We start from the raw sequence: 56,834 nt of genomic DNA, 5'->3' as shown, positions 1-56,834 counted from the left end.
AAGGCGTGGTAAAGGGAAACTTCTTAATGCTATTTTCAACGAAAAAACGTTTTTTTAAGTATTTGAACTGTATTCTGATTGCTGTACCACTTTGGTATGTGGTAGGCATACTAGTGGGTATAGCACCTGTTTTCGGTAAGGCTTTGGGTTCGATTGATGTTTTGGATAATGGGAAAGGGGTAATGTTTACCTATATCGGTATTTCACTGGGAGATTTTGCAAGTGGCGCCTTAAGCCAGCTGTTTAAGACCAGAAAAAAAGTCGTTTTTGTTTCCATTACGTTGACGTTCATTACGATGCTTGTGTACCTGCTAAATACGGGCTGGTCGGCAAACGAATTCTATGTGCTTTGTCTATTCTTTGGGTTGTTTACTGGATACTGGGTAGTGTTTGTTACGATGTCTGCTGAGCATTTCGGCACCAATTTGAGGGCGACAGTCACGACGAGTGTTCCGAACATGGTAAGAGGTTCGCTAATTCTTGTGACTATACTATTTCAGTTTCTGGTTACCAAATTCGGTGTTATTAATTCAGGTTTAATTGTGGCCGTGCTTACCGTTTCAATTGCTTACATCGCTTTGTACAATCTCGACGAGACGTACGGAAAGGACTTGGACTACATCGAAGAATAGTGTCAAAAAATTGTACTATCTGATGATTTCGAGCTTTTAACTTTCTTTAAAGGTTAACTTTGAGTTCAATCAGGATTATGGAGTTTAGAGATCAGGTGGTAGCAGCATATCAAAGAATACAGGAGGATATTTGTCGGGATATGGAGCTTGCGGATGGTAAGTCGAAGTTTGAGGAAGAATTGTGGGCACGCGAAGGCGGCGGCGGAGGGCGCACCCGAATTATGCAAGATGGGAATGTTATTGAAAAAGGAGGAGTAAATTTCTCTGCCGTTTATGGAAAACTGCCTGAAGCTATTAAAAAGGCATTTAGAGTAGAAAGCGACGAGTTCTTTGCCGCAGGTGTTTCTATCGTTATGCATCCTTCAAATCCTTTTGTTCCGATCATCCATATGAATATTCGCTATTTCGAAATGGATGAGGAGACGCGTTGGTTTGGTGGGGGGATTGATCTGACTCCCCATTACGTTATAGATACTGATGTTAGGTATCTTCACCATCTGTTAAAGCAAACTTGTGATCGATTTGATGCATCGTTCTACGCTAAATTTAAGAAACAGGCTGATGATTATTTCTTTATAAAACACCGTAACGAGACAAGGGGAGTGGGTGGCATATTTTATGATCGATTGAAGCCTGAGAATACTGGTTTAAGTTATGAAGAGATCCTGAATTTCTCCATTGCTGTGGGGGAGACTTTCTCTCCTGTATATTCGGAATTGATAGATAGGAATAAGGATTTGGAGTACACACCAAGCGAGCAGGAATGGCAATATCTCCGCAGAAGCCGATATGCAGAATTCAACCTCGTATATGATTCGGGAACCAAGTTCGGACTGGAAACCAATGGCCGCATAGAGTCTATTCTTATGAGTTTGCCGCCTATGGCCAAATGGGTTTATAACCATCAGCCGGTGATTGGAAGCCCCGAATGGGAGACCTTAAGCAAGCTAAAAAAGGGTGTGAACTGGGTTTAAAATTTTTCAACAATAGGTCTTCTTGGCAGTTTTTTTAGTAGATTCGCAAGGATACAGTAAAACCAAATTTCAACGTTCTAAGGAACATTAATATTTATGGCTGAAGATTTAGACAATCAACAAAACGACAAAATAATAAAAATAGATATTGACGAGCAGATGAAGTCGGCTTACATCGATTACTCGATGTCGGTAATCGTATCAAGGGCTTTGCCTGATGTGCGTGACGGATTAAAACCAGTACATAGACGTGTGTTGTACGGTATGCTTGATTTGGGTTTAGCAAACAATAAACCTTATAAAAAGTCTGCCCGTATTGTGGGGGAGGTTCTTGGAAAGTATCACCCACATGGCGACTCTTCGGTATATAATACCATGGTAAGGATGGCTCAGGATTGGAGTTTACGTTACCTGATGGTTGAAGGACAAGGAAACTTTGGTTCAATTGATGGTGATTCACCGGCAGCGATGCGTTATACTGAGGCACGTTTTCAGAAAATTGCCGAAGATATGCTAGCTGATATCAACAAAGACACTGTTGATTTCCAATTAAACTTTGATGATTCCTTAACGGAACCTACTGTTTTACCTTCTAAAGTACCGAATCTACTAATTAATGGATCCTCTGGTATTGCGGTAGGTATGGCAACTAATATGCCTCCACACAATATTACTGAGGTGATCAATGCGACCGTTGCATACATTGATAACAATGAGATCACAATTCCGGAATTAATGAAGTTTATCAAGGCGCCGGATTTTCCTACCGGAGCGCTTATATATGGTTATGCGGGAGTGCAGGAAGCATTCGAGACAGGTAGAGGGAGGGTGATGATGCGTGCGAAAGCAGAAATCGAAACCCATAAAGACCGCGAAACAATCATTGTAACCGAAATTCCATACCAAGTGAATAAGGCGATGATGATTGAGCGTACTGCTGAGCTTGTAGGTGAGAAAAAAATTGAAGGTATCTCTAATATTAAAGATGAGTCTAATAAAGATGGAATCCGTATCGTTTATGAGATCAAAAGAGATGCAAATGCTTCTATTGTTTTAAACAACTTGTTTAAACAAACAGCTTTACAAACTTCGTTTAGCGTGAACAATATTGCCTTAGTAAAAGGCAGACCTCAGATGTTGAATCTGAAAGATCTTATACACTATTTCGTTGAGCATAGACATGAAGTTGTTGTTAGACGTACTAAGTTTGAACTATCTGAAGCAAAAAAGCGCGCCCATATTCTTGAAGGATTGTTGATCGCCTTAGATCATATCGAAGAAGTAATCAAATTGATCCGTGCATCTGATACTCCCGAAGCAGCAAGAGTTGGATTGATGGAAAAATTCGGTCTGAGTGATATTCAGGCTAGAGCAATCCTTGATATGACCCTACGCAGGTTAACAGGGCTTGAGCGTGATAAAATCAAGGATGAGTACGACGAATTGATGAAAACTATCGACTATTTACAGTCGATATTAGACGATGAGGGTTTGCGTATGCAGATAATCAAAGACGAATTGGCTGAGATGCGTGAGAAATATGGCGATGAGCGTCGAACTCAGATCGTACACTCTGCGGAAGACATGAGTATGGAGGATTTTATTGAGGATGAAGACGTTGTGATCACGATTTCTCATGAAGGTTACATAAAACGTACTCCTGCCACCGAATACCGCACTCAGAGTCGCGGTGGAAAGGGAGCTAAAGGAAGTGATTCCAGAAACGAGGATTTTATTGAGCACTTACTAATTGCGTCTAACCACAACTATATGTTGTTCTTTACTGAAGCTGGTCGCTGTTTCTGGTTAAGAGTTTACGAAATCCCTGAAGGTTCAAGATTGAGCAAAGGTAGAGCAATCCAAAATATAATTAACATTCCTAAGGAAGAGAAAATCAAGGCATTTATTAAAGTAAAAAACCTTAAAGATCAAGAATACCTTGAGAACAACTTTATTATCATGTGTACCAGGAAAGGTACCATTAAGAAGACTTCTTTGGAGGCATATTCAAGGCCTAGGGTTAATGGTATCAATGCGATTAATATTAATGAAGGTGACCAACTAATTGAAGCAAGTTTGACCACTGGATCCAGTGAAATCGTAATGGCGTTACGATCCGGTAGAGCGATCAGATTCAACGAGTCTACAGTTAGACCGATGGGTAGAACTGCCACAGGAGTACGAGGTGTTACACTTTCACATGACAAAGACGAAGTTGTTGGCATGATTGCTGTTGAGGACTCATCAGCAACGGTTCTGGTAGTTTCAGAAAAAGGTTACGGTAAACGTACAGATATCGATGATTATCGCGTTACTAACAGAGGCGGTAAAGGTGTTAAAACCATAAATATAACTGAGAAGACAGGCTCCTTAGTAGCAATTAAGAACGTTACTGATGCCGATGACTTAATGATCATTAACAAATCCGGTATAGTGATTCGTATTGTGGTCAGCCAGTTAAGAGTTATGGGGAGAGCTACACAAGGTGTTAGACTGATCAATTTAAAAGGTAACGATGCGATTGCATCTGTAGCTAAAATTGAACATGAAGACGAGGCTGAGGTTGATGAAGATGCAATAGTTGCAGATCCGGAAGCTGAAGGAAAGGTAATAGTAGGAAACGGCGAAGTTGAGGAAAGCTCAAAAGAGATTGAAAGTGAAGATTTGGATGATAAAGAGGCTCAGAATGATAATGATGAAGAAACCGAATAACTAATATAACTTTAGAACAAATTAAGATGAAAAAAGTACTTTTAAGTATGATATTTGCCAGTACAGCTCTACTAGCAAATGCGCAAAAATCTGAGGTAGAGGCTGCTAAGAAAAGTTGGATGGATTATGCAAACAGCCAGAATGCTGTTACTATTGATCTTGGTGCTTTAGCTAGCAAGATGAAAGTTAGCGCAGACAAAAAAAAAGAAGAACCAGCCAAACCGAAGCCTACTTTAGCTGAGGATTTAGCTATTTTAAACGTAGGTTTTGCTCATACCGATCTTGCAATTGGACATGAGAAATCTAAAGATATGCCGACCGCGTGGTCTATTAGGGCACTAATTGCTTCACGGATCGCCCTGATTGATACAACTGATTTTCAAAATTCTATTGCCAAGCAGCAAGTGGCTTCTGAAGCTATTGAGAAAGCTGAAGCATTAAATGTCAAGAAAGATAAGAGTGTTGAAAACGATGTTAAGGATGCAAAAGATTTCGTTGAAAATGCTTTTTCCAACAGAGGTATGATTGCTTACAAAAGAAAGGATTATGTAACAGCGTATACCGCTTTTAACGCTATGACTATAAAAAACCCACAAGACACTTCAATGTTTGTCAATGCAGGTTTGGTTGCGCGCTTGGCAGAAAAGTATCCTGAAGCGGTGGCGAGTTATAGAAAAGCAATTGATTTGGGATTTAAAGATTCGTATTCTCTTTACAGCCAAATCGTTGACATCACAGGCACCAACCTGAAAGACAGTGTTAAATACCTTGAGGTGTTGAACGAGGCATCTGCAAAATATCCTGATAGTACTGCTTTTATCGGACGTATCACCGATTATTATACTAAAAAGGGTGATGTCGCTAAGTCTCAAGAGATGTTGAAAAAGTTGGCTGAGAAAGATCCTAAAAATGCTGTCTACCAGTATTATATCGGGGAGACTTACTTTAAGCAAGCTTTGTCACTCCAAGAAAAGAGAAATGATATTGATCAAAAGAAGAAGAAAGAGTATGACGATATGAGTTCTAAAATGATGGCTAACATCGATCTAGCACTACCATACTATAAAAAGGCGCTTGCGATTGATCCTAAATATGCTGATGCAGTGGACAAATTAAAGTCTATTTACGGCTTTAAGAATGATACGCCAAATTATGAGGTGATGAGCAAACTGCTAATAACATTAGATAAAAAATAAGTTTGCATAGATAAAGAGGGGTACAAATCCCTCTTTATTTTTAGATTTGGTATATGAAAAGGATATTTCTGTTAACCTTCGTCTTTCTGGTAGTAGTAAGCAATACCATTGCTTTTTCTCAAAAAAGTCAGCTAAGAGTAGCCCGTAATAGTATAGGAAAACTACAAGTTGCTATCAATAATCAAAAGGATAACAAAGCACAATTAGATATACTTGGCGAAGGAGTAAAGGCAGCCGAAGCTGCGCAGAATGATAGGAAAACTAGAAAATGGTCAGAAACTTGGGCTATTAAAGCTTACCTAAGTTCTTATGTCTCTATTTTAGATGGTAACGAAGGAAATTCCGATAGGTATTACGGGTTGGCTATTGCTGCAATTGATTCTGCTAAAAGATTGGATAGGTTCGACGACAACGCCCGCCTTATTGAAGCGTCAATTTACAACATCAATATTAAAAAGCAAAACAAGGCGAATAATGCTTATAAAAATAATGACTTCACGACAGCTTTTAATTTGTTGAAAGAAGTAAGTGATTTCTTCCCAAAAGATACATCCTTAGCGATTAATACGGCGTTATCTGCCCAGAATATTCGTGCGTTTGATAATGCTTTAATCTACTTTAGGAGAGCTAAAGATAATGGAGCTAAAGATCCTGCAATCTTTCAAACCCTTTCAAAACTGTACACTTCAAAATTTGAGCATGAAAATGCTATAAAGTCATTGGAGGAGGGTATAACAGTAAACCCATATAACACCAACCTCACCAATGACTACATCAATTTGCTTTTGGACAGCGAAAAATATCCTGAAGCGATACATACGATTGAGCAAAATTTAAAGGCTACTACGAATAACAAATTGTTATTTTTTTTATACGGCTACCTACAACAGAAAGGCGCAGGATATCATACAGCTCAGCTGGCTTACAATAGAGCACTGGAATTGGACGAAAATTATTTTGATGCACTTTATCAGTTGGGATTAGCTTATGTAGATTCTGCAAACGAAGCGTTGAAAGCTAAAACGCCGGACAGCAATCAAAAATTTGCGGGTTTAGTCAATCGGGCTGAGGTTGCTTTGCTACAAGCACATGAAATCAATCAGAACGATAAGTCTACTGTAGAATTACTTATTGAAATTTATACACGAAAGAATAAACTAGATAAAGTTCAGGAGTTGAAGTCAAAACTTGAAGAATTCTAGTTAGCTAAGTGATTAGTTGAGACTTCGGTTATAAAACAACAACTACTTAACATAATATTAATTATAGGACTTTTCCTTATATTATGTTACGTACACAAAATGCCGTTGTAGCAATCGTTCCGGCAAAACCAAATATTAACGTTCTTTATAGGCGTTTACAATCTTTTCTAAAGGCATCCGGTATAACGTTTACTACTCATGCTAAAACATTCATTCACATAACCAGCGGCGTTTTGCAGGGAATAACCCTTAAGCCACACAATAACTATTGTTCTGTTACTCGAAATAATCAATCTGCATTTGATAAAGTAAGAATCAAACACGATTTACATTGTAATTACTCGGTGTCTGTTTTGCTATACAAGCTATACAAGCATGGTGTTTTGCCGCAAGTAAATTATTTGGTTATGTCAAAGCTTGCGGATTGTGAAAAATGGAACTAATACGGCATTTAATGCTCATTGTCAGCGTAAACGTAACAGCCTGTTTGACCTTGATGACTCTTTGGGATGTACTGCGCTACAGTTGTTTACTCAGCAAACTATACTCAAAAACCTACCAGAATACCTTGTTATTGATCGCTATATGTTTGACGATCACGACGCTTTATATATCGTGGTTAAGCTTGCAGATACTACACTAAGAAAGATAACGATCTGTCCTTTAGGTCTTTACACTATGTCAGGTATTCACGTCTGGCAAAAACCAACTTACACAACTCCAAAACCACAATTAAAACTATTCTAATGGAATTATTACAGATAGCCTTTATTTTGCTTTCTCTGGCTTATTTCTTTGTTATTGGCGCCTTTATAGGTCAAGTTATCGCTGAAATTGTAAACAATAAAGCTTCATAATGTTATGGAAAAACCTGTTTCTCAATACTCCCAAATGTTTGGTGAATTGGGTAATGCTGTTAATGATATAGACACTAATGGATATTTTAATTCTCCATATATCTATAAAATTCTTGATCGGTTATGGCATGAGAATGACAAGCTTTCAAGCCTTCCCTTAATGGATTCATTTTATATGCAACAACTCAAACTCACTCAAAAACAATAAGATACAACGCTAGCGGTGGATCGCCGGAAAATAAAAGAGAATAAAAAACCCTGAAGCGTCTCAAACTTCAGGGTTATAAGTCCTTTCTCCTCTCACAGGTAAAGACTTAAAAATGCTCAATAACATCAATGCACATAAATGTTACTTAAACAAAATTGTTTCGTTATTTCAGATGCTGAATACAGTCACCTAGAGTCTGGTACATATTGTATGCCGAAAACTGGGTATACTGGTTCATCTTTGCAACGAAAGCGGAATAAAGATACCGACTTTAATTTTAAAGAAAACAAAAAAGAAAAATTATTGCTTAAAAGCGATACTTCAACAATCTTTGCAGATCAATGGGCTGTAGCCTTAAAAGAAAAGAGAGAATTAGCTGAATTAATCAACAAAAACAAGCTCGAAGAGATTGAGAAAGGGAACATTCCCGCTCCTTTTGTTCATACCCTCTCTCCTCGTAGTAAATCAAAACTCAGAAATAAGGTTATAGCCTGGAGTAAATTAATACCAGAAAAACAGTCTGTAAAGTTCACGTTTGTAACGCTAACCCTTACATCGCCTCAAATTGGTACAGATAAGGAATTTACAAAAATGCAAAACACTTTTTTTACTTATCTGCGCAAGTATTATCCAACCTTATTTAAACGATATTTATATGTACTGGAAAGGCAAAAAAATGGGAACATTCATTCTCATATTATTTGTTCTAATTTCTTGCCAATACAGGCAATAAATCGTGCATGGTGTCGTGTTCTATCTGATCACGGTTATACATACGAGCAAAACGGTCAAAAAGTGTCCCCAATGGACGCCTTGTCCAACGTTTCAAACTGGCATAAGCGTAATAACTCGCTTCCGGTAAACCAAAGGTTGGAAAAAAAACAGTGTCCGTTTAGCACTCCTTCACCTGTTGATATAAGGCAGGTACATGATTTAAAGGCGGTTTCCTCTTATGTAACGAAGTATATAACAAAGAATGAATCTAATATGCATACTCAGGTTTGGAATTGTTCCGGATTTGTTTCAAAATTATGGACTGGCGCCTATATCTGCGCTCAAACGCATTTTCTTGCGCTCAAACGCATGGTTGTAACCGAAAAAAAAATAATGCTTGACAACGCGGATAGTCTGACGGTATACTTGCTGAGTAATTATACAAATACTCAAAAAAATATATTCTCACAGGTAAATAAATATGAAACTTAGATCAGGGATAACAGGCCGCGCCGCCGAATCAGACATTCAATGTCAAAAACCAATTTCTCACCTTTTAGTTACAAAAATTGGTGCTGCCGCATTTCTAAACGAAATTATATCAGCTTCAATTTCAGACGGTAACGGCGGGCAACAAAAAGTGCTTGCAAAAGTAAAGATATTCGACGCTGCGTTACTTTCACAATTTGAAAACGGATTTTTAAGTCAGACGGTTAATGCAGATGCTACAATTACAAGTGCTTTTATCATTGAATTAACTAAGGACGGAAAAGGTTTGGATTTAAGGAATGAAAGATACCTGTCTATTGATATGGAAAGTCTTGTTCTTGGCTCGACTTATGATATCAACGGCATTGAAAGCCCTGTTCCTCAAGATCGTTATTTAGACTACAATACTACTGGTATTGCTGGTACGACTGCGCAACAAAAATCCTATGATGTTCCGTTTGGTGCATATGAGATCGGCGTTAAAAACAACGGTGCTTTATCTAAATTAGTTCTAACGTATTTAAACGGAAATCAAATTTCCTATCTTCCGGAGGAGTTGGCTGCTGTTACTCGTGAGTTCAACGATATTACGCTAGCCTCAGATACTCTTGTAGAGGGTGACGCTATTAATCAAATGGTACTGGCTGGTTCTGCTTTGATGTATTACCAACGGTTAGAGGGTGTTTCAAAGTTTGAAATTCATACGACTGGAACTGCTGAATTAACATTCATATTGGTAACTGAAAAAAGCCTTTAAGATGTTCAGTATGCAAACGTCTAATGTAGAACCGTCCGACTCCCTTCAGGGTGTCGATCTCTACGGCGGCACTGTCAGTGCTGTACATCAGTTCCCTGATAACTCAGGTATATTCCCTGAGACTGTTAGTTCTGATAACATACTAGGTGTTGTGGCTGGCTCTCCGGCTCCTTCAAAATTTAAGATGTATTTACAGTCTTTTATTGCTTGGGCAAAACAAAATGTTTGGCTTCTTGCTGCCGCTCTGCTAATTGGCTATATGCTTTTTTGTAGTGATAACAAAAAAAAGTCTTACCGTAAATATTAATCTATGGCATTTTTAAAAAACATATTTAAGAAAAAAGAGGGCGGTTCGTTCTTCGGTAACATTTTACGTGGCGTTGGTTCTACTGTTGCGCCGGGTGTTTTAGGTACTGGTAAAGGTCTTGTTCCTTTAGGTACTGCCGCTCAAATCGCTGCCGCATCTGGCGATACTGTAAAGTATGAGGCCGAAATGAAAAAGTTAGAAAAAAAAGCGCCTAGTGTTTTTAGTCAGTTACTTGGTGTTTTTGGTGGCTATGCTGCTTCAACTCCACAGGGTCAGCAAGTTGTTAAAGAGATAGCCTCGGAGACTATTGCTGCTAAAGCAAAACAAATTTGGCTTTATGCTGCACTTGCAGCCGCTGCCGTTTACTTCTTCGTTACAAATAAGTCAAAAAAAGGAAAATTTACAAACTATAAAAAATCATACAGATAATATGGAATTTATCAAAAAAAACTGGGTTGTTATTGCTGTCGTGGCTGGTGTTCTATTGTTCACTGGTATAGGTTCAACGCTTCTAACGAAGGTTAAAGCAATGTTCTAATGGCGTACCTAAAAAAGAACAGCAACCGTTCAAATTCGAATAGTTCGAATCAAGAGCAAAAAAAGCACTCAGGCGCAAAAAAAGGTTTCACCAAAAAAAACGAACCATATTGTACTGGATGGAATTACAGTAAACGACATGGACTTATCACTTTTTTATGTGTTCCCTACGCTAAAACTGCTGTACATACATCTGGTAATGGTGTGGAATGGTTAAACGTTATGGTTAAAGTTACTCGCGGTATCGCTGGAACTTCTATAACATCTGGTTTAATGGATCGCCGCACACATCGCACTATCGTTAAAGAATTGGGTATTGTCATTAACCCAGGCGCTCCGAAAGGTGGTTATTGTGGTCGCTACGGCAAGAATTAATAATGTAGATAAGTGTTAGAGATTGGGTAAAGTTTAGGAGTTTAAAAATTTCCTCTAAGGGGGTTACTCCTATTCTTTTTAAAAAACAAAAACAATGTTTAAAATTATAAAGGCCATAGGCAAAATTAATACGATCAGTAAATGGGCGTCTCTTATTAGTGATACGTTAACATTCTTTCAGTCTGAAATGGATAAACGCGGTTTATCACCTTCGGAAATAAAAGATCCTAATCTGAATGGTTAATGCTCCGTACAATTTTAACCCGAATAGCTTGTTACGCCGTTTTAAACTGTCACTTGGTGCGTTTTTTAGAACCATTGCATTTACACTGAAATTTGACTTCACGCTCTCAACAGATCGTTTCTCCAATAAAATAAAAAAATAATGACTGCATCACGTTTAGCATTTATTCAAAAAGTATCCTCCTCGGCTGTAGATGCTACTATCGGCACTGGTTTATTTCCTTCACTTTTAATAGCGCAGGCGTGTTTAGAAGGTAGAGACGGCGCTTCTTTGTTAGCGAAAAAATACAATAATCATTTCGGTATTAAAGCCTCTGCCGGATGGATTGGCGCTACTATTTTAATGAATACAAAGGAGTTTATCAGAGGTGCATATATAACAGTTAAAGCGCCTTTTAGGGCATATAGAAACTTAACAGATGGTTTTAAAGATCGTTGTAATTTCCTCATTAAAAACTCACGGTACGAAAAGAACGGAGTATTCAAGGCGGCTACTGCTGCCGATCAGGCCAGAGCATTACAGAAAGCTGGATATGCTACTGATCCAAATTATGCTAATTCTCTTATTAGTCTAATTAAATTATACGGCCTCGAAAAATTCGACGTCGAAAAAAAAAAATAAGTCCAGCCAAGCCGCTAAAAGCGTTGTTACTCGTCTGTACGGTTGGTTACTTCTTAATCTCTAAAAATGGCATATTTAAAAAAATCAAATTATACTTTTAATCCAGACACTTTCCCCTTTTTGGGTCTCAGTCTTTTTATTCTGGTTATAATGATCTTCTGGCGAAAGCTTGTATCTGTTTTTAAACCTGACACGTATGTGGCTGAGGTTGAGACGCCTGTTAGTCAAATAAATGAGGTACTCACAAAATCAAAACAAATTATACAAGGGCATTTCGTCTCTGGTGCTGGTGTGATAACACGATACACAATTTCTCAGGCTCGCCAAAATGCGGAGGAGTTATCCTCTTTAATGAAAACGGCTAAAAATAACAGTTGGTATAGCTTGGTTCTTAATTTTACTTTTTCAGATCGTAACAAGCGTATAAAAGCTATTCTTGATCCGAAATTGCCATCTAATTATAGAAAGTACGTAATACAGGTTTATAGAGATGTTTTCACTTCTTCAAGATCGTTATTAGCTGATGTTAGATCGATTACAACAACAACTATTTTCGGTACGTCCTCATGGACTACTGATTTACAAAAATACTTTACATTATAATTTATGTTATCAATAGGAGTTAATAAAAATACTGGTCAATTAAAAGTACAATGTGTTCCAATGATTGGAACTTATTCAGGTCTTGCTGTCACGCGTGTATCTACTGAAGATCGCGTAACTTTTCCGTCTGGTGTCAATGAGAGCGGAAACGGCTCGAAAATCGGTATCGTATACAAGGCATTTAAGTCAGGTACTTATGGAAAAACATTTGTGCTGTTTGGTACTGACGCTAACCTTTTATATCTGCCTTACCCTATGCTAAGCGGTTTCGCTATATTTGAAAATTACGGTCTTTGGAAAGACCTTCCATCTTGTGATGACGGCTATTATAGTGTCTCTGCTTCATCAATTACGCCCGGTACTTATAGAATACCAGATTTGCCTTCCGCTACGGGTTGGACTGTTTTTCCGTATTGGATTCAATTAATAGAATCGTCGCAGGAGGTTACATTGACTAATAATGTTGTTCCTATGGATATCGTTTCTATTAAAGGAGACCAAACTGCTGTTTCCGCGACTTGGGGTATCAAAACAAATACTACAGCTATTAACTCTGCTTTAATTGCTGGGAATGAAATACCTGTAGATTTAAAAAGGGTAAATAATGATTCCACAAAATTAGTCTCTGGTAATATTGGCGTTGACTTAAGAGCGACCAACAACGTTGCGCTAATCAATAGTAAGATTCCGGTAAATATTTCAGAAGTCGGCGCCGTTGCTTTGGCTGGTACTTCGGTACCTATTGATTTAAAATCTATAGGTACTATAGTAGGCAGCTCAATAGCTGCTGGTGTAATTCCTGTAAATTCATCTGGTACACTTAATGTTAATGTTGAGAAAGTCGGTGGCTCTGCTACTTCTCAAATTGCGGGTATACAAAATGTTCATGAGGCGGGAACTGCTGCTGTTAATTTAAGGCAAGTTAATAATGCGCTTATTGGTAATAATGTACCTGTTACAGGCGGCGGAGACGTTAATATAATTGCCGTTCAAGGTGTTGCTATTGCTGACGGAAAAGTGCCTACTAAAATTTTAAACAATCCGTATGGTGCTAATTATGTACCTAAAACTTAACTAATATGGAACGAATGAGTTATCCTAGATTGAAAACTAGGTATTTTGAAGTTGACAAAAATACAGGTTCTGACTTTGTCACATTAGACATTGCTGTTAAACATTTGGTCGTTGCTGTATTTTGTCCAGAACTTCCGCCAGATTTACAGTTATATATTGAGCGTGCAAATTTAAGGCCATATGAGGCCGCTGTTAATCGCTTCGGTATTGCTGATTTTCATTTTGATGAGACAATGTTGTCAAGTCCTGGGACCCGTGTTATTGGAAGTTTGGGTACTTTGAGAAATCAGACAAATAACGCAAATAATCAATGCCCTTGTATAGTTACTTATTTAGAATTTACATAATATGGAAGCGATAAAAATTAAATCATTTATGCATGACGGCACCGTCGAAATTGAGACTTACGCAAGTGAAAAGGCGTATAAGAAACGCAAACTTTTTAAGGACACTAAAGCATATCAAATTTTAGATATTGTAACAAACGTTGTATTAAGGTTGATTTTGATCAAAAAAGCGGCAAAATCTTAACCTGAGTTAAAGTACTTCCGTTCCACTTGTAGCACAAAATTTGATTTAACAGAAAATTGAGTTCTACGGTTAAAGGCAGCGAAGCACTCGCGCGAAGCGGAGTAAGCCGTTTATTGTGTGGGGTTTAAGCATTTGTTAAATAATAGTAGTAGATGGAATAAAAAATTATTTTTCAGTATTAAAAATATTATTATATTCGTACAGTCTCAAACTAAACATTATATCAATGCACAAAACAAAACCTACTACATTCCTGCGCCTAGGTCTAAAGGAACAATGTAAAGTCATGCTGAAAATCATCGGCTATGAATCTGTTTACTCCTTACTATCTGATTTGAGGTTACATGATCCTTTACTCTTAATTGATAAAAGCGGCCGTGTTAACCTCATTTCGCATACAGATGTTTTCTCTATGAGAAAACGAAATTCATAGTATTTTAACTATAAGTAAAATACAAAAAACAAATAAATCATATTATTAATTATAGGACATTATATAATGTTAAACCGACCAATTAGAAGTATTCAGGACTTCTTACTCAGCACCTATGTGGCCGATGGTTTGAGGATAACGTTCGGGGTGCTTTGTCCATCACTAATCCTTGCCCAGTTTGGATTGTTGAAGCTTGGAATGACATTATCACTAGGCGCACTTTGTGCAAGTGTTGCTGATTCTCCAGGACCTATAGTTCATCGTAGAAATGCCATGTTGGTTACAACTGGATTGATCACAATCATTTCATTAGTTGTAGGCCTAAGCAATAATAACGTTTACTTTACTGCCTCGCTGCTAGTTATCTTTAGCTTTGTGTTTTCCATGTTCTTTGTTTATGGTTTACGAGCCGCATCTATTGGAACCTCTGCTTTATTAATTATGGTGCTGAGCATAGACGACTTTAGGCCATGGAATGAAGTTTTAATTTATGCAACATTAATTTTCGCAGGAAGCCTTTGGTATACAACATTAAGCTATATATTTTATCGATTACGACCTTATCGTTTAGTTCAGCAGACATTGAGTGAATCCATACTTGAGATAAGCGAATTTCTTAGGGCAAAGGCCAAGTTTTACCATCAAAACACTAATTATGATAAGAATTATGCAGAACTGCTTCAGTTGCAGGTATTGGTGCATGAGAAGCAAGATGCGGTTCGCGATGTGCTTTTTAGAACAAGAGAAATTATTCGAGAATCAACTCCAGAAGGCAGGTTTTTGTTATTGGTTTTTGTTGATATGGTCGATCTTTTCGAACAAATTATGTCAACCTATTTTAATTATCAGCAGCTTCATGATCAGTTTGACAAGTCTGGAATTCTTTCTCATTATGAGACCCTAATTATTCATATAGCGGACGAACTTGATGATATTGCATTTGCTTTAAAAACTGGAGGCACGCCTATCCTGCCAAAATCATTGATTACAGAAGTCGCGAAACTTAAGCAAAAGATTCTTTTATTAGAGAACACTAATTCGAATGGACAATATAGTACTCTAGGAATCATAGCTTTAAAGAATATAGAAGTAAATATAGAAAATATTATTTCTCGAGTAAAAACGGTAAATGGATACTTTAATAAGAATGAGAAAAAGAACTTAAAAGTAAAAAATATTGAGGTCGAACGGTTTGTAAGCAACAAGAGTATAGATTCGAAAGAGCTATTTGAGAACATGACTTTTAGTTCGTCTATTTTTCGTCACTCACTTAGAGTTTCTATCGTAATGCTTATTGGCTTTGTGGTGGCAAAAATCCTTGATTTCTCACATAGTTATTGGATTTTGTTAACAATTCTTGTTATTTCTAAGCCGGGCTTTAGTTTGACAAAGCAGAGAAACTACGAGCGGCTGATAGGAACAATTATAGGTGCTTTTGTTGGTATGGGTATATTAATGTATGTAAATGACAGGAAAACCCTCTTCGGTATACTGCTTATATGCATGATTGGCTGCTACAGTTTTCAGCGAAAAAACTATGTTGTAAGCGTGCTATTTATGACTCCCTACATATTAGTACTTTTCGATTTCCTGGGAATGGGCGGTCTTTCAGTAGCCAGAGAACGGATATATGATACATTGATCGGCTCAGGCATCGCGCTACTCGCTAGTTATTCTCTATTTCCAAATTGGGAGCATGAGAAATTGAAGGATGGAATGCTGGATGTGATAAATGCAAACCTCCAATATTTTTACCAGGTTACATTGTTTTATAGCGAAGAGGTAACGGAAATCACAAATTATAAGTTGGCCAGGAAAGACGTTTACGTGGCTTCGGCAAACTTAGCATCCTTATTTCAACGGATGTTCTCTGAACCTAAAAGTAAGCAGGTTATGATGAAAGAACTACATCAGTTTACGGCGTTGAACCATCATTTATCATCTTATGTTGCAACGTTGTCATTGTACAGCAAGGACCATTCATTTGTGTATGATGATTTTGAGCAGCTGAAGCCGATTATACAGAACACAACCTACTTGCTCAATCTCGCCACAAAAAATCTCCTTGAACACAAAGAAGAAATTAGCAATGTCCCCTTGATTAGAAATTCTGTAGTACCGGAATCTGAGCAAAATGGCGGGGTTGTAATCTATGAACAATTTGAACTTATCCAAAAGGTGGCATATGATATTTTTAAACTGTCAGAAAAGATCAAGCTCTGAAACTAAAACAGTACTCTTTTGTTATACCTACGTTAATTAAAAAGAAAGAAGTTATGAAAAAGTTATATACTGGTTCAGTTACGGCCAAAGGTGGAAGAGATGGCCACGTTAAATCAAGTGATGGTATTATTGATTTTGAAATTAGAAAACCGAGAGAACTTGGAGGACAAGGAGGTGCTACTAATCCAGAGCAACTACTTGCAGCTGCATGGGGATCATGCTACCTTGGGGCGTTGGGATCCGTAGCCGAGAAAGATGGAGTAGATGTTTCTGAAGCCTCTGTAGAAGTTCATGTTTCCTTCAATCAGGATGGTAATGCATTTGTATTATCAGCAGATCTGGATGTCCATATTCCAGGAATAACTATTGATGAGGCCCAGCAATTGGCTAATAAAGCGCACAAAGGATGTCCCTATTCAAAAGCTACAAGAGGAAATGTAGAAACGAGGGTTACAGCTATATAGCCGTAACATCTTCCTGGCTGATCAGTGTGTTTGTTGGTCTGCCATTTTTAAAGGCATTACGTTTCTTTAGCCCCAACAGTTCGAACATCGCAATATCATCTACGAAAGCTGGGTTTGGTGTAGTCAGCAATTTATCTCCTGCAAAGATCGAGCTCGCGCCTGCCATAAAGCAAAAAGCTTGTTCCAAAGTGCTCATTTCATTTCTACCAGCAGAAAGCCGTATTACTGAATTCGGCATTACAATTCTTGCCGTTGCAATCATTCTTACCATGTCCCAAATTGGAACTCTTGGTTGATTTTCTAAAGGAGTTCCTTTTACCGGTACCAATGCATTCACCGGAACCGATTCTGGATGTACATCCATATTTGAAAGAGTCTGCAACATGGAAACCCGATCTTCTGTGGTTTCTCCCAGACCGATAATACCCCCACTACAAACGCTAAGTTTCGCTTTACGCACATTCTTTATTGTATTCAAACGGTCATCGTACGTACGGGTTGAAATAATTCTTTTGTAATCGTCCTCGGACGTGTCAATATTATGGTTGTAGGCATATAAGCCTGCATCAGCCAATCTTTGTGCCTGATGCTCCGTAAGCATTCCCAGTGTGCAGCAAACTTCCATATCCAGATCATTTATTGCCCTAACCATATCTAATACCCGGTCAAAGTCCCGGTTATCTCTAACTTCTCTCCAAGCAGCACCCATGCATAGACGTGAAGCTCCGCCCTCTTTAGCTTTTACAGCCGCAGACACTACCTGGCCCAGTTGCATCAAGGGTTGAACCTGCAAATCTGTGTGGTAACGTGCTGCTTGTGGACAGTAGGAACAATCTTCTGCACAACCACCCGTTTTAATTGATATCAACGAACTGACCTGAACTTCATTGTAATCTTTATTTTCTCTATGAACAATTGCAGCTTCATAAACAAGATCCAGGAAAGGTTTATGATAGATTGCAGAGATTTCCTCTTTTGTCCAGTTGTGTTTTGTTGGTTGCATGTGTAAAAAGTTATAATAAAAGTTTGCTGGCTAAGCCAAGTAATAGCAAAAATCCGAAAACATCGGTAAAAGTTGTAATAATTATTGAAGAAGCGATTGCGGGATCAATTCCAATACGTTTCAAAACCAAAGGTATGCCGGATCCAGTAATGCCAGCGATCAATAGGTTCCCTGTCATGGAAAGAAATATAACTACCCCCAACATTAGACTCGAGTCAAAGAAATAGGCAAATATGAAAACGATTAAACCTGTAACTGCGCCGTTAATAGCACCGACAGTAAATTCTTTGAGTACTGTTCTATATGCCTGATTATCTGTTAGGTCATTTAATGATATACGTCTCACTGTAACGGCAAGCGCTTGAGTAGCGGCGTTTCCGCCCATGCCAGCAATAATGACCATGTAGGCAGATAGTAAAGGGAATAGCTTTATAGTTGGGTCGAAATGGCGGATGACTGCAGAGGCCAGAAACGCCGTCCCAAGATTCAGGACCAGCCAGGGCAGACGAGATTTTACTGCCTCAACCCAGTTACCACTTAATTCTTCATCTTCAGATACACCTGAAATTTTCAAGATATCCTCAGTGTTTTCATCCTCTAGGACGTCAATCACGTCATCGAAAGTTACTCTACCTAACAACTTCATATCTATATCCAATACTGGGATACTGGTGATATTATATTGAGATATAAGTCTGGCCACTTCTTCCTGATCTGTATCTGGGTACACCCAAGCTACTTCTGCCTTAACAAGTTCTGTAATCTGCACATTTCCCTTTGCTTTGATGATGTCCTTTAAAGAAACAATTCCCTGGAAAACATTTTGATCATCAATTACAAAAATGGTGTAAAACTCTTCAATCTCTTCACTCTGGCGAATGATTTCATCTATGGCATCCTTTTTAGTGAGATTGAGGTTAATTCTTATGAACTCGGTGTTCATCAAACCACCTGCAGTCTTTTCATCGTAACTCATTAGGTTACGTATGTTCAGCGCATCATCTTCATTTAAGTCCTCAAGAATCTCCTGTTGCTCCTGCTCATCTAGCTGGGAAATGATATCGGTTGCGTCATCATAATCCAACTCTTCTACGATCTCCGTTCTTTTGTCTGGATGTAGTTGAAGTAAAAGTTCTTCAGGGTGTGATTCTTCGTGCATCTCTGAGATTACCTCCGAGGCTATCTCAACCTCTAAAAGGTTTATAATCCGCTGACGGTCTTCAGGCGTGATGCTTTCAAACAGTATGGCAATCTCGGACGCGTGGTATTCTTCCAGAATGAACTGAAGCTGCTGATCATCACCACTTAAGGCGAGCTTTATCTTAGAAACATCGGTTTTATCTAGATCAAAGGATTGCATACATTGCTAAGGTAATAATAATAGCAACTATTTAAACCATCCTTTACGCCAGAAATATATGATTTGTGCCACTGCGATCGCTCCCATAACGATCATGATATACAGATAGCCTTGTTCCTCATACAGTTCCGGCATATTTTGAGGGAGCATTTTACCTGTAACAGGATCCTGATTTGCGAAGTTCATACCATAGATTCCCGCAATAAATGTTAAGGGAATAAATATAGATGAAATAATGGTAAGCACTTTCATGATTTCGTTCATTCTGTTACTAATCACGGACAGATACATATCAATATTACTGGTGGAAATCTCCTTTAAAGATTCAACAATGTCAATAATTTGTATGCAGTGATCATAAGCGTCCTTTACGAACATTTTAGTCTGATCACTGATAAGATGACTATCGGTGCGAAGAATGTCGTTTAGTTTGTCTCGTTCAGGCCAAACAACTCTTCTGATATTAATAAGATTACGTTTAATGACTTGAATGTCATACATTATACTCTTGTCTGGTTTATCAAACAATCTGTCTTCAATGGCGTCTAAGTCTTCGCCCCACTGTCTCAATATTTCAAAGTAAGTGTCGACAATGATATCCATTAGCGCATACATCAAATAGCTACTTCCGGCGGTTCTTATATTACCTTTCCCTGCAGAAAGTCTACTTCGTACAGGTTCTAGACAATCTTCGTAGCTTTCTTGAAATGAGATTATTGTATTGATTGTGAGGACAAAAGATACCTGAACATTATCAAGGTCATGATTATTATCGAACCGTAACATCCTACTGATGGAGAAAACATAATCGTCATACTCCTCCAACTTTGGTCGTTGATAGGTTCGTGTGATATCTTCAAGAATCAGCTTATTAATTTTAAGTTCAGTATTCAATGTCTCGAACATTTTAGCAGATTTAAAACCTTTGATCTCAACCCAAAAAGTATAGTCCTCATCTTTAATTAACTCGATCGCCTCAGCGATTTCTTTAATTTTGATTATATCGTATGTATCTGCATTATATCGGTAAAGCGTAATATGTGGTTGAAGAGATTGCTCATCTATATAAACTAGGCCAGGACTAGATCCGGCTTTAGGTAAAGAAAAGCGCTTCTGATGCTTGCGTTTTTTGGTTGTTCCCATTAGTTAAAAAAAAGTCTTTGCCTGCGGGCCTTGATTAAACAACAAATCCACTATACTTAGGTTTGGTTTAAAGCCTTCCCTATCATCGAATACTTGGAAATATGGAGTTTTAGTACTGGTTAACTGCATATCCTTTACTACAAATTTGGAACGAAAGTCTAAGCCATCGTCATAACTCTTAAAATATTCGTCTGTAAACTGGAGATCAAGGTTTAATTTCAATTGCTTTAACACCCACTGAAAAAGTTCTATATTTATGTCGAACAGAAAATTATATTTGGTGGTGTAGAACTTATAGAACTCAGGCTCATAATATTCGAAATAGGCGGAATTGCGGTAGCAGCTTTCAAAACTCTTCCAATGCAGCCTTTGCCATTTAAATTCATCACTTATCTTGACATCCCTAACTTTTGTATGAACTTTTGAGCCCTTTATTACAGGAACCATTAGATCAAGCGTTCCGTTTGGAGAATAAATAGAAGCCCTGTTTCTATAAGTTTGCTTAGGAAAGTGTTCTTGTATTTCAAGTTTAAAATTATAGTTGCATTGCTTAAGACCAGAAAAATAAGATGTTGGAGGAATATAAAAAATTGGGAATATAGCTGAACTTTCCATCTGATAAATTATGTTTGCATTCTTAACTCGCAAAATAATGATAAAAAAAAGCTTTTCTTATATGGGAATCTCTTTTTTAAACTTATTGTCAATACTCCCCCTCTCCTTTCTCTATGTTATCGCAAAGGGAGGGTACTACTTTATATATTATATTTTTGGCTATAGAAGATTGGTTGTCAGAGAGAATTTGACGAATTCATTCCCAGAAAAATCAGCTACTGAAATTGCTGTTTTAGAAAAAACGTTTTTTAGGTACTTTGCAGATCTTGTAGTTGAGGTAATCAAGCTTTCCAGTATTTCTGAATCTGAACTATTGAAGCGAGTTAAGTTCAATAATCTTGAATTAGTTGAAGATTACCTTAATAACAGTCAAAGTATTTTGGCTTGCACTGGGCACTACGGTAATTGGGAACTTGGCATGATGGCTTTGGGATTAAAAATTAGTTCCAAAGCATATGTAATCTACAAACCCCTATCAAATCCAAGCTTTGATGAATGGTTTTACAAGATTAGAACGAGCACGAGTAATTTTTTTATTCCAATGAGGCAAACATTACGATCCATTGCGTCTACAAGAAATAAAATCACAATGTATTGCTTTGCTGGCGATCAAACGCCTATAAAAGATGAGGCAAGAGTTTGGGTAGACTTTCTTCACCAGACTACGCCAGTGCTTCAAGGAATTGAAAAAATAGCTTTGCAAACCAACAGACCTGTAATTTATTTCAATATGCAACTGGTAAAGCAAGGGTATTATGAAGTTGATTGTTACCTGATTGCTGAAAAACCTGTTGAAACTCAGGAAGGGGACATCACAAAAAGAAACTTCAAACTTCTTGAGGAAATTATTACCAAACAACCGGCTTATTGGCTTTGGAGTCATAGGCGGTGGAAACATAAACCTGAAAATCTGTAATGGCATCTCCAAGTGTAGCGTTAGTAATTTTAAATTGGAATGGGAAAGATCTGCTTGAACAGTTTCTTCCGGGAGTAGTGAAGTCGGTGTACGAAAATATTCAGATAATTGTTGGAGACAATGCATCAAATGATGATTCTGTAGTATTTGTAACCGACAATTATCCAAAAGTAAGGATTGTCCAAAACGATAAAAACTACGGTTTTGCAGAAGGCTACAGGCGAATACTGGATCAGGTTGAAGCTGACTATTATGTGCTATTAAATTCAGATGTAGAAGTCTCGGAGAACTGGATCGAACCTGTAATTTCTTTAATGGAAAGCGATCCGATGATTGCTGCTGCCCAGCCAAAAATTAAATGCCAGAAAAACAAAACCTTCTTTGAGTATGCCGGGGCTGCAGGTGGATATCTGGATATGCATGGTTATCCGTTTTGCAGAGGTCGTATATTCGATACAATAGAAGTGGATAGTGGACAGTACAATGATGCTAAGGAAATCTTCTGGGCAAGTGGTGCTGCTTTATTTATTCGGAGTGGTAAGTGGAAAGAGGTTGGAGGATTAGATCCGGATTTCTTTGCACATATGGAGGAAATTGATTTGTGCTGGCGACTAAAGAACTTGGGTTACAAAATAGTTTATTGTCCTGATGCAGAAGTTTACCATGTTGGAGGTGGCACACTCGATGCAAATAATCCATACAAAACTTATTTAAATTTCAGAAATAACCTTATAATACTGCAGAAGAATTTGCCATTATACGATGCGTGTTTCAGAATCTTGATCAGATTTTTTATGGACTTTATTGCATGGATACATTTCATTCTGGAAGGAAAAACGGACTTTGCAATGGCAATAACGAAAGCTCATGTCCATTTCTTTAAAAAGTTTTGGCATAATGCCAGAAAGCGAACCAGTAAACAAAGGCCGTTTATACACCATACTGGCCAATATCATTCAAGCATCGTGTACGCTTACTTTATAAAAAAAATAAGATACTTTTCTCAACTCAATTCTAGGTAACTGTCTTTAGAAAGCTTTCTATAGCCAAGCGATAACCATCCATGCCGAAACCTGTGAGGACGCCAAGACAATTTTTCCCAGTGAGCGATACATGTCTGAATTCTTCTCTTGCATAGATATTTGAAATGTGAACTTCTATCACCGGAGTTTTTATACCAGCGATTGCATCTGCTATTGCTACTGAGGTATGTGTATAGGCTCCGCCATTGAAGATAATGCCATCATAACTGAAGCCAACTTCATGAAGTTTATTTATTAGTTCACCTTCTATATTACTTTGGTAATAGTCAATCTGCATAATGCTGTACATTTCTCTTAAACTAATAAGGTAGTCTTCAAAAGATTGACTTCCATAGATGACAGGTTCGCGAAAGCCCAGTAGATTTAAGTTGGGTCCGTTAATAATTTGTATCTTCATCCATTCAAACTTAGAGTTTAAAACTTAAATAAAGAAATTTATTCCGTGATCAATCCCTCCTATTTAAGATCCTTTAAAACGTTTTTACGTCTGGAGCGGTCGATGTCTGCCAATACTGTTAGCGCTTACTTAAACGACATTGGAAAGCTGGAACATTACCTGGACTTTGCCAACAAAAATTTTGATGTCGATCGAATAACAAATGAAGACATTAAACTTTTTATCACGTGGATAAATGAGCTTGGAATGCAGGCAACATCACAAGCCAGGGTTATCTCGGGGCTCAAGTCTTTCTTTGGATTTTTACTTATAGAAAGTGTCATTAAAGAAGATCCAACAGTGCTACTTGAAATGCCGAGAATTACAAAAAAATTGCCAGATACGTTGAATGTCGAAGAAATCAATGCCATAATCGGGGCAATTGATGCTTCAAAACCTGAGGGTATGCGAAATAAGGCCATTTTAGAAGTACTTTATGGTTGCGGGCTACGGGTTAGTGAATTGATCCTATTAAGAATTTCGAACCTATTCCCCGAAGTACAGTATTTAAAAGTAGTTGGCAAAGGAAATAAGGAACGTATAGTGCCAATTGGATCGACCGCCCTCCAGTTACTTAGAATTTATCTAACGGAAGTTAGGGTGCACATTGCTATCAAAAAAGACAATGAAGATTATATATTCTTAAACCGACTGGGCACCTCTATGTCCAGAGTAAGCATATTCAATATGGTTAAAGAGTTGGCGGAAAGGGCTGGAATTAAAAAGATTGTAAGTCCGCATACCTTCAGACATTCCTTCGCTACTCATTTAATTGATGGCGGCGCTGACCTACGTGCCGTGCAGGAGATGCTAGGACATTCAAGTATAACGACAACCGAAGTCTATACTCACCTAAACCGCGACTATCTAAAATCGATCATCACGGATTTTCACTCTAGAAACTAGAAGGCTTTTTTGCGGTAATAAACCTATCTTTTCCTTGCATGTCTTTGAAAATTAGGAGATCGCTAAAGGATTTATTGATCAACATTTCAATGGTTTCTTTTCCATAATTTGCGTTGATCTCGAAAAAAAGTGACCCATCGTCTTTTAAGCTTTTTAACGCAAAGTCTGCTATAGCGACATAAAATTCAAGGGGATTTTGATCTGGGACGAAAAGCGCTAAGTGCGGCTCGAAGTTCAATACATTCTTATCCATCAATGTCGCTTCCATTTTTGTAATGTATGGTGGATTACTAATAATAAGGTCGAACTTTTGTGTGCATTGAAAGTCCCGGATGTCTGCCTGAACCAGGCTAATGGATGTTTGATTACTCATTGCGTTTTGCGCAGCAATTTCTAGTGCAGAATGGGAAATATCTAAAGCGGAAATATCTGCATAAGGTAAGTTATGTTTTAAAGATATGGCGATACACCCGCTTCCTGTTCCTATGTCGATCATTTTTAAAGTGACTTCCTTGAATTTGAATGCATTTATAGCCATTTCCACAAGCTCTTCAGTCTCAGGTCTGGGAATGAGTACAGAACTATCGACTTTAAATTTCAGACCGTAAAAGTAGGCTTCGGAAAGGATATACTGTATAGGCTCATGGTTCTTAAGTCGCTCTAAAACAATAATATAACTCACGTTATCTTCATTAGCTATGAGTTCATCTAATTTAAATAAAAGCTGGATTTTGCTGAAGCCAGAAATGTATTCAGCAACAATGTAAAACAACACTACAATTTCCTGATCATCATAAATACCAACGAGTACGCTATGGTACTTTTTGAGAATATCCTTCAAATTCATAACTCACAAAAGTAATCTAAATCGAACAATATACCTTACTTTTGCCGCGATGACTGACGAACTATATATGCAACGTTGCCTCGAGATCGCAGAGATGGGTATAGGAAATGTTAGTCCCAATCCCATGGTTGGTTGCGTCATTGTGCATGAGGATACAATTATTGCAGAAGGTTACCATCGAAAATTTGGAGAAGCTCATGCAGAAGTGAATGCTGTCAATGCTGCGTTTGCTGACTATCCTGAAGAGGCAGCAACCCTGCTGCGCAACTCAACAGTTTATGTGAATCTAGAACCTTGTGCTCACTTTGGCAAGACGCCACCTTGTGCGGATCTTCTCGTTATGATAGGGGTTAAAAAAGTTGTTATAGGTAATACGGACCCATTCTCTGACGTAGATGGTAAAGGAATAGAAAAATTGAAGGCCGCAGGAATTCAAGTCATTCATGGGATTTTGGAAGATAAATGCACAGAACTTAATCGTCGATTCTTCACTAGAGTTATTGAACAGCGCCCATATATCATTCTAAAGTGGGCGGAGACTGCCAACCGCTACTTTGCACCCAAGAACGTACTTCAGGAATGGATTAGTGGGCCTTTAGCTAAAAAGCTTGTTCACAAATGGAGGACGGAAGAAGATGCTATTTTAATTGGAAAACAGACTGCTATCTGTGATAATCCTCAGTTAACTGCGCGAGAATGGGAAGGCAAGAACCCGATTAGAATAGTTATAGACAAAAATTTGCAAGTACCAGCTGGTTATAATGTATTCAATAATGTAAGCAAAACTATCGTATTTAACGAGGCTAAAACTGTCATAGATCAGAATATTCATAATATTCAAATGGAAGATATGCAATACTATCTTCCCCAAAAGATTGCCTATCAACTCTACTTGATGGACATTCACTCTGTTATTATTGAAGGCGGCGCTAACTTACTCTCACAATTTATCGCCGCCGGGCTTTGGGATGAGGCTAGAGTGTTTAGGTCAGCAACTTCATGGGACGAAGGAATTCAAGCTCCAGATATTCAGGGGATAATTACAGATCAGGTGAATGTTGGAATGGATCATTTGAGTGTTTACAAGAATAGCAAGCAATTATGATATTTTTAATTATCAGTATTATTTGTAGCGTCACAGTTTCTGTGTTACTTAAACTGGCAAGAAGGTACAAGATAGGTGTAATACAGGCTGTTACTTGGAATTACCTTTTTGCGGCAGGACTTGCCTGGTTCTTCTTTAAGCCTAATTGTGAAGATCTAAATTTAAAGAATGTTAGTGGTATTTTCCTCTTATTAGGTGTTCTGTTGCCTATTGTCTTCTGGTTTCTTGCGGTCTCCGTAAGAAATATTGGAATTGTGAAAACAGATATTTCGCAGCGACTTTCGTTGTTAATTCCTATAATAGCAGCATATTTTCTATTTGGCGACACATTTTCTGCCTTAAAGATTGCAGGATTTATAGTTGGGTTTACAGCAATAATTTTCACACTCGCTAAACAGTCTTCCAAACAACCTTTGATTGAAAATTGGCTATATCCAATTGTAGTCTTTGTTGGCTTTGGATTGATTGATGTGCTTTTCAAGCAAGTAACACAAATTAAATATTTACCATATACAACCTCTCTGATCATGATATTCGTAATTTCTTTCATCGTCTCTCTTGGAGGAATTGCCTATCTAAGGTTTGTTAAAATGGAAAAAATTCAATTGATAAACTTTGTTTGCGGATGCGTACTTGGTTTTTTTAATTTCTTTAATATCCTTTTCTATCTAAAAGCCCACAGCGCCATGGCAGATAATCCATCAACAGTATTTACTGCTATGAATTTAGGGGTTATTATCGCTGGAACTCTAGTTGGACTACTAATTTTCAAAGAGAAATTAAGCAGGTTAAACTACGTTGGCCTATTTTTGGCGGGCATTGCCATTGTAATAATTACGATTGCTCAGGTCAATGCTGTTTGATGATACCTACAACACAATAGCAAGTAATGCGGAGGGCATATTCCAAGAAAGGGGAAGTAAATTCATTGCCTACGCTTATCCCTTAATATCAGAAGAACAAGTGAAGATCTTTGTTAATACTTTACGTATTGAACATCCAAAAGCTAGACATTTTTGCTGGGCTCTACGCCTGTCTAAGGACCGGTCAAACTTCAGGTTTCAGGACGATGGAGAACCTTCAGGAACTGCTGGGCGACCGATATTAAATTCGCTACTTTCTGCGAACCTTACAAATATTTTGATTATAGTTGTACGCTACTTTGGTGGCACCCTTTTAGGAGTTCCCGGATTAATAAATGCCTACAAATCTGCTTCTTTAGATGTTATTTCTGCAGCTCAGGTTATTGAGAAGACGTTAAACGATGTTTACGAAGTCACCTTTCTTTATTTGGGAATAAATGATGTGATGCGAATTATCAAAGACGAGCAGTTAGAAATTTTATCTCAGAACTTTGACAACGAATGCTGCATGCAACTCTCAATCAGAAAATCTTCTTTGAATACGGTCTTGGGAAGGTTAGAAACGATTGAGCAATTAAATTTGAAATATCTCCATACTGCCTAAGAGATATTTTATAGGTTTGTTTAAAACAGATTACATGACAACCAGAATTTCAGATGCCGACTTGATACTAAATTCGGATGGTAGCATCTACCACCTAAATTTGCTACCTGAAGACGTATCGGATACCATAATTACAGTTGGTGATCCAGAGCGCGTTAGTGAGGTTAGTAAATATTTCGATTCCATAGAAATTAAAAAAGGGAAAAGGGAATTTATCACTCATACTGGCTATCTAGGTAACAAGCGAATCACTGTAATTTCTACTGGAATCGGAACAGATAATATTGATATTGTACTAAATGAAATTGATGCCTTAGTAAACATAGACTTTTTAACAAGGAGCGTTAAAGAAGAACTCACTATTTTGAAGATCATTAGAATAGGTACTTCTGGATCCATACAAAAAGACATCCCAATGGGAACAATTTTGGCTTCCAGTTTTGGTTTAGGACTTGATGCTTTAATGCGTTACTATAATCAAAATTCAACCCTAAAAGAGTTAGAAATATTGGAGGCTTTCAAAAAGCACAGTCTAGAAATTTCAGATTTAAATCCATATCTGACTAAAGCTGACGAAGAACTTATGGCCACAGTTGGCAAAGATCTTACGACAGGGATTACTGTTACCGCACCCGGATTTTATGCACCTCAAGGTAGGAAAGTTAGGGCTGTTAACTCAATCTCAAATCTGATACCCATGCTAAATAGTTTTCAATACGGTGATGTTCGTCTTACGAATTTGGAGATGGAGACTGCAGGGATATATTCATTATCCAGGGTATTTGGGCATCAGGCATTATCTATAAATGCTATCCTTGCTAGTCGCGTGAATTTCGAGTTCAGCAAGGATTCCTCAAACGTTATTGAGCAAGCAATCAAATTGGTGCTGGGGCGTTTAGTTAGTGTATAGGGCCAATTTATAAGCTTTCTGAATAAATAATTTTGCAAATTATCAAACAAAAATAATTCAGTGCTGTTGATTTTACAATATAACTTTAAGCGATATGTTCAATTCATTAAAAGACAAATTTACTTTATTTTTTCTAAATTCTATATTCAATTCGTATGAAGCTGGCGAGCTTGATACAGGAAAAAGATTAGTTTCAAGTTTTGCGGGAGCTTATTTGCTCAAAAAAGCTATTAAGGACGTACCTCAGCATCCATATAAAGCTGCTCAAAAATTCGCACTGAGCGTACTATTGCTATATGCGGCGGCGAGTGGGCTAAATAAGAAAATCATTAAAAAACCCAAGGAGCTTTCGGATATAAGAAAGAATCAGATACAAGGTAATGATCCACATGCTATCCCTGCGTTCGTGTAGGAAAATCATTTAATCATAAAGGTGCGGATAACTATTTATCTGAACCCTTATTTTTTTAGCTATCCTACTATTTATTTTTTGGTTTAGCCGTCATAAAAAACGTTAGTTTACCACCATTCATGATATCGACATGCCTAATGGTATATTTTGTAACAGGTTGTCCATTTAGTAAAACCTTTAAAACGAAAACGTTCTTATCGCTCTGATTTAATGTTTCTACAGTAAATGTTTTACCATTTTCCAAAGTTAATTGTGCGCTTTTAATAGATGGGCTACCCAAAGAATATTCGTCCGATCCTGGCGACACGGGATAAAATCCAAGAGATGAGAACATATACCAGGCACTCATTTGACCGCAATCATCGTTTCCTCCTAAACCATCTGGCGTAGCTTTATACTGCATTTTCAGGATCATACGCACACGCTGTTGTGTTTTCCAAGGCTGATCTATCCAATTGTACAGGTAAGCCACATGGTGTGCTGGTTCATTCCCGTGAACGTATCCACCAATGATCCCGTCTCTAGTAATATCTTCCGTATCAGCAAAAAATTTATCAGGCAAATGCATGGAAAATAGAGAATCTAATCTAAGTCCAACTTTCTTTTTACCTCCCATTTCAGCAATCATTCCATTTGGATCATGCGGCACAAAAAAGCTATAATTCCAAGTATTACCTTCAATAAACCCTTGAGCATGAGTACTCATTGCATCGAAATCTTTCTTGAACGTTCCATCTGCCATCTTTGGGCGCATAAAGCCTATCGACTTATCAAAATTATTAACCCAATTACCTGACCTTTTTAGGAACTTCTCATATATGCCCTGTTTACCTAATTTTTTCGCAATCTGTGCAATGCACCAATCATCGTAAGCATATTCCAATGTATTAGAGACGGATGTACCGCTACGCTCAGCAGGTATGTAACCTAAATCAATGTAATCGCCTATTCCTTCATAATTGCGATGGTTAGCGGTAGTTATACAGGCCTCTAAAGCTTTTGCTGCGTCTCCATCATACACTCCCTTGATAATAGCATCTGCAAGAACAGATACACTATGATAGCCGCTCATACACCAATTGTCGTTGGCATAATGAGACCATATCGGAAGCATCTTCAAAGCACTTTGTTCATAATGAGCCATCATGGATTTTACGACATCATTGTTTCGGGATGGCTGCATGATGTTAAAAAACGGGTGAAGCGCACGGTAAGTGTCCCATAAAGAAAAGGTTGTATAATTGGTAAACCCATCTGCATTGTGCACATTCTGATCAAGTCCTTTGTATTCGCCATTTACATCTGTATAAGTCGTAGGGTTGATAAAAGCATGATACATTGCCGTGTAGAAGTTCGTCTTATCATCAGCTGAAGCATCGATCTTAATCTTATTAAGCTCTTTGTTCCAATCAGATTGCGCCTGTTGTTTAACCTTATTAAAATCCCATCCAGGTGCTTCAGCCTTCATATTCTCTACTGCATTTGCCTGGCTTACCGGAGATAAAGCGAACTTAATCTTAACTTTTTCTTGTTCGTCAGTTTTGAAGTCAAAATACATGCGAATTCTCTTTCCCGCTATTTCGGGGAAATTCTTGTTCTGATCAAATTTCCTCCAAAAGCCGCTATATACCTGATCTTCATCGTAATTCTTCTGTCCATATGATTTAAATGGTTTGGAAAAGGTCATCGCAAAATAAACCGTTCTCGTCCGTGCCCAGCCATTGGTTTGTCTATAACCAGTAACCAACGTGTCGTTTACAACTCTTACATAAGTCCACACATTCTTATCATCATAGTTGTAAATACCAGCCATAAGGTCAAGAATGATGTGAGAATCATATGATTTTGGAAAAGTATATTGATGCATTCCTACCCTGGTTGTTGCAGTTAACTCGGCAGTAATGTTATCATCATCTAGTTTCACTTTGTAATATCCTGCTTCGACAATTTCATTTGCATGACTGTAGGCTGAACGGTAGCCCGACTTAGTATCATTGGAAGTTCCTGGATTCAATTGTAATTTACCTTGTGTAGGCATAATCAGAAAGTCTCCAAGATCTGAATGCCCTGTGCCGCTAAAATGCGTATGACTAAATCCAACAATGTTCTTGTCTTCATATTTGTAACCAGCACAATACTTATAAACATCACCATTGTATTTTCCATTAAACTCGTATGATAGCGTATCAGTTTCAGGGCTCAATTGAACTGCTCCAAATGGAACTGTTGCACCAGGAAATGTATGCCCCATCTTCTGTGTTCCAATTATAGGTTTAACGTACTTCACCAAATCCTGCTGAGCATTTACTTTTAAGCCGACCAACAACAAGCTGGCTATTATTATTCTCTTCATTATTATAAATAACTTGGTTTATGATAGCTCTAAGGTAAAAATTTATAGGTATACTTTGACAAGCATTTGACCTCGAAATGCCAATCTATGAGTTAATTCCACTATTTTTGTATTTCGAAAAATTACAATGAGTAAAAAAGGCAGAATTCTGGTAGCCATGAGTGGAGGAGTTGACAGTTCAGTTGCAGCGGTGATGCTTCATGAGGAAGGTTACGAAGTAATTGGCTTAACGATGAAGACCTGGGATTATGCTACTTCAGGAAGTAGCAGTAAAGAAACCGGCTGCTGTAGTCTTGACAGTATCAACGACGCTCGTACCCTAGCTGTAAATTATGGCTTTCCTCATTATATATTGGATATTAGAGATGAGTTCGGCGACTTTGTAATTGATAATTTTGTGGACGAGTATCTTGCTGGTCGTACCCCTAACCCTTGTGTTCTATGCAACACACATATTAAATGGGAGGCTCTATTGAAACGTGCTAATAAACTTGATTGTGAATTTATTGCAACGGGTCATTATGCCAATATTAGATTCGAGGAGAATGGAAGGCATGTGATATCAAAAGGTAGAGACGAAAATAAAGACCAATCTTATGTATTGTGGGGTGTCTCACAAGAAAACTTAGCCCGTACAAAATTTCCGCTTGGATCGTTCGCAAAATCTGAAATCAGACAAATGGCGATGGATATGGGACAAGAAGAATTGGCTAAAAAAAGTGAGAGCTATGAGATTTGTTTTGTGCCAGATAATGATTATCGCGCTTTTCTCAAACATAAGGTGGAAGATCTGGAAGATCGTGTCGCAAATGGTAATTTTGTACTTAGTAATGGAATGATTATTGGACAACATAAAGGTTATCCTTTTTATACTATCGGTCAACGTAAGGGCTTAGGAATTGCTTTTGGGGAGCCTATGTTTGTGTTGCAGATTCTACCTGAAAGCAATACTGTTGTTTTAGGAAGGGCGAATGAATTAGAACGGGGAGAGGCAATGGTAAGAAATATTAACTTGGTTAAGTATTCTAATATCAATGAGCCTTTAGATAACGTAGTTACAAAAATAAGATATAAAGATGCAGGTACGCTGAGTACCATTGTTCAAGAAAAGGATAGAATTCGGGTAGTGTTTGACCATGCGGTATCAGCGATTGCACCTGGACAATCAGCAGTTTTTTATGAAGGAAATGATCTTTTAGGGGGCGGATTTCTTTGTTAACCAACTATTTAAATCATTGCTTATCAGATACGGAGATCCGCTTTTAGCGCGTTTTCCCTTATACCTTTCAAAATAATAATCTACTCTGCCAAGATTAATTCCTGCGAATCCTACTTGATTTATTGTTGTGACTTTGCTACTCAAGTTTAATACATCTTCTGGCTTATCCATGAATGTATGAGTGTGTCCGCCAATAATCAGGTCAATATTATTATTATTCTTAGCCAATATTTTATCGCTTACTCTATCACTCGAATAAGTATATCCAATGTGAGAAAGGCAGATAATAAGGTCGCATTTTAATTCATTTCTCAGGAAGTCAGCTGTTTCATTCGCTTTTTTTTGGGGGTCAAGATAAAGGGTATCGCCATAGCTACGGATATCAACAATCCCTTCAAGTTGAATTCCAATTCCAAAAACACCTATACTAATACCTTCTTTGTTAAATACTTTATACGGTATAGTGGATTTGTTAAGTAATGTATTTGAGAAGTCATAGTTGCTACAAAGAATTGGGAAATTCGCATGAGGCAGCTGCTCATAGAAACCTGCAAGGCCGTTATCAAAATCATGATTACCCATTGTTGCGGCGTCATAACTCATAGCTGTCATCAGCTTCATTTCAATCTCGCCACCGAATTTATTGAAATAAGGAGTACCCTGAAATATGTCACCAGCGTCAAAGAGTAAAACATTGCGCTCTTCTCCTCTAATCTTTTTTATAATTGCGGCTCGTCTGGCAATTCCGCCTAAACCCTGATACCTGGAACCATCCATAGGAAATGGCTCAATTCTGCTATGAACATCATTGGTGTGGAGAATGCTGAGCTTGACAACATCTCCAGCCGCAATCGCTTGCAAAGGATTAAGGTTTAACGCAGTTGCTAAAGAAAGGATGCCTCCCGCCTTCAGAAAACTCCGTCGATTAGTTTTTAGTGATTCTTCCATCTAATATTGGATTAATATTTTTTCCTTCTTTTTCAAGATTTTGTATATAATTTATCAGTGCTGTTCTAACCTTTAAACCCAGATGCTTTTTGTCAATAGGTTTCTTGAAACTTTGAAAATTATCTCCTCCACCAGCCAAATAGTCTGTAGTTAAAATTCGATAGCTTTTTGAAGCATCAAATGGTTTGCCCTTAATAGTAATGTTGACAGGTTTTTTGTCTACGATTTTCATCCTTAAACCTGAGACTGGCTCGCCATCATTTAACGCAATAAAATTTATTAAATTTTGTGTGTCTGTACCGCTGAGTGTAAATACAATCAACTCATTTTCGAACGGCATAGTCTCAAAAATATTAGACATGGTCACCTCCCCTTTTGAGATGTCCAAACGCAAACCGCCTTTGCTGGTAGGTATTGCAAAATCAATATTGTTGTCAATTTTCTGTGCTTCATGGAAAGTAGCATCAGCAAAAAAGTTGCTCAATAAACTTTCAGGGTTTTTATCACTTTCAACTTTCGACATTAAAACGTTGGAGTGTGCAATGACCTTATTCATCTCTGCCTCCATCTGCACCTTATAGGGATTGTAAGCCTTAATAATGTTGCTGTCAACCGGCAGATCATTATTTATATTATATTCTGCTCGCTTTGTTTGAGTAATCTGATATTTGCTTTTACAAGCAAATAGGCATAAAACCGCAAATAAAATTAAAGTGTTAAAACGGTAGTTACATTTAATCATAATGGAGTTTAGCCACACTATTTAAGCATAAAATAAAGGTATAAAAAAAGAGAAATCCCATTAAAGATTTCTCTCGCATTTGTGATGAAATCACAGTTCAGTTACAAATTTTTAGTTATCTCTGGACTTAAAGGCGTAGTTTTTGAGCGGAAGCGGTGTACTAATTCTCCTTTTTCATTGATAAGAAATTTTTCAAAGTTCCATTTGATATCTCCAGTAAAATCAGAATTGGGAGCCATGGTCAAATATTTGAACAATGGAGAAATCTCGGCACCTTTAACATTACTTTTCTCAGATAGTAAGAAGGTAACATTGTATTCGCCAGTACAAAATTTCTTAATCTCTGCATTGGTAGCGAGCTCCTGATCATTAAAATTCGCCTGAGGGAATCCAATTACAATTACTTTCTTACCATACTGTTTATGTAACTTTTCAAGATCCTCATATTGTGGAGTATAACCGCATTTGGAGGCTGTATTCACAATTAAAATTTTCTTCCCTTTAAACTTGGAAAGTTTAACTTCTTTGCCGTCAATTGTCTTAAAAGAAAAATCATACACGCTCTTTGCTGGTGGTGTAAAGAACATGGTAAGTAAAACTAATAGTGTATTCATGTTTTTGGGTTTTTAGATACATACGAAGTTAACTACAAAATGGATATAAATATATAGCCGCCAAGTAAAATAGACGATAGAAACTTTTGCATTGGAGAATTAATCAAGCAAATTATACATGAAATTTTGAAATTCGGCTTATTTATAGCTTTATTTGCAGAAAAACGTTCTGAATGGCGAAGAATTTATTGATAGTTGAGTCACCCGCAAAAGCTAAAACGATAGAAGGGTATCTAGGAAAAGATTTTCTTGTTAAATCAAGTTACGGTCACATCCGGGATTTAGTTAAAGGAGACATGGGAATCGATATCGCGAATAATTTCTCTCAAACTTATGAGGTGCCAGCCGATAAAAAACAAGTTGTCGCAGAACTTAAGAAACTAGCGAAAGAAGCTGAAATGGTATGGCTCGCATCAGATGAGGACCGCGAAGGAGAAGCGATTAGCTGGCATCTATTTGAAACTTTGGGTTTGAAAGAAGCAAATACTAAACGAATAGTTTTTCATGAGATCACTAAACCGGCTATTTTAAAAGCCATCGATACGCCAAGAACAATTGATTACAATTTAGTCCATGCTCAACAAGCAAGACGCGTACTGGACAGGTTAGTCGGTTTCGAATTGTCTCCAGTCTTATGGAAGAAAATAAAACCGTCTTTGTCAGCGGGCAGGGTCCAATCGGTCGCTGTAAGATTGATTGTTGACCGAGAGCGAGAAGTTAATAAATTCAACGCCGTTGCGGCCTATAAGATCACTGCGCAATTTCTAACAGGAAAGGGAAAAGAACTCGTAAAAGCAGAACTTCCACTCCGTTTCGTAATAGAGGATGATGCAGAGAAATTTGTAAATGACTGTTTTGAGGCAAGCTTTGAAGTTGGTAGCCTAGAGACTAAACCCGCAAAACGCAATCCGGCTGCACCTTTTACAACCTCTACATTACAGCAAGAAGCTTCCAGGAAACTCGGGTATTCCGTTTCGAGAACCATGCAAATCGCTCAGCGATTGTATGAAAGTGGACATATTACTTATATGAGAACGGATTCATTAAATCTTTCTGAAACTGCCTTACAAGCCGCTGCTGCGGAGATTAAATCTGCATGGGGTGAAAAATATCATCATCTAAGAGTCTATAAAACAAAATCAGCCGGCGCTCAAGAAGCACACGAGGCTATTCGACCAACATATTTTAGCAACCATACGGTAAATGGTGACAGTTCAGAACAGAGGCTTTACGAGCTGATCTGGAAACGGGCAATTTCATCTCAGATGAGTGAAGCGCTGTTTGAGAAAACGACTGCTCAGATCACCATCAGCAAACGTAGCGAAAGACTTGTTGCAGAAGGTGAAGTGCTTAAATTCGATGGGTTCCTAAAAGTTTATCTGGAGTCAAGTGATGACGACGATTTGGACGAATCCGAAAAAGCTGGAATGTTACCGCCATTAGCTCGAGGTCAGGAATTGCTTTTAAAAGAATTGAGTGCAACTCAACGTTTCTCAAGACCACCTGCAAGATATACAGAGGCTAGCTTAGTCAAAAAACTTGAAGAGTTGGGAATAGGAAGACCCTCTACTTACGCGCCAACAATTTCAACAATTCAAAATAGAGGATACGTAGTAAAGGAAGAAAGAGACGGTAAACAGCGCTCTTATACCGCAATCACTTTGATAGATGGAAGAGTAACAAAGGACATAAAAACAGAAATTACGGGGGCAGAGAAAAGCAAACTATTTCCAACAGACATAGGAGAAGTCGTTAATGACTTTCTCGTTGAGCATTTCAAGGGGATTGTTGATTTTAATTTTACCGCAAACGTTGAAAAAGAATTTGATGAGATCGCACAGGGTCTACAGGATTGGACAAAGATGCTTCACTCTTTCTATACTCCTTTTCATATTGAAGTAGAATCAACGCTTGAGAATGCTGATAGAGCTAACGGTGAAAGATTATTAGGGATAGACCCAGTTTCAGGTAAAAACGTTTATGCGAAGGTAGGAAAGTTTGGACCGTTAGTTCAAATTGGTCAGAATGATGTTGAGGAAAAACCAAGATATGCTAGTCTTGCGAAGTCGCAATCTGTGGGAACGGTAACGCTCGAAGATGCATTGGAACAGTTTAAACTGCCTTTTCAGCTGGAGGATTACGAGAGCAAAGATGTGTCAATTGGCGTTGGAAGGTTTGGTCCGTATGTTAAATGGGGCGAAGCTTACATTTCTGTACCAAAAAACGAAGATCCCCTCACTATCAATCGCGATCGTGCGATTGAATTAATTATGGAAAAGGTTACCGCAGATGCGCCTGTTGCTCATTTCCAAGCCTTGCCTGTAACTAAAGGCACTGGTCGTTTCGGCCCTTTCATAAAATGGAATGAGTTTTTTATAAATGTCCCTAATGCTTACGACTTCGATAACTTGAGACCTTATGACATTGAAGAATTGATTAATAAAAAACTTGAAAAGGAAGCAAATAGATTTATTCAACAATGGGAAACAGATAAAATTGCTATTGAAAATGGTAGATGGGGACCATTTATTCGTTTTGGAAAAGAAATGTTGAAGCTTCGCAAAAATCCGAAGTCTAACGACAAGTACACTCCTGAAGAACTTGCAATATTAACTTTGGAGGATGTTAAGAAGTTGGTAGTTGAACAGGTTCCAAATGCATTTGAACCGAAAACAAAAAAGGTAGCTGCAAAAAAAGCAGGTACCGTTGCAAAGAAAATGACTACTAAAAAGCCTTCTACTAAAAAGGCTGTTGCAAAGAAATAAGCATTTGCGAATATGAAAAAGGATCTGCCAGAAAATGTTGTTGAAGATATAGCTATGGCCGTGGTGTTGCTCAGCGAAACACCTGAAGTTAAGAACTGGACGGTCTACGTGGTAAACCTGAAAGACATTCAGATAGACAATGTATTAATCAGTTCCAAAGGATATGGGGAGAAACATGCTAAAATAGTTAAAACATCTGTGTTGAGGCATTTTATAGGTGACTTGAAAGCAAAATCATACGCTGGGGTGGAAGCAATTGACACAGAAGTGTTCGGTCTCACAAACGAATATTGGTTAAGTTACTATATTGGAGGAGTAATTTATGATAAGAAATTCATTTTCCTTCCAGAAAGCATCGTGGATGAAAACCTGATAAGAATACCACTAATTAATAAACCTGGGGTGATGATAAAATAGCGTTTTGTAAATCAGCTAAAATAAGTATCTTCCTACGAGATACCCCAACCCATTGCGTATGACAACCCAACGTTCTTCCATTCTTAAAAATCAGCAAATAGTAATCATTGCTTATTTTTCTTTCTTGTATTTTCTATACCTACGCTAGAGGAATATAAGTCATACTCAGCTTTTAGAATACCATTTACCTTTTCTGCGATTGCGTTATCATAAGGACTTCCAGTTTGGATCATAATGATAGCTATGTGATTGTCTGGCAGCATATCTACATAGTTTTTACAGCAGTACTGTGACCCCCTGAATAATATGTCAGCTCAGCTTTGTATTTCCGGTTGTCTAAAACCATTTGTGATGCATCCTGACATCTCTGCTATAAAGCTGGTGAATTTTGCCCCGATAAAATTGAACAATCATCTTCTTCGAAAGGTGAAAAGACCGGCATCTGCTCCTATCATAAACTCATCCACTTCGACAAAACTGAACGTTTTCAACAAAACGGGGATTGCGTTTTTGTTTCAACCATGGTCCACTATTGAGGGCTGCCCTTCTGAGATTGTTTACGATCAGGACCGGCTGTTTATAGTTTCAGAAAACCTTGGAGATATTATTCTAACCGCTGGCTTTCGCACTTATGTGGCCCAAAGTAGTTTCATTACCCATTTCTGCAGGACGGCAGATCCCGAGAGTATGGGTAAGGTAGAGAATGTGGTCAAATATGTGAAACAGAACTTTTTGTGCAACCGTTCTTTCAAGGACCTGGAAACCCTCAATAATGAAGCACAAGCCTGGCTTTCCCGTACAGCAAATGCCCTTGAACATGGTACAACCAAAAAGGTGCCCGCGCACGAATATCAAATAGAGAAAGACTTTTTAGGAACATGGCATCCGGTAATTGCTGAAGCTGAACAATACCCATGCTATATGGTGCATAAGGACAATAAGATCTCCTACAAGAGCAATATATATAGTTTGCCCATAGGTACTTACAAAGGAAAAGGAACAAAAGTCTTACTCAAGGTCACCTTGGATCAACTGATCCTTTTAAATGAAAAGCAAGAAGAAATCTGCCACCATGAGATCTGTAAGCTTAAAGGACAGAAGATCCTTTCCTGTGACCATGGCCGCGATAAACATGCAGCCATTGGTGAGATGATGCAGGAGTTTAGTGAGCTGATGGAAAATAAATTACAGGCGCTGAACTGGGTTATGCAGATAAAAGACCATAAGCCAAGATATATTAGAGATCAGGTCCAGCTGCTTAAAGCAACCGTTACCGGCCTTGACCCTATAATTGCATCCCAGGCACTTAATTATGCCTGTGCTCATCAGATTATCAGTGCTACGGACTTTAAAGCTATGGTGCTCGCCTTGCAGCGCGAGAAGATAAAAGACAATCAGGTTAATCCAAAAATCATACAGCTTAATCCCCTGAATGGAACAAGCAGGATTATAGCAGATACAACGCCCGTTCAAAGCGAATTGAGCACTTACGATAGCTACTTCACCATAAAATAATAACTGGTACCCATTGCCACGGTAGCCGTTAAGCAATGGGTACCTTAACTAAAACTAAGACATGGAAATACAAAAACAGGAAATCAAACAGCTCTGCAGCAAGTTTATGCTGAACGGAATGGGCGCACAGCTGGATACATTGGTTAGTGGTGCAGAAAAAAAAAACATGGGCTTCATGCAGTTTACACTGGAACTGCTCCAAAGTGAGGCAGATCACCGTCAAAGCAAAGACCAGGCAAAACGAATTAAGGCTGCAGGGTTGCGAAAAAGCAATAACCTGGCGTATTATGACGCAGAAAAAAATGGCCTTAAAACAGTTCCACTGGCACAACTCAGAGAGTTAAACTGGATAGATCAATTGTTTAATATCGTGCTTATGGGGTCCAGCGGCACCGGGAAGACTTTTCTAGCGGCAGGACTAGCGGCTGATGCTGTTAAAGCTGGATACCGGGCTTACTTCGGGTCAATGGAGGATATTGTAAATACACTGAAGACCAAAGACTTTGGAAAATCACAAATGATCGAGTATAAAAGACTGCTTAAAGCGAATATGATCGTTCTGAATGATATCATGCGTTTCCACCTGGAAAAGAATATTGCAGTAGCTTTTTTCAACTTTATCAACCACATCTATGAATCCACCTCTATCGTAATTACCACCAATAAAAAGCCTACAGAATGGGCTAAGATGCTCGACGACGAAGTTATCGCCACTGCGCTGTTGGACAGGCTGCTTTTTAGGTGTGAGATGGTCAATTTAACTGGCGAAAGTTACCGGTTGGAGAACAGGCAAACGTTCTTTGAATCCTAAACTTTAATACCATACTTTTGACCCGAGCTATGTATTCATTCTTACCGTTTTCCGGACGGTATTCTTACCGAATGTTATGTACTCCTAAGGTTCTTCACCAATTTTGATGCACGTTAAAAAAGAAGAATATTTAACATTAAATAATTGATAATCAGCACAATAAATGAGCAATAGGCTTGTTTTCTTGAGTCCTTTTATGTATCTTAAAGCATTGAATAACAGATACTTGAACATTGATTTTGTCTAACTCTCCTAACCTAAATCTGGTAGCTTTGTTGTATGCTGACTGGAAGATAAGAATATACCATTTAGAAATACAAAATTCAACAATTAGGCTTTTTGCCAGAATAACAGGGAAACGCTCTAAGTGTCCTAACTGTTTGAAAAGCAGCCGTAGTGTACGATCGTGTTATTTTAGAACCTTAGCAGATTTGCCCATGGCTACAAATGCGGTTCTTATATCTCTTTGGATTCGCCGCTTTGCTTGTACAAACCCCAACTGCGAAAAACGAATATTCTCAGAACGGTGCAGTGAGTTAACAAGTCCTTATTCTAGGCGCACCGAAAGGGCTTCATTGTATTTAAAGCAGTTTATTATTAAAATATCTTCGAACAAAGGCGCCTATTTTTCAAAACTGATGAATATCCCCATCAGTAACAACACTTGCCTCAGGCTGGTCAAGTCCATGGCAATGCCAATAGACGATAATCTGCTGTGCATTGGTATAGATGATTAGGCTAAAGGAAAGAGAATGAACTATGGATCAATCATCGTTAATGCGGATACTGGACGCCCTATTGACCTTTTCAACAGCAGGGATTCCGGGGATGTTGTAAAATGGCTTTCAGGTCATCAAGAGATCAAATATGTAACCCGAGACAGGGCGACATCTTATGCAAGTGCAATTACAAAGCCGTTACCACAAGCAAAACAAATCGCAGATAGATTTCATCTAGTAAAAAATCTGGGTGACGCTATCCAAGAAGAAATCAAACGTGAATACAGCCATTTGAAAGAAGTTGCTAAAAATATATATGAGGCAATTGAATTAAAGAAGTCCATGAAAGTAATTCTGGAAGCCCAAAATGATGTTCAAGATAATGTTAAGATGGAGATGTCTTCAGTTATGATCCAGAAGAGGGAAAAGCTTTTTCAAATAACCAAGATGAAAAAAGATGGGCATAATATATCTGACATTGCTTGAAGAACGCAAACAGACAGAGCCACTATTGTGAAATACCTGGAACATGGTATACCTTCAACTAGACCTCGAAGTACTCGTGTAAATTATAATAGGTATATAGCTGAAATTAACCACATGGTCAGTCTGGAAATCAACCCAACCTCAATGTTTAAGTCCCTAAAGGATATAGGGTTGAAATGTTGTGAACGCTCTTTTACCAGATGGTTTAATATAAAATTTCATGATTATCAGCATAAATGGAACAGGGCATGTCATGAACCATTAAAAATCACTAAACCAGAAATTTGGATTAATTATATCCCTCCCCTAAGAAAGCTATCCATTTTTTTAACAAATCAAGAGTATGGAGTTGCAAAGGATACAGGTGAATGCTCAAAGGAAAAAGAAATCGTTGATGTACTGGTAAACGAAATTCCTCTTCTATCGAGTTTACGCAACCTTTATATCAACTTCAGAAATATTTTGAAAGGAGGATGTCATGAAAAATTGGATATCTGGATAAAAAATGACTAATCAATAGGCCTAAAAAAAATAGATCGCTTTTGTAATGGGTGAAAAAGGATATCGTGGCTGTAAAAAATGCCATAACCTATAATTGGACAAACGGACTGGTTGAAGGAAATGTAAACAGATTGAAAAACAAAAAGCGCGAGATGTATGGCAGGTGTTGTTTTCAGTTGCTTAGAAGAAAAGTCTGTCTTTCAGTAACGGGATAGGTGCATCAAAATTGGCGAAGAACCACTCCTAATTGCCAAAAATCCTGCAAGTATACTTACCGGCTACAAAGGCGCATAGAACTATGCAATCATGCGTTCTATCACCGACACATGCAAGAAAAATCAGCAGAAAATCTTAAATGCTTTCCTAACTATTGCTGATTCATAGGAGAACCTGAGTAGTTACTGGAAATGATTTATCCAAAGAATAATGCAACGGTTTATATACCCTTGGAGTTTAACGGGAAAGGAGGCGAAATTGTGTTAACAAACGACCCATAGAAGTAGCACTGTCAAGATTTACTGGCGTCTCAACAACAAATTTATTAGAACTACAACGAATTATCATCAGCTTGCGATAAGCCACTCAGCAGGAAAGCATTTATTAACAATAGTTGATGACAACAGGGGAAGACAGGTTAAGAATTTCATTATATTCGACAAAGACGTAAACCTTAGGTCTTATTAATCAATTGGCGTTCAACTGCTCCTAGCGTTATAAGATATTGTGCTGTCATATAGGTAGCCATAATTGCGACATTTGAACCAGCGAATCCAATCACAAATTTTTGATATGCCACTAAGGCATCAGATAGCATAAAACAAGCTACACCGACGAATATCAGGTTAAAGCTTACCACATTTACCCTTAGATGTCTAAATACTGCCATCATCATCATAAGACTGATCACTAACGTATAAGCCAAAACGGGAACACGCATAGCCCCTAAATAAGGTCTTAAGTAGAAAAAGAAAACAGTACTTAGAACGGCACAAAAGATGATTGCTAACCTCGCCCCTTTCTTATCCAAGTCCGGTGCGGACTTAAAATCAAGATAGAACGCCCTGGTGTAAGAAATATGACTTAACATAAAAGCGGCCAAGCCATAGCTAAAATACTTTTCATCTAAATGGACAAAGAGCAATAACAGGTCGCCAATTAGAGCCAATACCATTCCTATAAATAATCGCTTATGAAATCTACCCTTCAGTGAAGTTGTGGCAATTAAAAAAATTATCAGCCAGATGACTATTAATGGTGTAGTGAAAATTTTTAAACACTCGATATTAAAATATCTACCAACTAACTGAAGCAAGGAGATCAATAAAAATACCAGTAAAAATTTCAAGTGTTTCTTAAACATAACCATTAATAGACAAAAAAATAATTGATAAAAAAAGGCATTAATTAGAGGTTACTCTTATTAATGCCTTATATATATCAAATGATTAAAATAAATAAATTAGCTGGTTAGTAGCTCTTTTCAGTGCGATTATTGCGCTTGAAACCACCGCTGCCGCCTGCGGCACCTGTATTAGGTTTCTCTTGCGCCTCAGCTACTTTAATTCTATTGCCGTTGTAATCGCCACCATTCATACGCTTGATCGCTTCTTTTGCCTCTTCCTCAACAGGCATTTCTACGAAACCAAAACCACGGCTTTGACCAGTCTCACGATCTTTTATTATCCTAAGTGATTTTACTTGACCGAAATCACCAAATACGGCTGTCAATTCATCTTCCCCTACTTCTACTGGAAGGCCTGTAATAAATATCTTCATTAATGTTTAAAAATTTTCACAAAGTTAAGCAAAATTCGCTTAAAAACCAATGCGTGTGTCACTTATAAGTTTAATTAAGTAAATTAATAACATCTCAAAAAATGAAAATGTTTGACAAATAAAATAGTTTTTTTAGCAATAAAGAATCTAGTATCTTGGACCTTTAAACCAGAGCATTATATGAAAAGGTACTTACCTTTATTCCTTTTATTAGCAATACTAGTGTACTCCTGTGACTACAACTCTAAATCCGGATCTTCGATTAAAGAACCAAGTAGTAAAACTATTGTGATTCCTGATACAATAAAAGTTGACCGTGTCGCAAACAGAGACATGATGATTATTTTAAGCATTCTACCCGATACTTTAAGTAAATCCTTCAAATGGACAAGGGCTCAAAGGGGAGCTATGAGGGAATGCGTAGAAAAAAACGGTTATTTAGTAGATAGTGCTTCCGTTTTTAAATCGGTTAACATGTTTAAAAACAACCATATCGACCTTACTTTACCCGACGGAAATTTTCTACTGACAACCTATCAAATTCGAGATGGCCATTACGTAATTATTACTGTAGAGAATATAAAGTCAAGACAGACGGTTCATGCTTATGAACTTTATAAGTTCAGTTCAGCAGCATTAAACCTCGATAAATTATTAGGTAAATACTCCTTAAGTTACATGGTGGATCCGTCCAGTCAATCATGCCTTGGAATGCTGTATGATAAAAATCCCGATTTCGACTTCTTGATCTCAGCCGACGATAAAGTCATAATAAAAATTCATAATTATGATGAAGACGATTCGAAGGGATGTTTAAAAGGGAATTTATTAACATTGAAATTCAATACAATTAAGATGCCTTTTGATATAGAATCTATTACCTGGGCAGATTAGAGCATGGCTCGGATCGCTTTTTTTCGCTCTATTGAAATCTCGGAACCTTCCGCCAGAAAAACTGAAACTGGCTCCGTATTATCTAAAACCTTAAAATGATCACCGTAGGTTAAGCAGAAGTCGGCGTCAATCTGATAAGACTTTATAGCATACTGCTTCCATTTTGGGTGCCTTACTTCATATTCATTCGTAACTGATTTGTTATATCTTGAATATCCCCAATAATGTTCTGTGATAAACTCCGTTTCAGATGCTACGGGTATCTCCGACAAATTTGCATTAGCACAAACGCTTATCCCTTGCCATTTCCCTTTTGTCTTCCAATTATATTCTACCAGTAGGTCGTCATTTTTGATCTCCCAACTGTGTTTCATAGGTAGAGTCTGGTATTTCTCATTGTAGATGGTATTTGCAACAAATGATAATGCATACTTAGGCACAATTTCCTTGACAAAGACCGCGCCTCTTTTCCAAACACCTGCATCCTTATATCGTACATAGAACCGCAAGTTTACTTCCTCAAAATTAGTATGAAAAGGAACTGCGATACCTAATAGTCTGACATTCTTAAAAAGAAAGCCAATAAGACTAACATAGCAGGTATTATTCCAGAAGTCGAGCTCGGTGCCCACGGGTAAATACGGTAGCAACAAATCTCTATCTACTCTATAATTGGCCATTATCAACTTACGCCACTCTGCCTTTAAAAAACTCATCCTGCAAGATAATCAATCGTGCGTTATTACTATCTTGGTAAATAGTATATTATTTAAGAATTCATGAATACAAGAAAAAGCTTCCTAAAAACAGGAATTATTGGCGTAGCAGCAACCATTGCCAGCAAGCTAAGCACATTTAGTGCTCAAAATACCGTAATCAATATAGACAACGGTAGCCTTAGGCTCGGTATGGCGGGCTATTCTTTCCTAAATTTTAAGTTAGACAAATCACTTGAAATGATGACAAAGCTAGATATTCGATATTTGTGCATAAAAGACTTTCATTTGCCATACATGAGCACTGATACCGAGATTGCTGATTTCCAGTCGAAATTAAAAGTAGCTAATGTCATTGGTTATGCTGTCGGTCCCATCTACACAAAGACTAAGACTGAAATCGACAAGGCCTTTGAATACGCGAAGCGTGTCGGAGTAAATATGATTATTGGTATCCCTTTACACGCTGATCTTCCTTATGTCGAAAAAAAGGTTAAAGAATCGAATATTAAGTTTGCCATTCACAACCATGGTCCTGAAGATGAACTTTATCCGACCGTAGAAAGCATATATAGACACATATTGGGTTTAGATCCTCGGATAGGAATCTGTTTTGATATAGGTCATGACACCCGGGCAGGTAAAAATATTTCCCTCGATATGCAGAAGTATCACAAACGAATATTCGATATGCATCTTAAGAATGTGACTGCACCTTCAAACACTGGTACAACTTGTGAACTTGGACGGGGCATAATCGATATACCGGCGTTTTTCAAAGTACTCAAAAAATTAAATTATACGGGTTCTTGCTCATTAGAATATGAGAAAGACATGAAAGATCCTATAGCAGGTATTGCGGAATCAGTAGGGTATTTTCGGGGGGTATGTGACGCTTTAAGTCAATGATTTTGTGACTCTAAAGTCTTTTTATGTAGTTTAGCATCTACAAAATCGCACGCAAATTAAATTTAAAAAACTTGCGCTCACGCTAACACTTTTTTTCGCTTTTTTATGTAGTATACTCGCTAAGAAAGAATTGGAACTTAAATCTCCCAATGGAGCTATTATAGTGTCTCTGAAAATCACGGACGAAGTCCGCTATTCAGTTTCATGTAATGCTGATGAGCTTTTTACCAACAATAGCATGGCGTTAGAGTTGAAGAATGATGTACTGGGAAGTAGTCCCAAGCTATTAAGCGCCAAAGCCTCTGCTGGCAACAGTATAATCAAGCCGTATATTTCTTTAAAGTATTCCACGGTGACTTCTATATACAACAAATTGGTACTGACTTTTAAAGGCAACTATGCAGTTGAATTTCGGGTATTTAATAGTGGAATCGCCTTTCGTTTTATTACGAGCAAGAAGGGCGATATTGAAGTTTTGAACGAGCAGGTCGACTTGAATTTCCCCGCAAACTATGATTTGCATGTTCAACAGCCCGGCGGATTTGAGACTGCGTATGCAGAAAATTACTTAACAGTTAGTTCTGCAGATTGGAATACCAAAATGAGTACGTGACCAATCTTAATTGATACTAAAAAGCAATATAAAATCTTAGTTAGTGAATCAGATCTTAGCGACGATCCATGTCTATTTTTTAAAGGAAGTGGCAAAAATGCAATCAACTCTACATTTCCTAAAGCGCCATTAGAATTTGGGGAAGACAGCGATCGAAGTTTGAAAATAACCAAAGAGGCTGATTACATTGCCAGAACAGCTGGCAGTCGTAACATTCCTTGGAGATATTTTGGCATTACTACAGACGATAAACAATTAATAGAAAATACAATGACTTTACAGCTTGCATCAACAAGTGTTGTCAAGGATTCAAGCTGGATAAAACCAGGTCAGGTAAGTTGGGAATGACGCGGCTCCTTATGGACCAGATGTAAATTTCGAGTCTGGTTACAATCTCGAAACCTATAAATACTATATAGATTTTGCTGCTAAGTTTGGTTTGAAATATATCCTTATGGATGAAGGCTGGGCAAATAGCACTACAGATCCGTACACCCCCAATCCAAAGATGGATGTGCATGAGCTGATACGCTATGGTAAAGAAAAGAATGTAGGAGTGGTACTTTGGCTTACCTGATTAACTGTTTACAAGAACATGGAGTTACTCAAAACTTTCAAGGAATGGGGAGTGAAAGGTGTTAAAATTGATTTCATGAATCGCAGTGATAAGTGGATGATAAATTATTACGAGAGAGTAGCGAAAGAAGCTGCGAAAAATGAATTATTCGTTGATTTCCACGGTGCTTTTAAGCCCGCGGGATTGGAGTACAGATATCCTAATTTGATTTCTTACGAGGGAGTAAGAAGCTTGAAGCAAATGGGTGGAACACAGCCAAACAACAGTCTGCTTCTACCATTCATGAGCAACGCTGTTGGACCGATGGACTTCACCCCAGGTGCCATGATCAACATGAAACCAGAATCATATAGCGCCCAAAGACCAAATGCTGCAAGTAATTGGTATACGTGCCTATCAAATGGCCCTATTTGTAGTATTTGAAAGCGGCATCCAAATGATACCAGATAACCCAACCATTTACTACCGAAACCTGGACTGTACCGAGTTTATGACTTCTGTGCCGACAACTTGGGATGAAACTAAGGCCCTCGCAGCCAAAGTTGGTGAAATAGCCGTCGTTGTAAAGCGCAAAGATAATAAGTGGTTTATTAGCGGCATTACCAACGGCTCAAAGAAAGTAAGGAACTTACAGCTCAACCTAGATTTTTTTGAAACAGGCAAAAGCTATACTATGACTTATTTTGAAGACGGAATTAACGCTGGCAGACAAGCAATGGATTATAGAAAGAAAACCAGGCAAGTTAAAGCTGAAGACAAAATCGACATTAAAACGGTTAGAAATGGCGGTTATGCTGCTGTTATAATGCCGAACTAACCGGCCAGCCACTTCTCCATCTCAATGTTCTGATCAAAAGTTTTGGAGCGCCATTCTCGGAAGCAGAATAACCATGAAAAATTAGGTAATCTTTCCTGTTAAAGTTGGCCACGGCATTGTGGCCAACTCCATACCAATCTTTGTTGCCCTGTAAGACTAGCCGTCCTCCTCCTGCAGTTAATGATTTTCCTTTGTCATCTAGGAATGGGCCCGACACCTTCTCAGCTCTACCTACGATAATTTTATAAGTACTTTCTTTACCTCTGCAACAAAAACCAATCGAGGCAAAAAGATAGAAATATCTACCCTTCTTAAATATAAACGGTGCTTCAATTGCATTTATCCGATTTCCTCTACTCGCTATGGTAGGTAAATTTAATAACGACCCTTCAACTTTCAATCGGTTTGCAGATAACTTAACTAGTTTCAGTCCATCCCAAAACGAACCAAAACTCAGGTACGGAGTGCCATCGCTATCGGTAATAATATTCGGATCTATTGCGTTCCAATTTGTCATTCCGGCAATAGACTGAATAACCATACCATGGTCTATCCATTTGTAGGTGAGATCAGATCGGTCTAACGTAAGGTTAGTTGCCACTCCAATAGCAGAGGTATTCTTGCCAAATGTTGAAACAGAGTAGTACAGATAATATTTACCATTAAAAAATGAAATGTCAGGAGCCCAAATAAACCCATCAAATCCCGGCACTGCGTCCACTGCCCATTGCGGCGACACAGAAAACACCGACGGCTCAGATTTCCAATTAACCCGGTCGACCGAAGACCATACTTTGATGCCTTTTCCGGTACAATACAAATAGTAACTATTGCCTTTCTTTATTATTGCTGGATCATGAGCTCGGATATCGCGCCTGAGATCCTGAGACATGCTACTGTTAACGGAGCAGATAGTAGTCAATAAAAGGAATTTTATAAGTTTATTTAGCATATTAGGGCAAAATTAACAATCTTAAGCCTAGGAATGTACTACAAGCTCAAAACCATTTATCTATCTCATTTTAAGCTGCGAATATTAATTAACTTAATCGTTACTGGCTACTTCGCATTTCTCTTCTTTATTAAGGGGTTTGATAAATACCCACTCTACATGCTGGCACTTATGTTTAAGCTTACAGGATATTTCATCTCAGGACTTGTAGAGAGGGTGTTTTTCAAAGACATGCACCTCTACTACCGAAATATGAGATTAGGTTATAGTAAAGTTTTCGGTATTTTTTTCACTTTAGATTTCATTTTTATGGTTATCTTATTTAGCCTTATCTATCTATGCAAGAGTTATATATAGACAGCGTATCGCATAGATATGGAGAGAATCAAATAATCAATAGCGTATACTTAAAATGCGAATTTGGTGAGGTTGTCGGCGTATTGGGAAGAAATGGTTGCGGCAAGTCTACCCTCCTACAAATTATATTTGGCAGTATCCAACCGCAATACAAACATCTGAAAATTGATGACACCCTTATTGACAAAGGATACAAGACAGGCAAAATTTCCTATCTCCCACAGGGTAACTTTATCCCTGGAAAGATAAAGCTGAAAACACTTTTGAAACTGTACATAAATAAATACAGGAATGAAGTTCTACAGATTGACCTCATAAAAGAAAACTTGAATGTACCTATAAAAAACCTTTCTGGTGGTCAGGAAAGATTAGTGGAGTCATTATTAATTTTATATGGAGATAGCAAGTATGTACTTTTAGATGAACCATTTTCACAACTTGCTCCATTAATTTCAGAAGAACTGAAGACACATATTCTCAAACTAAAAGCCGTAAAAGGCTTTATCATAACTGACCATCATTATAAACAAATTTTGGATATATCGTCAAGGATCGTGTTGCTTCACAATGGAGGCAATTACAATATTAATACTACAGAAGACCTTAAGATTCATGGTTATCTTCCAGCCGACCGCAATTAGGAGGGCTTAAAATGAAAGCTTTAAGGTCTTCTATCGCTGCAATAACGTCGTTGTTGCAGCAAGGAGTCACCCTGTTTGATTAGTCAGCATTACGATCTTGGTCCTTAATAAAACCACAGTGACTGATTGAATAGGCCTTTCAGATATCTTGTCCATAACTTGTCATTCAAAATCCGTTTGAGCATTAGCAGTTTTGATAACTAGAATCAACAGAAAGAGGACACTTAACTTGAGAGAGAAAGCATTAAACATACCTCAAATGAAAGAAATTCTTTAAAAAGTCTTAATTGGCATATTTCTTTATTCTAATATTTCTGAACTCCACCCTCATCTCAGAGGTAACGTGTGCTTGCAAACCTAGAAAACCAGAGAACTTCCTGTTTTTAACATCATTGTCGATAGCATCACTCATCAATACGCCGTTAATATAATGTTGCATGCGGTTTCCCTTGGCAATTATATGATACTCATTCCAATCATTCAATTTTAATACCTGCGAAAGCGAGTCAGTGCTCCCAAAAGACTCCTCTAGAACTGGCTTTCCTGCTGCATCAATTACTACTTTTTGTCCTCGCTTTGCAATAAATCCTCGGCCGCGCTCCTCATAGTTCAAACCAGTATATTCATTCTTTCCATCAATATCTGCCTGATAACCTTTCAATCCGTAAGTAATTCCGGGTACCAATTCGCTACGATATTGAATTCCACTATTGCCGCCGGCAGAAATCTTGTACTGAATTTTTAATTCAAAGTCGGCAACATCCCCTCCTTCCCAAATCAAAAAAGTGTTTTCCTTTAATTGTTTTTCAGGAGTAACCTCTCCAACAATCACTCCTTTCTCTACTTTCCAATGGGCCGAATCCCCCTTCCATCCTTTCAAGCTTTTACCATCAAAAATCCTAACGAAGCCTTTCTTCTGACTCATCGCCGATAAACCTAAAAAGCAACACAATGAAACGAGAACAGCAAACTTTAAATACATTTCATATCGATTAGATTATTACTTTACAGCGGGTTTGAAAACTTTATTTTCCTTATTACCTCCAGATACGAGGTAAGCAATCAAATCTTTTAATTCTTCTTTATTCAAACTATTGATCATACCAGGCATCATAATAGAAAGTTTAGAAACGGAAGTTACTATTACATCCTTCTTACTAATTGAACGAAGCGTTTGAGGCGAAAACGGATTTTGAGAGATGAAGATCTTGTCTTTCGTTTCACTTTTAAACCTACCCAATATAGAACTACCATCCCTTAAATAATAGGATGTTGCAGCATACTGATCTGAAATCACCTTGTTAGGGTTAATAATAGCCTCCAAAATATCCTTCTCAGAAAAGCGCGTTCCCAAATGTGTCAAATCCGGACCCACTGATCCACCTTCTGCACCAATGCTATGGCAGGACCGGCACATGGTCGCGGCGAACATCATCTTCCCATTTGCAAAGTTCCTGTTCAGTAAACTATCCTTAACCACCGCAACTGCCTCGTCAAGCTTCCATTCTTTACCCGGCCCTTTAGGCTGCACGATATCAGCGAACTTAAGCTGATTGTTATCAACCAAATCATTTCCAGATACCTTATCGAAATGAGCAAATTGCTCTTTCGGTACATTACCTAAAGCCGTTTTTCTTGCGGCATTAATATAGCCGATATAGCTATTCCCTCCCTTGTAAGAAAAAGCCTTATAAAACCATTTAAAATATTTCTCTCTCAATGCCGGCGTCCATCCCTGCCTTGCCTCACTAAGCGCAACTGCATAATAGGTTTGTTGCGAGGGAGGAGTTTTCGATAACATCTTCGCGAGATCCATTCCATACTGCGGATTCTTTAAGATAAGATCAGTGGAGTTGGCCAATGCCTCTTGATTACCAGTACCATCTGTTGCGACATCTAATAGCGAAAGTGTTTTAGCTACAACCCTTTCATCGCCAAGATAAACCAAAAGCTTACTTAGCATACGGTTAAGATCGTTGCGCTTCGAAGGATATTGAGCATTTAGATACGACTTCAGTTTAATTTTGTCAGCAGGGAGCTGCTGTCCCGTCCTTAATAAGGTCAGCTCCATAGCACGCAGAAAATCAATTTGTTGCGCCTCATTCAGGCCACTAAATTTCACTTTGATTAGCGCATTCAACATTTTGCTATTCATAGCCTTATCCGCGTTTCTTGCCAAAGCAATTATCGCCTGAGTCAAAATGATAGGATCAGTCTCTGAAAGTGCTTTCCCTTGCCACGCAATCAAAGGCTGATGCTCTATTGCAATTCGCGCGGCATATCTTATATTCCTATCTTTGTTTTTTAAATTGGGCCATGCAGTTTCAATGGCTTTAGGATTAGGCCCTTTATGAAACTCCTCCAATTCCCTTCTTAATTTTTGCGCCTGTAAAGCTGCACCAGATAACTTTGATACCAGTGAATCGTTAGGCAGCGAATTGTCGCCGTAATAAACACGGTACAAATCAGACTCTAAACTTCTTCCACCGGTAAGGAAATATAGTGCACCATCTGGACCAATCTTGCCATCTGTAAGTGGCAAAGCCTGCCCCGATAAAAACTCTTCTGCGGTGGTTTTGTAAGATGCTCCATCTGGAATTAAATGAACAGCGTAAATGATACCGAATGTCCAGTCAAACGCCAGTAGACTTCTCCTGTATTTCTCTGGAAATCTGGCGTCTTTTCCGCTGATGAGGTTTGTTGGCGATCCAGGTCCTATATTTAGAATAGCCGGAAGGTTGTCAGGGTAATCCGGAGACCATGTTCCTGTTCCAGTTCTCCATCCAAATTCACTTCCACTTGGCGCATGCAGAATCCGCGTTGGTCGGTACCATGGCGTTCCAAAATCCCATTCCATGTCTCCATCATAAACGAATAGTTCACCGTCTTCATTAAAGGTAAGATCAAATGGATTTCTATATCCCGCAGTGATCAGATCCCATTCTATACCAGTTTCATTGGTGCGCGCCACAAATGCACCGGGTGCGTAGCGGTCGGTAGCATGTCCATTAGGGTCCTTTATCAGCGGAAAAGCATTGTCTTCTTTCCATGTCCTGGGCAATAAATACTTATCCATTGGAGGCATATCCGTATAGTTACCCAAAATCATGTAAATGGATTTTCCATCGGGCGACAACACCAAACTATGTGGTCCATGCTCTCCCTCACCATTAAAAGCCTTAAGTAAAGTTACTTTATCGTATTGATCGTCTCCATTTGTATCCTCTAGGCGATACAATCCACTACCCTGCTTAAACTTATCGTCGCTTTTATGATTTACCATCACATACAGGCTATTGAATGCATAAAGTAGACCGTGCGCATATCCCATCCCTATTTTAGACACAGTTGTATCTCCGATAATCAGCTTTTCAATTTTGATCTTAACTGCATTTGTATCCGCACCTATCGGAGGGATAACGATTCTGTAAAGAAAACCATTCTGATCTGATGCGATCATCCGCCCTTTATCATCAAAGGTCATGGCAACCCATGAACCGTTTTTATGTTCCGAAGGACTGTATAAATGTTCCGCTTTAAAATCAGCAAGCAATTTCAGTTTATCGACCTTAGGGCCAGTGATAACTGTTTTGAATGTTGTGAAGGAGAGGGCAAAAATAATAAACGCAGAAAAAAAGACGAGTAGCCCGGCAGACATGTTCCTTTTGATGGTCATAATATTGGTTTCAATGTGGTTATTACAAGTTTATGATGTATAAACCACAATAGCAACCTGATCTATCCTGTTTCTTTGTAATTTATTTGTTGGCTGCCTTTTCTGTAGGATTACAAAATGTTTAAATTAAAGTTGATTCTGATCATCATTACTTGTGATGCTATCAATTGACTGGACTAGACTCCTTATCGGCGAAGAAAACTTAAAATTCTTACTAGAGATTTCCTTTCGCACAATCATCATGTATTTTACCATCCTAATTGGAGTGAGGTTACTAAGTAAAAGAGGTATGATACAGCATTCTATATTCGAATTCGCAGTTATTATCAGCATAGGTCCTGCTGCTGGCGATCTGATGTTTTACAAAGAAATAGGACCATTGACGCCTATTGTGATATTCGCAGTCATTGTAGAAGTCAAAGGTGTATACTCGGTGGAAGCGGAAGAATTCAATATTGAGGGCTTCAAAAAGGAGAACTTCGCTGCTGACGAATTCATTTCGGAGTTGGGACAACAGAGCATCTATCACCTTGGGGAAATTGATAAAGCCATTCTTAATACATCAGGTAATGTTGAGCGGTTACCCCACACAACAGATACCCATTATCACAAGTGCAATTGTAAAATGTGGGTGAGAGCGATCAACAACTATCCTATTAATTGAAAAAAGATGACTCTTATTTAGAATACTGCGCAATCAACTCATTGACCTGCAAATTGCCCCTCATTTCTTTTACGGCTTTTAAGTCAGCCAAACCTCCAGCAGTATCGTTCAATCTAAGCTTACAAATTGCACGCTTATACACGTTATTTTCATTCTCAGGGTAATTCTTTAAGGCAGCGTCATAATATTGAACAGCAACATCAAACTTACCATTGTTGAAAAATACGTCTCCCTGACTACTGTATACAACTGACGGTTGAATCATAGCGCTTGCCACATATCTTGCCTCCACAAACATCCTCACTGCCACTGGCTTCCCGTTTAGCAGAGCAGGCTTCCATTTGCCCTTCACTTTTTTGAAAGCTTTTAAATACATATCATCGTATGCCTGCCAAATACCCCTAATAACCTTAACGCTATCTGCTACTCCATTTTTATCGACGATAAAACTCATTCGGAAAAGCGCCGTACCCTGCTCACCGACTTTATCTTTCAGATCCTCCATTGCATAACTCTCAAAACCCTCAGGAAGACCGAACTTAGCATAAAGTAATGAAGACTGATTGTAAACGGTATCGCGTCCAGCAATAGTAAAATCATTACTTGCAACCTTTGATTGCGCTTGCCGTACTAAATCTTCACGAACAAAAGTATAGATGATCGCATCAGGGTCTGCAAATCCTCTAGGTCCTTTACGGAGTATATTTAAAGTATCTGCACCACGCTTGCTGATCAAGAAGTTACTTACGATAACTCCTGAAGCATTATTTATGATCAACTGGTCTTTTTTTATCTGATAGTAAGTCAACGCACCCCTACTTTCCGCCTTTGTTGTGCTGTACATCTTATTAGCTTCGTCAAAAGTATATTTCACAAAAGTATACTTAAGCGGATTTTCATCAGGCAAAGCGGCTCCGTCTTTAAATGTGATATTGGTTATCACCCATTGCCCGTAGATTTCCGAAGGCTTAACTTGTGCAAAAGCGGTTGTTGAAAGCGTCACAAAGCATAACAGAACATTGTAGTTTAATTTGGTCATGGCACTAAAATAGGGAAAGAATCAGAATGCACGAAACTTTCTTAAGGAAGGAAATATTAACATTCGTGTTAATCTATTCTTTATTAGGTAAATGCAATAACAATAATGCAAAAGCAGCGTCAGCAAACGCCAAAAAACCCCAATATCAATAGCAAAATAAAAAGCGACATCCAACGATGCCGGTTTTTATTTTAGGTCCGACCCAAATTACTCGTCCTAAAACTCGGAAAGGCCTTATTGGTACCCTCTCACACCTAGCCTAACTTAAAGACCAATTGTCTACACTATTTTGAACGTATTATTTACATATAGTAAAGAATAAAACCTCTTCAATACCCTGTCATATGTAATATTAGTTGGCCTAAGTAATGATGTTGCTAAGCTGGGACCTTCGAACGCAAAGTCTCCCGCCGCAGATTCGCCACTGCCCGCATCAAACTCTGTGGTATAATTGCCTGTTAGCTTTCTAATCCTATTACTGTCAAAATTTGCAACATAGAATACATCTTCAGTTAAAGATCGCCTTTTTTAGTATCGTACGTAACTTCTATAAAGCCGGAATAGGCATAGAAAGCATTCCTATTGTTAACTAATCTCAGGAAGGATTGGACAATACTTAAAGTCCTTGCGGCGCTTTTCGATGCTCCAATCGGAATTAATGCTCCAGCCTAAGGAAAAAAAGAAGTTAAGTCCTGTCCTTTTTTCATCCAATCCTACATTTATTTCAACAGACTTTGAAGGAGTATTATCTTTAAAAATACTACCTGTTATGGATTTTGATTTTACAGTATAGCTAA

59 protein-coding genes and 2 pseudogenes (1 of these 61 running past the window's edge) are annotated in these 56,834 nt (G+C 38.1%); 42 read left to right on the top strand and 19 right to left on the bottom strand.

Annotated features, from left to right (window positions below; all coding sequences use genetic code 11):
* The 19 genes from ACHFIZ_RS14940 to ACHFIZ_RS14850 form a co-directional block, all read left to right on the top strand.
* Positions 1–632, top strand: partial view of an MFS transporter gene (locus ACHFIZ_RS14940; protein ID WP_410887239.1) — the 3' portion only. Its footprint begins 592 nt before the window's first position; only the last 632 of its 1,224 coding nucleotides appear in the window; its start codon lies beyond the left edge, outside the window; the stop codon is at positions 630–632.
* Positions 633–709: 77 nt separating this feature from the next.
* On the top strand, positions 710–1,606 hold the full coding sequence (gene hemF / locus ACHFIZ_RS14935) for an oxygen-dependent coproporphyrinogen oxidase (RefSeq protein WP_410887334.1): 897 nt from the start codon (positions 710–712) through the stop codon (positions 1,604–1,606).
* A 96-nt stretch (positions 1,607–1,702) separates the two neighbouring features.
* The gene (gene gyrA / locus ACHFIZ_RS14930) at positions 1,703–4,318 is read left to right on the top strand and encodes a DNA gyrase subunit A (RefSeq protein ID WP_410887237.1); all 2,616 of its coding nucleotides are present in this window, start codon (positions 1,703–1,705) and stop codon (positions 4,316–4,318) included.
* A 26-nt stretch (positions 4,319–4,344) separates the two neighbouring features.
* The gene (locus ACHFIZ_RS14925; protein WP_410887235.1) at positions 4,345–5,514 is read left to right on the top strand and encodes a tetratricopeptide repeat protein; all 1,170 of its coding nucleotides are present in this window, start codon (positions 4,345–4,347) and stop codon (positions 5,512–5,514) included.
* A 53-nt stretch (positions 5,515–5,567) separates the two neighbouring features.
* Positions 5,568–6,716 (top strand): tetratricopeptide repeat protein, encoded by a 1,149-nt coding sequence (locus tag ACHFIZ_RS14920; protein ID WP_410887233.1) that lies wholly within the window; start codon positions 5,568–5,570, stop codon positions 6,714–6,716.
* A gap of 426 nt (positions 6,717–7,142) precedes the next feature.
* Complete coding sequence (locus ACHFIZ_RS14915) at positions 7,143–7,463, top strand: hypothetical protein (protein ID WP_410887231.1); 321 nt, start codon at positions 7,143–7,145, stop codon at positions 7,461–7,463.
* A 114-nt stretch (positions 7,464–7,577) separates the two neighbouring features.
* The gene (locus ACHFIZ_RS14910) at positions 7,578–7,781 is read left to right on the top strand and encodes a hypothetical protein (RefSeq protein ID WP_410887229.1); all 204 of its coding nucleotides are present in this window, start codon (positions 7,578–7,580) and stop codon (positions 7,779–7,781) included.
* Between the two features lie 138 nt (positions 7,782–7,919).
* On the top strand, positions 7,920–8,987 hold the full coding sequence (locus ACHFIZ_RS14905) for a hypothetical protein (RefSeq protein WP_410887227.1): 1,068 nt from the start codon (positions 7,920–7,922) through the stop codon (positions 8,985–8,987).
* Positions 8,977–9,741, top strand: coding sequence for a hypothetical protein (locus tag ACHFIZ_RS14900; protein ID WP_410887225.1), 765 nt, complete (start codon positions 8,977–8,979; stop codon positions 9,739–9,741). Before ACHFIZ_RS14905 ends, ACHFIZ_RS14900 begins: the two co-directional genes overlap by 11 nt.
* Before the next feature lie 10 nt (positions 9,742–9,751).
* Positions 9,752–10,048: a hypothetical protein gene (locus tag ACHFIZ_RS14895; RefSeq protein ID WP_410887223.1), complete on the top strand. Its 297-nt coding sequence runs from the start codon at positions 9,752–9,754 to the stop codon at positions 10,046–10,048.
* 3 nt (positions 10,049–10,051) lie between these two features.
* Positions 10,052–10,477 (top strand): hypothetical protein, encoded by a 426-nt coding sequence (locus ACHFIZ_RS14890; RefSeq protein ID WP_410887221.1) that lies wholly within the window; start codon positions 10,052–10,054, stop codon positions 10,475–10,477.
* A gap of 108 nt (positions 10,478–10,585) precedes the next feature.
* The gene (locus ACHFIZ_RS14885) at positions 10,586–10,960 is read left to right on the top strand and encodes a hypothetical protein (RefSeq protein WP_410887219.1); all 375 of its coding nucleotides are present in this window, start codon (positions 10,586–10,588) and stop codon (positions 10,958–10,960) included.
* Positions 10,961–11,345: 385 nt separating this feature from the next.
* Positions 11,346–11,825 carry a glycoside hydrolase family 73 protein gene (locus tag ACHFIZ_RS14880; protein ID WP_410887217.1) on the top strand — a complete coding sequence of 160 codons (480 nt, stop codon included), beginning with the start codon at positions 11,346–11,348 and terminating at the stop codon, positions 11,823–11,825.
* Between the two features lie 66 nt (positions 11,826–11,891).
* Positions 11,892–12,428, top strand: a complete 537-nt coding sequence (locus tag ACHFIZ_RS14875; protein ID WP_410887215.1) for a hypothetical protein — start codon at positions 11,892–11,894, stop codon at positions 12,426–12,428.
* Between the two features lie 3 nt (positions 12,429–12,431).
* On the top strand, positions 12,432–13,502 hold the full coding sequence (locus ACHFIZ_RS14870) for a hypothetical protein (protein WP_410887213.1): 1,071 nt from the start codon (positions 12,432–12,434) through the stop codon (positions 13,500–13,502).
* Positions 13,503–13,516: 14 nt separating this feature from the next.
* Positions 13,517–13,849 carry a hypothetical protein gene (locus ACHFIZ_RS14865; protein WP_410887211.1) on the top strand — a complete coding sequence of 111 codons (333 nt, stop codon included), beginning with the start codon at positions 13,517–13,519 and terminating at the stop codon, positions 13,847–13,849.
* Position 13,850: 1 nt separating this feature from the next.
* Positions 13,851–14,033, top strand: coding sequence for a hypothetical protein (locus ACHFIZ_RS14860; RefSeq protein WP_410887209.1), 183 nt, complete (start codon positions 13,851–13,853; stop codon positions 14,031–14,033).
* A gap of 499 nt (positions 14,034–14,532) precedes the next feature.
* The gene (locus tag ACHFIZ_RS14855; RefSeq protein WP_410887207.1) at positions 14,533–16,689 is read left to right on the top strand and encodes an FUSC family membrane protein; all 2,157 of its coding nucleotides are present in this window, start codon (positions 14,533–14,535) and stop codon (positions 16,687–16,689) included.
* A gap of 53 nt (positions 16,690–16,742) precedes the next feature.
* The gene (locus ACHFIZ_RS14850; protein ID WP_410887205.1) at positions 16,743–17,153 is read left to right on the top strand and encodes an organic hydroperoxide resistance protein; all 411 of its coding nucleotides are present in this window, start codon (positions 16,743–16,745) and stop codon (positions 17,151–17,153) included.
* Here the strand turns inward: ACHFIZ_RS14850 and bioB are convergent.
* The 4 genes from bioB to ACHFIZ_RS14830 are packed head-to-tail and all read right to left on the bottom strand — an operon-like array spanning position 17,146 to position 21,274.
* On the bottom strand, positions 17,146–18,156 hold the full coding sequence (gene bioB, locus ACHFIZ_RS14845) for a biotin synthase BioB (protein ID WP_410887203.1): 1,011 nt from the start codon (positions 18,154–18,156) through the stop codon (positions 17,146–17,148). The genes ACHFIZ_RS14850 and bioB overlap by 8 nt on opposite strands.
* 10 nt (positions 18,157–18,166) lie before the next feature.
* On the bottom strand, positions 18,167–19,516 hold the full coding sequence (gene mgtE / locus ACHFIZ_RS14840) for a magnesium transporter (RefSeq protein WP_410887201.1): 1,350 nt from the start codon (positions 19,514–19,516) through the stop codon (positions 18,167–18,169).
* Between the two features lie 27 nt (positions 19,517–19,543).
* The gene (gene corA, locus ACHFIZ_RS14835) at positions 19,544–20,659 is read right to left on the bottom strand and encodes a magnesium/cobalt transporter CorA (RefSeq protein ID WP_410887199.1); all 1,116 of its coding nucleotides are present in this window, start codon (positions 20,657–20,659) and stop codon (positions 19,544–19,546) included.
* Between the two features lie 3 nt (positions 20,660–20,662).
* Positions 20,663–21,274 carry a WbqC family protein gene (locus tag ACHFIZ_RS14830; RefSeq protein WP_410887197.1) on the bottom strand — a complete coding sequence of 204 codons (612 nt, stop codon included), beginning with the start codon at positions 21,272–21,274 and terminating at the stop codon, positions 20,663–20,665.
* 37 nt (positions 21,275–21,311) lie between these two features.
* Between ACHFIZ_RS14830 and ACHFIZ_RS14825 the strand changes: the two genes are divergently transcribed.
* Both ACHFIZ_RS14825 and ACHFIZ_RS14820 read left to right on the top strand, forming a co-directional pair.
* Complete coding sequence (locus ACHFIZ_RS14825; protein WP_410887195.1) at positions 21,312–22,190, top strand: lysophospholipid acyltransferase family protein; 879 nt, start codon at positions 21,312–21,314, stop codon at positions 22,188–22,190.
* Complete coding sequence (locus ACHFIZ_RS14820; protein ID WP_410887193.1) at positions 22,190–23,212, top strand: glycosyltransferase family 2 protein; 1,023 nt, start codon at positions 22,190–22,192, stop codon at positions 23,210–23,212. The genes ACHFIZ_RS14825 and ACHFIZ_RS14820 overlap by 1 nt, the downstream gene beginning before the upstream one ends.
* Here ACHFIZ_RS14820 and aroQ read toward each other — a convergent pair.
* Complete coding sequence (gene aroQ, locus ACHFIZ_RS14815; RefSeq protein WP_410887191.1) at positions 23,205–23,630, bottom strand: type II 3-dehydroquinate dehydratase; 426 nt, start codon at positions 23,628–23,630, stop codon at positions 23,205–23,207. The two genes, ACHFIZ_RS14820 and aroQ, sit on opposite strands and share 8 nt — an antisense overlap.
* Positions 23,631–23,675: 45 nt before the next feature.
* Here aroQ and xerD point away from each other — a divergent pair, with 45 nt between their 5' ends.
* Positions 23,676–24,575, top strand: coding sequence for a site-specific tyrosine recombinase XerD (xerD, locus tag ACHFIZ_RS14810; protein ID WP_410887189.1), 900 nt, complete (start codon positions 23,676–23,678; stop codon positions 24,573–24,575).
* Here the strand turns inward: xerD and prmC are convergent.
* Positions 24,565–25,422 carry a peptide chain release factor N(5)-glutamine methyltransferase gene (gene prmC / locus ACHFIZ_RS14805; RefSeq protein WP_410887187.1) on the bottom strand — a complete coding sequence of 286 codons (858 nt, stop codon included), beginning with the start codon at positions 25,420–25,422 and terminating at the stop codon, positions 24,565–24,567. The two genes, xerD and prmC, sit on opposite strands and share 11 nt — an antisense overlap.
* 49 nt (positions 25,423–25,471) lie before the next feature.
* On the opposite strand from prmC, the gene ribD reads away from it, so the two are divergent.
* The 5 genes from ribD (at position 25,472) to ACHFIZ_RS14780 (ending at position 29,316) form a co-directional block, all read left to right on the top strand.
* Positions 25,472–26,527: a bifunctional diaminohydroxyphosphoribosylaminopyrimidine deaminase/5-amino-6-(5-phosphoribosylamino)uracil reductase RibD gene (ribD, locus tag ACHFIZ_RS14800; protein ID WP_410887185.1), complete on the top strand. Its 1,056-nt coding sequence runs from the start codon at positions 25,472–25,474 to the stop codon at positions 26,525–26,527.
* Positions 26,524–27,390: an EamA/RhaT family transporter gene (locus ACHFIZ_RS14795; RefSeq protein ID WP_410887183.1), complete on the top strand. Its 867-nt coding sequence runs from the start codon at positions 26,524–26,526 to the stop codon at positions 27,388–27,390. The genes ribD and ACHFIZ_RS14795 overlap by 4 nt, the downstream gene beginning before the upstream one ends.
* Positions 27,380–27,994, top strand: coding sequence for an IMPACT family protein (locus tag ACHFIZ_RS14790; protein WP_410887181.1), 615 nt, complete (start codon positions 27,380–27,382; stop codon positions 27,992–27,994). The genes ACHFIZ_RS14795 and ACHFIZ_RS14790 overlap by 11 nt, the downstream gene beginning before the upstream one ends.
* Positions 27,995–28,028: 34 nt before the next feature.
* Positions 28,029–28,904: a nucleoside phosphorylase gene (locus ACHFIZ_RS14785; RefSeq protein ID WP_410887179.1), complete on the top strand. Its 876-nt coding sequence runs from the start codon at positions 28,029–28,031 to the stop codon at positions 28,902–28,904.
* Positions 28,905–28,998: 94 nt separating this feature from the next.
* Positions 28,999–29,316, top strand: coding sequence for a hypothetical protein (locus ACHFIZ_RS14780; protein ID WP_410887177.1), 318 nt, complete (start codon positions 28,999–29,001; stop codon positions 29,314–29,316).
* Between the two features lie 67 nt (positions 29,317–29,383).
* Here ACHFIZ_RS14780 and ACHFIZ_RS14775 read toward each other — a convergent pair whose 3' ends face one another.
* Positions 29,384–31,669 (bottom strand): GH92 family glycosyl hydrolase, encoded by a 2,286-nt coding sequence (locus ACHFIZ_RS14775; RefSeq protein ID WP_410887175.1) that lies wholly within the window; start codon positions 31,667–31,669, stop codon positions 29,384–29,386.
* A 127-nt stretch (positions 31,670–31,796) separates the two neighbouring features.
* On the opposite strand from ACHFIZ_RS14775, the gene mnmA reads away from it, so the two are divergent.
* A complete protein-coding gene (mnmA, locus tag ACHFIZ_RS14770) occupies positions 31,797–32,888 on the top strand; it encodes a tRNA 2-thiouridine(34) synthase MnmA (protein WP_410887173.1) in 1,092 nt (363 codons plus the stop codon).
* On the opposite strand, the gene ACHFIZ_RS14765 is transcribed toward mnmA, so the two are convergent.
* From ACHFIZ_RS14765 to ACHFIZ_RS14755, 3 genes are all read right to left on the bottom strand, one after another.
* Positions 32,865–33,836: a bifunctional metallophosphatase/5'-nucleotidase gene (locus tag ACHFIZ_RS14765; RefSeq protein WP_410887171.1), complete on the bottom strand. Its 972-nt coding sequence runs from the start codon at positions 33,834–33,836 to the stop codon at positions 32,865–32,867. The two genes, mnmA and ACHFIZ_RS14765, sit on opposite strands and share 24 nt — an antisense overlap.
* Positions 33,814–34,578, bottom strand: a complete 765-nt coding sequence (locus ACHFIZ_RS14760; RefSeq protein WP_410887169.1) for a 5'-nucleotidase C-terminal domain-containing protein — start codon at positions 34,576–34,578, stop codon at positions 33,814–33,816. Before ACHFIZ_RS14760 ends, ACHFIZ_RS14765 begins: the two co-directional genes overlap by 23 nt.
* A 101-nt stretch (positions 34,579–34,679) precedes the next feature.
* On the bottom strand, positions 34,680–35,192 hold the full coding sequence (locus ACHFIZ_RS14755) for a glutathione peroxidase (protein WP_410887167.1): 513 nt from the start codon (positions 35,190–35,192) through the stop codon (positions 34,680–34,682).
* A 173-nt stretch (positions 35,193–35,365) separates the two neighbouring features.
* Here ACHFIZ_RS14755 and topA point away from each other — a divergent pair, with 173 nt between their 5' ends.
* Both topA and ACHFIZ_RS14745 read left to right on the top strand, forming a co-directional pair.
* Complete coding sequence (gene topA, locus ACHFIZ_RS14750; protein WP_410887165.1) at positions 35,366–37,957, top strand: type I DNA topoisomerase; 2,592 nt, start codon at positions 35,366–35,368, stop codon at positions 37,955–37,957.
* Between the two features lie 12 nt (positions 37,958–37,969).
* Positions 37,970–38,374, top strand: a complete 405-nt coding sequence (locus ACHFIZ_RS14745; RefSeq protein ID WP_410887163.1) for a hypothetical protein — start codon at positions 37,970–37,972, stop codon at positions 38,372–38,374.
* Positions 38,375–38,478: 104 nt separating this feature from the next.
* Here ACHFIZ_RS14745 and ACHFIZ_RS14740 read toward each other — a convergent pair whose 3' ends face one another.
* The gene (locus ACHFIZ_RS14740; protein ID WP_410887161.1) at positions 38,479–38,637 is read right to left on the bottom strand and encodes a hypothetical protein; all 159 of its coding nucleotides are present in this window, start codon (positions 38,635–38,637) and stop codon (positions 38,479–38,481) included.
* 43 nt (positions 38,638–38,680) lie between these two features.
* Between ACHFIZ_RS14740 and ACHFIZ_RS14735 the strand changes: the two genes are divergently transcribed.
* From ACHFIZ_RS14735 to ACHFIZ_RS14715, 5 genes are all read left to right on the top strand, one after another.
* A complete protein-coding gene (locus ACHFIZ_RS14735; RefSeq protein WP_410887159.1) occupies positions 38,681–39,889 on the top strand; it encodes a hypothetical protein in 1,209 nt (402 codons plus the stop codon).
* Positions 39,890–39,950: 61 nt separating this feature from the next.
* Positions 39,951–40,700: an IS21-like element helper ATPase IstB gene (gene istB / locus ACHFIZ_RS14730; protein ID WP_410887157.1), complete on the top strand. Its 750-nt coding sequence runs from the start codon at positions 39,951–39,953 to the stop codon at positions 40,698–40,700.
* A 752-nt stretch (positions 40,701–41,452) separates the two neighbouring features.
* On the top strand, positions 41,453–41,905 hold the full coding sequence (locus ACHFIZ_RS14725) for an ISL3 family transposase (protein WP_410887155.1): 453 nt from the start codon (positions 41,453–41,455) through the stop codon (positions 41,903–41,905).
* Positions 41,906–42,049: 144 nt separating this feature from the next.
* Positions 42,050–42,418: a hypothetical protein gene (locus tag ACHFIZ_RS14720; protein WP_410887153.1), complete on the top strand. Its 369-nt coding sequence runs from the start codon at positions 42,050–42,052 to the stop codon at positions 42,416–42,418.
* 501 nt (positions 42,419–42,919) lie between these two features.
* Positions 42,920–43,090: a hypothetical protein gene (locus ACHFIZ_RS14715; RefSeq protein WP_410887332.1), complete on the top strand. Its 171-nt coding sequence runs from the start codon at positions 42,920–42,922 to the stop codon at positions 43,088–43,090.
* Here ACHFIZ_RS14715 and ACHFIZ_RS14710 read toward each other — a convergent pair.
* Both ACHFIZ_RS14710 and ACHFIZ_RS14705 read right to left on the bottom strand, forming a co-directional pair.
* Positions 43,077–43,766: a lysoplasmalogenase gene (locus tag ACHFIZ_RS14710; protein WP_410887151.1), complete on the bottom strand. Its 690-nt coding sequence runs from the start codon at positions 43,764–43,766 to the stop codon at positions 43,077–43,079. The two genes, ACHFIZ_RS14715 and ACHFIZ_RS14710, sit on opposite strands and share 14 nt — an antisense overlap.
* A gap of 107 nt (positions 43,767–43,873) precedes the next feature.
* Positions 43,874–44,182 carry an RNA recognition motif domain-containing protein gene (locus ACHFIZ_RS14705; RefSeq protein ID WP_410887149.1) on the bottom strand — a complete coding sequence of 103 codons (309 nt, stop codon included), beginning with the start codon at positions 44,180–44,182 and terminating at the stop codon, positions 43,874–43,876.
* Positions 44,183–44,362: 180 nt separating this feature from the next.
* Here ACHFIZ_RS14705 and ACHFIZ_RS14700 point away from each other — a divergent pair, with 180 nt between their 5' ends.
* On the top strand, positions 44,363–45,076 hold the full coding sequence (locus tag ACHFIZ_RS14700; protein ID WP_410887147.1) for a hypothetical protein: 714 nt from the start codon (positions 44,363–44,365) through the stop codon (positions 45,074–45,076).
* On the opposite strand, the gene ACHFIZ_RS14695 is transcribed toward ACHFIZ_RS14700, so the two are convergent.
* The gene (locus ACHFIZ_RS14695) at positions 45,073–45,792 is read right to left on the bottom strand and encodes a YqjF family protein (RefSeq protein WP_410887145.1); all 720 of its coding nucleotides are present in this window, start codon (positions 45,790–45,792) and stop codon (positions 45,073–45,075) included. The two genes, ACHFIZ_RS14700 and ACHFIZ_RS14695, sit on opposite strands and share 4 nt — an antisense overlap.
* A 63-nt stretch (positions 45,793–45,855) precedes the next feature.
* On the opposite strand from ACHFIZ_RS14695, the gene ACHFIZ_RS14690 reads away from it, so the two are divergent.
* The 4 genes and pseudogenes from ACHFIZ_RS14690 to ACHFIZ_RS14675 all read left to right on the top strand — a co-directional run bounded on the left by ACHFIZ_RS14690 (position 45,856) and on the right by ACHFIZ_RS14675 (position 48,708).
* Positions 45,856–46,701, top strand: a complete 846-nt coding sequence (locus ACHFIZ_RS14690; protein WP_410887143.1) for a sugar phosphate isomerase/epimerase family protein — start codon at positions 45,856–45,858, stop codon at positions 46,699–46,701.
* A 163-nt stretch (positions 46,702–46,864) separates the two neighbouring features.
* Positions 46,865–47,662, top strand: a pseudogene (locus tag ACHFIZ_RS14685) (glycoside hydrolase family 97 N-terminal domain-containing protein).
* Between the two features lie 67 nt (positions 47,663–47,729).
* A pseudogene (locus ACHFIZ_RS14680) lies at positions 47,730–48,314 on the top strand (glycoside hydrolase family 97 catalytic domain-containing protein).
* Positions 48,259–48,708 (top strand): glycoside hydrolase family 97 C-terminal domain-containing protein, encoded by a 450-nt coding sequence (locus ACHFIZ_RS14675; protein ID WP_410887141.1) that lies wholly within the window; start codon positions 48,259–48,261, stop codon positions 48,706–48,708. Before ACHFIZ_RS14680 ends, ACHFIZ_RS14675 begins: the two are co-directional and overlap by 56 nt.
* On the opposite strand, the gene ACHFIZ_RS14670 is transcribed toward ACHFIZ_RS14675, so the two are convergent.
* Positions 48,692–49,660, bottom strand: coding sequence for a family 43 glycosylhydrolase (locus tag ACHFIZ_RS14670; protein WP_410887139.1), 969 nt, complete (start codon positions 49,658–49,660; stop codon positions 48,692–48,694). The two genes, ACHFIZ_RS14675 and ACHFIZ_RS14670, sit on opposite strands and share 17 nt — an antisense overlap.
* A gap of 338 nt (positions 49,661–49,998) precedes the next feature.
* Between ACHFIZ_RS14670 and ACHFIZ_RS14665 the strand changes: the two genes are divergently transcribed.
* Positions 49,999–50,658, top strand: a complete 660-nt coding sequence (locus ACHFIZ_RS14665) for an ATP-binding cassette domain-containing protein (protein ID WP_410887137.1) — start codon at positions 49,999–50,001, stop codon at positions 50,656–50,658.
* A gap of 283 nt (positions 50,659–50,941) precedes the next feature.
* On the opposite strand, the gene ACHFIZ_RS14660 is transcribed toward ACHFIZ_RS14665, so the two are convergent.
* Together ACHFIZ_RS14660 and ACHFIZ_RS14655 are read right to left on the bottom strand one after the other, a co-directional pair.
* Positions 50,942–51,640 carry a DUF1080 domain-containing protein gene (locus tag ACHFIZ_RS14660; RefSeq protein ID WP_410887135.1) on the bottom strand — a complete coding sequence of 233 codons (699 nt, stop codon included), beginning with the start codon at positions 51,638–51,640 and terminating at the stop codon, positions 50,942–50,944.
* A gap of 18 nt (positions 51,641–51,658) precedes the next feature.
* Positions 51,659–54,334 (bottom strand): heme-binding protein, encoded by a 2,676-nt coding sequence (locus tag ACHFIZ_RS14655; protein WP_410887134.1) that lies wholly within the window; start codon positions 54,332–54,334, stop codon positions 51,659–51,661.
* Positions 54,335–54,491: 157 nt separating this feature from the next.
* Between ACHFIZ_RS14655 and ACHFIZ_RS14650 the strand changes: the two genes are divergently transcribed.
* Positions 54,492–54,998: a YetF domain-containing protein gene (locus ACHFIZ_RS14650; RefSeq protein ID WP_410887132.1), complete on the top strand. Its 507-nt coding sequence runs from the start codon at positions 54,492–54,494 to the stop codon at positions 54,996–54,998.
* Positions 54,999–55,011: 13 nt separating this feature from the next.
* Here the strand turns inward: ACHFIZ_RS14650 and ACHFIZ_RS14645 are convergent, their stop codons facing one another.
* Together ACHFIZ_RS14645 and ACHFIZ_RS14640 are read right to left on the bottom strand one after the other, a co-directional pair.
* Positions 55,012–56,037 carry a hypothetical protein gene (locus ACHFIZ_RS14645; RefSeq protein ID WP_410887130.1) on the bottom strand — a complete coding sequence of 342 codons (1,026 nt, stop codon included), beginning with the start codon at positions 56,035–56,037 and terminating at the stop codon, positions 55,012–55,014.
* A gap of 585 nt (positions 56,038–56,622) precedes the next feature.
* Positions 56,623–56,834 (bottom strand): hypothetical protein (locus tag ACHFIZ_RS14640; RefSeq protein ID WP_410887128.1); only part of this gene is annotated, 212 nt, incomplete at its 5' end.

This window comes from Pedobacter sp. JCM 36344 (genome assembly GCF_046546555.1).
In the GTDB taxonomy this organism is placed as follows: Bacteria; Bacteroidota; Bacteroidia; order Sphingobacteriales; family Sphingobacteriaceae; genus Pedobacter.
The sequence above is the reverse complement of the archived record's forward strand: the minus strand, read 5'-3'. Positions and strand labels throughout refer to the sequence as shown.

What these genes read in the sequence shown, in the direction of transcription:
- hemF (WP_410887334.1), top strand. Translation starts at nt 710, where the DNA reads ATGGAGTTTAGAGATCAGGTGGTAGCAGCATATCAAAGAATACAGGAG.
- gyrA (WP_410887237.1), top strand. Translation starts at nt 1,703, where the DNA reads ATGGCTGAAGATTTAGACAATCAACAAAACGACAAAATAATAAAAATA.
- ACHFIZ_RS14925 (WP_410887235.1), top strand. Translation starts at nt 4,345, where the DNA reads ATGAAAAAAGTACTTTTAAGTATGATATTTGCCAGTACAGCTCTACTA.
- ACHFIZ_RS14920 (WP_410887233.1), top strand. Translation starts at nt 5,568, where the DNA reads ATGAAAAGGATATTTCTGTTAACCTTCGTCTTTCTGGTAGTAGTAAGC.
- ACHFIZ_RS14910 (WP_410887229.1), top strand. Translation starts at nt 7,578, where the DNA reads ATGGAAAAACCTGTTTCTCAATACTCCCAAATGTTTGGTGAATTGGGT.
- ACHFIZ_RS14905 (WP_410887227.1), top strand. Translation starts at nt 7,920, where the DNA reads ATGTTACTTAAACAAAATTGTTTCGTTATTTCAGATGCTGAATACAGT.
- ACHFIZ_RS14900 (WP_410887225.1), top strand. Translation starts at nt 8,977, where the DNA reads ATGAAACTTAGATCAGGGATAACAGGCCGCGCCGCCGAATCAGACATT.
- ACHFIZ_RS14895 (WP_410887223.1), top strand. Translation starts at nt 9,752, where the DNA reads ATGCAAACGTCTAATGTAGAACCGTCCGACTCCCTTCAGGGTGTCGAT.
- ACHFIZ_RS14890 (WP_410887221.1), top strand. Translation starts at nt 10,052, where the DNA reads ATGGCATTTTTAAAAAACATATTTAAGAAAAAAGAGGGCGGTTCGTTC.
- ACHFIZ_RS14885 (WP_410887219.1), top strand. Translation starts at nt 10,586, where the DNA reads ATGGCGTACCTAAAAAAGAACAGCAACCGTTCAAATTCGAATAGTTCG.
- ACHFIZ_RS14880 (WP_410887217.1), top strand. Translation starts at nt 11,346, where the DNA reads ATGACTGCATCACGTTTAGCATTTATTCAAAAAGTATCCTCCTCGGCT.
- ACHFIZ_RS14875 (WP_410887215.1), top strand. Translation starts at nt 11,892, where the DNA reads ATGGCATATTTAAAAAAATCAAATTATACTTTTAATCCAGACACTTTC.
- ACHFIZ_RS14870 (WP_410887213.1), top strand. Translation starts at nt 12,432, where the DNA reads ATGTTATCAATAGGAGTTAATAAAAATACTGGTCAATTAAAAGTACAA.
- ACHFIZ_RS14865 (WP_410887211.1), top strand. Translation starts at nt 13,517, where the DNA reads ATGAGTTATCCTAGATTGAAAACTAGGTATTTTGAAGTTGACAAAAAT.
- ACHFIZ_RS14860 (WP_410887209.1), top strand. Translation starts at nt 13,851, where the DNA reads ATGGAAGCGATAAAAATTAAATCATTTATGCATGACGGCACCGTCGAA.
- ACHFIZ_RS14855 (WP_410887207.1), top strand. Translation starts at nt 14,533, where the DNA reads ATGTTAAACCGACCAATTAGAAGTATTCAGGACTTCTTACTCAGCACC.
- ACHFIZ_RS14850 (WP_410887205.1), top strand. Translation starts at nt 16,743, where the DNA reads ATGAAAAAGTTATATACTGGTTCAGTTACGGCCAAAGGTGGAAGAGAT.
- bioB (WP_410887203.1), bottom strand. Translation starts at nt 18,156, where the DNA reads ATGCAACCAACAAAACACAACTGGACAAAAGAGGAAATCTCTGCAATC.
- mgtE (WP_410887201.1), bottom strand. Translation starts at nt 19,516, where the DNA reads ATGCAATCCTTTGATCTAGATAAAACCGATGTTTCTAAGATAAAGCTC.
- corA (WP_410887199.1), bottom strand. Translation starts at nt 20,659, where the DNA reads ATGGGAACAACCAAAAAACGCAAGCATCAGAAGCGCTTTTCTTTACCT.
- ACHFIZ_RS14830 (WP_410887197.1), bottom strand. Translation starts at nt 21,274, where the DNA reads ATGGAAAGTTCAGCTATATTCCCAATTTTTTATATTCCTCCAACATCT.
- ACHFIZ_RS14825 (WP_410887195.1), top strand. Translation starts at nt 21,312, where the DNA reads ATGATAAAAAAAAGCTTTTCTTATATGGGAATCTCTTTTTTAAACTTA.
- ACHFIZ_RS14820 (WP_410887193.1), top strand. Translation starts at nt 22,190, where the DNA reads ATGGCATCTCCAAGTGTAGCGTTAGTAATTTTAAATTGGAATGGGAAA.
- aroQ (WP_410887191.1), bottom strand. Translation starts at nt 23,630, where the DNA reads ATGAAGATACAAATTATTAACGGACCCAACTTAAATCTACTGGGCTTT.
- prmC (WP_410887187.1), bottom strand. Translation starts at nt 25,422, where the DNA reads ATGAATTTGAAGGATATTCTCAAAAAGTACCATAGCGTACTCGTTGGT.
- ribD (WP_410887185.1), top strand. Translation starts at nt 25,472, where the DNA reads ATGACTGACGAACTATATATGCAACGTTGCCTCGAGATCGCAGAGATG.
- ACHFIZ_RS14795 (WP_410887183.1), top strand. Translation starts at nt 26,524, where the DNA reads ATGATATTTTTAATTATCAGTATTATTTGTAGCGTCACAGTTTCTGTG.
- ACHFIZ_RS14790 (WP_410887181.1), top strand. Translation starts at nt 27,380, where the DNA reads ATGCTGTTTGATGATACCTACAACACAATAGCAAGTAATGCGGAGGGC.
- ACHFIZ_RS14785 (WP_410887179.1), top strand. Translation starts at nt 28,029, where the DNA reads ATGACAACCAGAATTTCAGATGCCGACTTGATACTAAATTCGGATGGT.
- ACHFIZ_RS14780 (WP_410887177.1), top strand. Translation starts at nt 28,999, where the DNA reads ATGTTCAATTCATTAAAAGACAAATTTACTTTATTTTTTCTAAATTCT.
- ACHFIZ_RS14775 (WP_410887175.1), bottom strand. Translation starts at nt 31,669, where the DNA reads ATGAAGAGAATAATAATAGCCAGCTTGTTGTTGGTCGGCTTAAAAGTA.
- mnmA (WP_410887173.1), top strand. Translation starts at nt 31,797, where the DNA reads ATGAGTAAAAAAGGCAGAATTCTGGTAGCCATGAGTGGAGGAGTTGAC.
- ACHFIZ_RS14765 (WP_410887171.1), bottom strand. Translation starts at nt 33,836, where the DNA reads ATGGAAGAATCACTAAAAACTAATCGACGGAGTTTTCTGAAGGCGGGA.
- ACHFIZ_RS14760 (WP_410887169.1), bottom strand. Translation starts at nt 34,578, where the DNA reads ATGATTAAATGTAACTACCGTTTTAACACTTTAATTTTATTTGCGGTT.
- ACHFIZ_RS14755 (WP_410887167.1), bottom strand. Translation starts at nt 35,192, where the DNA reads ATGAATACACTATTAGTTTTACTTACCATGTTCTTTACACCACCAGCA.
- topA (WP_410887165.1), top strand. Translation starts at nt 35,366, where the DNA reads ATGGCGAAGAATTTATTGATAGTTGAGTCACCCGCAAAAGCTAAAACG.
- ACHFIZ_RS14745 (WP_410887163.1), top strand. Translation starts at nt 37,970, where the DNA reads ATGAAAAAGGATCTGCCAGAAAATGTTGTTGAAGATATAGCTATGGCC.
- ACHFIZ_RS14740 (WP_410887161.1), bottom strand. Translation starts at nt 38,637, where the DNA reads ATGCTGCCAGACAATCACATAGCTATCATTATGATCCAAACTGGAAGT.
- ACHFIZ_RS14735 (WP_410887159.1), top strand. Translation starts at nt 38,681, where the DNA reads ATGTCAGCTCAGCTTTGTATTTCCGGTTGTCTAAAACCATTTGTGATG.
- istB (WP_410887157.1), top strand. Translation starts at nt 39,951, where the DNA reads ATGGAAATACAAAAACAGGAAATCAAACAGCTCTGCAGCAAGTTTATG.
- ACHFIZ_RS14725 (WP_410887155.1), top strand. Translation starts at nt 41,453, where the DNA reads ATGAACTATGGATCAATCATCGTTAATGCGGATACTGGACGCCCTATT.
- ACHFIZ_RS14720 (WP_410887153.1), top strand. Translation starts at nt 42,050, where the DNA reads ATGTTTAAGTCCCTAAAGGATATAGGGTTGAAATGTTGTGAACGCTCT.
- ACHFIZ_RS14710 (WP_410887151.1), bottom strand. Translation starts at nt 43,766, where the DNA reads ATGTTTAAGAAACACTTGAAATTTTTACTGGTATTTTTATTGATCTCC.
- ACHFIZ_RS14705 (WP_410887149.1), bottom strand. Translation starts at nt 44,182, where the DNA reads ATGAAGATATTTATTACAGGCCTTCCAGTAGAAGTAGGGGAAGATGAA.
- ACHFIZ_RS14700 (WP_410887147.1), top strand. Translation starts at nt 44,363, where the DNA reads ATGAAAAGGTACTTACCTTTATTCCTTTTATTAGCAATACTAGTGTAC.
- ACHFIZ_RS14695 (WP_410887145.1), bottom strand. Translation starts at nt 45,792, where the DNA reads ATGAGTTTTTTAAAGGCAGAGTGGCGTAAGTTGATAATGGCCAATTAT.
- ACHFIZ_RS14690 (WP_410887143.1), top strand. Translation starts at nt 45,856, where the DNA reads ATGAATACAAGAAAAAGCTTCCTAAAAACAGGAATTATTGGCGTAGCA.
- ACHFIZ_RS14675 (WP_410887141.1), top strand. Translation starts at nt 48,259, where the DNA reads ATGCTGCAAGTAATTGGTATACGTGCCTATCAAATGGCCCTATTTGTA.
- ACHFIZ_RS14670 (WP_410887139.1), bottom strand. Translation starts at nt 49,660, where the DNA reads ATGCTAAATAAACTTATAAAATTCCTTTTATTGACTACTATCTGCTCC.
- ACHFIZ_RS14665 (WP_410887137.1), top strand. Translation starts at nt 49,999, where the DNA reads ATGCAAGAGTTATATATAGACAGCGTATCGCATAGATATGGAGAGAAT.
- ACHFIZ_RS14660 (WP_410887135.1), bottom strand. Translation starts at nt 51,640, where the DNA reads ATGTATTTAAAGTTTGCTGTTCTCGTTTCATTGTGTTGCTTTTTAGGT.
- ACHFIZ_RS14655 (WP_410887134.1), bottom strand. Translation starts at nt 54,334, where the DNA reads ATGACCATCAAAAGGAACATGTCTGCCGGGCTACTCGTCTTTTTTTCT.
- ACHFIZ_RS14650 (WP_410887132.1), top strand. Translation starts at nt 54,492, where the DNA reads ATGCTATCAATTGACTGGACTAGACTCCTTATCGGCGAAGAAAACTTA.
- ACHFIZ_RS14645 (WP_410887130.1), bottom strand. Translation starts at nt 56,037, where the DNA reads ATGACCAAATTAAACTACAATGTTCTGTTATGCTTTGTGACGCTTTCA.